At 36.1% G+C, this 45,123-nt stretch carries 45 protein-coding genes and 9 tRNA genes (1 of these 54 running past the window's edge); 7 read left to right on the top strand and 47 right to left on the bottom strand.

What is annotated here, in order from left to right; translation table 11 throughout:
- Positions 1–17: 17 nt before the first annotated feature.
- The 10 genes from MKX37_RS01450 to MKX37_RS01405 all read right to left on the bottom strand — a co-directional run bounded on the left by MKX37_RS01450 (position 18) and on the right by MKX37_RS01405 (position 1,438).
- Positions 18–100: transfer RNA gene (locus tag MKX37_RS01450), tRNA-Leu, on the bottom strand.
- A 16-nt stretch (positions 101–116) separates the two neighbouring features.
- Positions 117–189 (bottom strand) — tRNA-Lys (locus MKX37_RS01445).
- Positions 190–194: 5 nt separating this feature from the next.
- A tRNA-Gln gene (locus MKX37_RS01440) sits at positions 195–269 on the bottom strand.
- 87 nt (positions 270–356) lie between these two features.
- Positions 357–432 (bottom strand) — tRNA-Asp (locus MKX37_RS01435).
- A gap of 3 nt (positions 433–435) precedes the next feature.
- Positions 436–512 (bottom strand) — tRNA-Met (locus MKX37_RS01430).
- Positions 513–536: 24 nt separating this feature from the next.
- Positions 537–612, bottom strand: a tRNA-Val gene (locus MKX37_RS01425).
- Positions 613–616: 4 nt separating this feature from the next.
- Positions 617–691: transfer RNA gene (locus MKX37_RS01420), tRNA-Glu, on the bottom strand.
- 8 nt (positions 692–699) lie between these two features.
- Positions 700–790, bottom strand: a tRNA-Ser gene (locus tag MKX37_RS01415).
- 3 nt (positions 791–793) lie between these two features.
- Positions 794–868, bottom strand: a tRNA-Asn gene (locus tag MKX37_RS01410).
- Between the two features lie 114 nt (positions 869–982).
- Positions 983–1,438, bottom strand: a complete 456-nt coding sequence (locus MKX37_RS01405) for a SprT family protein (protein ID WP_016095131.1) — start codon at positions 1,436–1,438, stop codon at positions 983–985.
- A gap of 210 nt (positions 1,439–1,648) precedes the next feature.
- On the opposite strand from MKX37_RS01405, the gene cmpA reads away from it, so the two are divergent.
- Positions 1,649–1,765 (top strand): cortex morphogenetic protein CmpA, encoded by a 117-nt coding sequence (gene cmpA / locus MKX37_RS01400; protein ID WP_001143642.1) that lies wholly within the window; start codon positions 1,649–1,651, stop codon positions 1,763–1,765.
- Positions 1,766–1,822: 57 nt separating this feature from the next.
- Here the strand turns inward: cmpA and MKX37_RS01395 are convergent, their stop codons facing one another.
- The 6 genes from MKX37_RS01395 to acpS all read right to left on the bottom strand — a co-directional run bounded on the left by MKX37_RS01395 (position 1,823) and on the right by acpS (position 7,767).
- Positions 1,823–3,991, bottom strand: coding sequence for a Tex family protein (locus MKX37_RS01395; RefSeq protein ID WP_078203966.1), 2,169 nt, complete (start codon positions 3,989–3,991; stop codon positions 1,823–1,825).
- A 68-nt stretch (positions 3,992–4,059) separates the two neighbouring features.
- The gene (ndoA, locus tag MKX37_RS01390) at positions 4,060–4,410 is read right to left on the bottom strand and encodes a type II toxin-antitoxin system endoribonuclease NdoA (protein WP_000635965.1); all 351 of its coding nucleotides are present in this window, start codon (positions 4,408–4,410) and stop codon (positions 4,060–4,062) included.
- 4 nt (positions 4,411–4,414) lie between these two features.
- Positions 4,415–4,702 (bottom strand): antitoxin EndoAI, encoded by a 288-nt coding sequence (locus tag MKX37_RS01385; RefSeq protein ID WP_000004570.1) that lies wholly within the window; start codon positions 4,700–4,702, stop codon positions 4,415–4,417.
- A gap of 311 nt (positions 4,703–5,013) precedes the next feature.
- Positions 5,014–6,183: an alanine racemase gene (gene alr, locus MKX37_RS01380; RefSeq protein ID WP_002124821.1), complete on the bottom strand. Its 1,170-nt coding sequence runs from the start codon at positions 6,181–6,183 to the stop codon at positions 5,014–5,016.
- 117 nt (positions 6,184–6,300) lie between these two features.
- On the bottom strand, positions 6,301–7,251 hold the full coding sequence (locus MKX37_RS01375; protein ID WP_002124820.1) for a LolA family protein: 951 nt from the start codon (positions 7,249–7,251) through the stop codon (positions 6,301–6,303).
- 156 nt (positions 7,252–7,407) lie between these two features.
- Positions 7,408–7,767 (bottom strand): holo-ACP synthase, encoded by a 360-nt coding sequence (acpS, locus tag MKX37_RS01370; protein ID WP_002009969.1) that lies wholly within the window; start codon positions 7,765–7,767, stop codon positions 7,408–7,410.
- Between the two features lie 92 nt (positions 7,768–7,859).
- On the opposite strand from acpS, the gene MKX37_RS01365 reads away from it, so the two are divergent.
- The gene (locus tag MKX37_RS01365; RefSeq protein WP_002124818.1) at positions 7,860–8,432 is read left to right on the top strand and encodes a rhomboid family intramembrane serine protease; all 573 of its coding nucleotides are present in this window, start codon (positions 7,860–7,862) and stop codon (positions 8,430–8,432) included.
- Here MKX37_RS01365 and uvsE read toward each other — a convergent pair.
- From uvsE to MKX37_RS01295, 14 genes are all read right to left on the bottom strand, one after another.
- The gene (gene uvsE / locus MKX37_RS01360; RefSeq protein WP_002009966.1) at positions 8,425–9,387 is read right to left on the bottom strand and encodes a UV DNA damage repair endonuclease UvsE; all 963 of its coding nucleotides are present in this window, start codon (positions 9,385–9,387) and stop codon (positions 8,425–8,427) included. The genes MKX37_RS01365 and uvsE overlap by 8 nt on opposite strands.
- A 92-nt stretch (positions 9,388–9,479) precedes the next feature.
- The gene (locus tag MKX37_RS01355) at positions 9,480–11,096 is read right to left on the bottom strand and encodes a DEAD/DEAH box helicase (RefSeq protein ID WP_002063522.1); all 1,617 of its coding nucleotides are present in this window, start codon (positions 11,094–11,096) and stop codon (positions 9,480–9,482) included.
- Positions 11,097–11,402: 306 nt separating this feature from the next.
- Positions 11,403–12,779 (bottom strand): UDP-N-acetylmuramoyl-tripeptide--D-alanyl-D-alanine ligase, encoded by a 1,377-nt coding sequence (gene murF, locus MKX37_RS01350; protein WP_002124813.1) that lies wholly within the window; start codon positions 12,777–12,779, stop codon positions 11,403–11,405.
- Positions 12,780–12,839: 60 nt separating this feature from the next.
- The gene (locus tag MKX37_RS01345) at positions 12,840–13,928 is read right to left on the bottom strand and encodes a D-alanine--D-alanine ligase (protein WP_016126473.1); all 1,089 of its coding nucleotides are present in this window, start codon (positions 13,926–13,928) and stop codon (positions 12,840–12,842) included.
- Positions 13,929–14,228: 300 nt separating this feature from the next.
- Entirely contained in the window at positions 14,229–15,503 is a 1,275-nt protein-coding gene (locus tag MKX37_RS01340; protein ID WP_002124811.1) for an MDR family MFS transporter, read from the bottom strand.
- A 107-nt stretch (positions 15,504–15,610) separates the two neighbouring features.
- Complete coding sequence (locus MKX37_RS01335; protein WP_002124809.1) at positions 15,611–17,026, bottom strand: amino acid permease; 1,416 nt, start codon at positions 17,024–17,026, stop codon at positions 15,611–15,613.
- Between the two features lie 257 nt (positions 17,027–17,283).
- Positions 17,284–18,456 carry a homogentisate 1,2-dioxygenase gene (locus MKX37_RS01330; RefSeq protein WP_002169298.1) on the bottom strand — a complete coding sequence of 391 codons (1,173 nt, stop codon included), beginning with the start codon at positions 18,454–18,456 and terminating at the stop codon, positions 17,284–17,286.
- Complete coding sequence (locus tag MKX37_RS01325) at positions 18,422–19,378, bottom strand: fumarylacetoacetate hydrolase family protein (protein WP_002124804.1); 957 nt, start codon at positions 19,376–19,378, stop codon at positions 18,422–18,424. Before MKX37_RS01325 ends, MKX37_RS01330 begins: the two co-directional genes overlap by 35 nt.
- 66 nt (positions 19,379–19,444) lie before the next feature.
- Positions 19,445–20,563, bottom strand: coding sequence for a 4-hydroxyphenylpyruvate dioxygenase (gene hppD, locus MKX37_RS01320; RefSeq protein WP_002124802.1), 1,119 nt, complete (start codon positions 20,561–20,563; stop codon positions 19,445–19,447).
- Positions 20,564–20,873: 310 nt separating this feature from the next.
- Positions 20,874–20,984 carry a DUF3948 family protein gene (locus MKX37_RS01315; RefSeq protein ID WP_001083697.1) on the bottom strand — a complete coding sequence of 37 codons (111 nt, stop codon included), beginning with the start codon at positions 20,982–20,984 and terminating at the stop codon, positions 20,874–20,876.
- A gap of 42 nt (positions 20,985–21,026) precedes the next feature.
- Positions 21,027–21,143: a DUF3948 family protein gene (locus tag MKX37_RS01310; protein WP_002029425.1), complete on the bottom strand. Its 117-nt coding sequence runs from the start codon at positions 21,141–21,143 to the stop codon at positions 21,027–21,029.
- Positions 21,144–21,178: 35 nt separating this feature from the next.
- The gene (locus MKX37_RS01305) at positions 21,179–21,295 is read right to left on the bottom strand and encodes a DUF3948 family protein (protein ID WP_000654250.1); all 117 of its coding nucleotides are present in this window, start codon (positions 21,293–21,295) and stop codon (positions 21,179–21,181) included.
- 35 nt (positions 21,296–21,330) lie between these two features.
- Positions 21,331–21,441: a DUF3948 family protein gene (locus MKX37_RS01300; protein WP_002169299.1), complete on the bottom strand. Its 111-nt coding sequence runs from the start codon at positions 21,439–21,441 to the stop codon at positions 21,331–21,333.
- Positions 21,442–21,484: 43 nt separating this feature from the next.
- The gene (locus tag MKX37_RS01295) at positions 21,485–21,604 is read right to left on the bottom strand and encodes a DUF3948 family protein (protein WP_002009865.1); all 120 of its coding nucleotides are present in this window, start codon (positions 21,602–21,604) and stop codon (positions 21,485–21,487) included.
- Positions 21,605–22,068: 464 nt separating this feature from the next.
- Here MKX37_RS01295 and MKX37_RS01290 point away from each other — a divergent pair, with 464 nt between their 5' ends.
- Positions 22,069–22,941 carry a Cof-type HAD-IIB family hydrolase gene (locus MKX37_RS01290; protein WP_002187510.1) on the top strand — a complete coding sequence of 291 codons (873 nt, stop codon included), beginning with the start codon at positions 22,069–22,071 and terminating at the stop codon, positions 22,939–22,941.
- A gap of 121 nt (positions 22,942–23,062) precedes the next feature.
- On the opposite strand, the gene MKX37_RS01285 is transcribed toward MKX37_RS01290, so the two are convergent.
- The 6 genes from MKX37_RS01285 to MKX37_RS01260 form a co-directional block, all read right to left on the bottom strand.
- Positions 23,063–24,028 carry an ABC transporter ATP-binding protein gene (locus MKX37_RS01285; RefSeq protein WP_078422265.1) on the bottom strand — a complete coding sequence of 322 codons (966 nt, stop codon included), beginning with the start codon at positions 24,026–24,028 and terminating at the stop codon, positions 23,063–23,065.
- Positions 24,025–25,005, bottom strand: a complete 981-nt coding sequence (locus MKX37_RS01280; RefSeq protein ID WP_002091396.1) for an ABC transporter ATP-binding protein — start codon at positions 25,003–25,005, stop codon at positions 24,025–24,027. The genes MKX37_RS01285 and MKX37_RS01280 overlap by 4 nt, the downstream gene beginning before the upstream one ends.
- A 10-nt stretch (positions 25,006–25,015) precedes the next feature.
- A complete protein-coding gene (gene opp4C, locus MKX37_RS01275) occupies positions 25,016–25,939 on the bottom strand; it encodes an oligopeptide ABC transporter permease (protein ID WP_016121366.1) in 924 nt (307 codons plus the stop codon).
- A 13-nt stretch (positions 25,940–25,952) separates the two neighbouring features.
- The gene (locus tag MKX37_RS01270) at positions 25,953–26,909 is read right to left on the bottom strand and encodes an ABC transporter permease (RefSeq protein ID WP_002091399.1); all 957 of its coding nucleotides are present in this window, start codon (positions 26,907–26,909) and stop codon (positions 25,953–25,955) included.
- Between the two features lie 103 nt (positions 26,910–27,012).
- Positions 27,013–28,740, bottom strand: coding sequence for an ABC transporter substrate-binding protein (locus MKX37_RS01265; RefSeq protein WP_002169302.1), 1,728 nt, complete (start codon positions 28,738–28,740; stop codon positions 27,013–27,015).
- A 243-nt stretch (positions 28,741–28,983) separates the two neighbouring features.
- Positions 28,984–30,687 carry an ABC transporter substrate-binding protein gene (locus tag MKX37_RS01260; RefSeq protein ID WP_002124791.1) on the bottom strand — a complete coding sequence of 568 codons (1,704 nt, stop codon included), beginning with the start codon at positions 30,685–30,687 and terminating at the stop codon, positions 28,984–28,986.
- Positions 30,688–30,920: 233 nt separating this feature from the next.
- Between MKX37_RS01260 and MKX37_RS01255 the strand changes: the two genes are divergently transcribed.
- The gene (locus MKX37_RS01255) at positions 30,921–31,118 is read left to right on the top strand and encodes a hypothetical protein (RefSeq protein ID WP_002115459.1); all 198 of its coding nucleotides are present in this window, start codon (positions 30,921–30,923) and stop codon (positions 31,116–31,118) included.
- 15 nt (positions 31,119–31,133) lie between these two features.
- Here MKX37_RS01255 and MKX37_RS01250 read toward each other — a convergent pair whose 3' ends face one another.
- The 7 genes from MKX37_RS01250 to MKX37_RS01220 all read right to left on the bottom strand — a co-directional run bounded on the left by MKX37_RS01250 (position 31,134) and on the right by MKX37_RS01220 (position 38,719).
- Positions 31,134–32,279 carry an ABC transporter permease gene (locus MKX37_RS01250; protein ID WP_002169304.1) on the bottom strand — a complete coding sequence of 382 codons (1,146 nt, stop codon included), beginning with the start codon at positions 32,277–32,279 and terminating at the stop codon, positions 31,134–31,136.
- An 11-nt stretch (positions 32,280–32,290) separates the two neighbouring features.
- Positions 32,291–33,487: an ABC transporter permease gene (locus tag MKX37_RS01245; RefSeq protein ID WP_078422264.1), complete on the bottom strand. Its 1,197-nt coding sequence runs from the start codon at positions 33,485–33,487 to the stop codon at positions 32,291–32,293.
- A 15-nt stretch (positions 33,488–33,502) separates the two neighbouring features.
- Positions 33,503–34,435 (bottom strand): ABC transporter ATP-binding protein, encoded by a 933-nt coding sequence (locus tag MKX37_RS01240; RefSeq protein WP_000960163.1) that lies wholly within the window; start codon positions 34,433–34,435, stop codon positions 33,503–33,505.
- Positions 34,436–34,573: 138 nt separating this feature from the next.
- A complete protein-coding gene (locus MKX37_RS01235; RefSeq protein WP_033730961.1) occupies positions 34,574–35,230 on the bottom strand; it encodes a response regulator in 657 nt (218 codons plus the stop codon).
- Positions 35,227–36,420 (bottom strand): sensor histidine kinase, encoded by a 1,194-nt coding sequence (locus MKX37_RS01230; RefSeq protein WP_000902013.1) that lies wholly within the window; start codon positions 36,418–36,420, stop codon positions 35,227–35,229. Before MKX37_RS01230 ends, MKX37_RS01235 begins: the two co-directional genes overlap by 4 nt.
- A gap of 153 nt (positions 36,421–36,573) precedes the next feature.
- Positions 36,574–38,460, bottom strand: coding sequence for a ribosomal protection-like ABC-F family protein (gene abc-f, locus MKX37_RS01225; RefSeq protein WP_002124786.1), 1,887 nt, complete (start codon positions 38,458–38,460; stop codon positions 36,574–36,576).
- Positions 38,461–38,584: 124 nt separating this feature from the next.
- The gene (locus MKX37_RS01220) at positions 38,585–38,719 is read right to left on the bottom strand and encodes an RAxF-45 family protein (RefSeq protein ID WP_303047613.1); all 135 of its coding nucleotides are present in this window, start codon (positions 38,717–38,719) and stop codon (positions 38,585–38,587) included.
- A 420-nt stretch (positions 38,720–39,139) separates the two neighbouring features.
- On the opposite strand from MKX37_RS01220, the gene MKX37_RS01215 reads away from it, so the two are divergent.
- Together MKX37_RS01215 and MKX37_RS01210 are read left to right on the top strand one after the other, a co-directional pair.
- Positions 39,140–39,268, top strand: a complete 129-nt coding sequence (locus MKX37_RS01215) for a hypothetical protein (RefSeq protein ID WP_002029408.1) — start codon at positions 39,140–39,142, stop codon at positions 39,266–39,268.
- Positions 39,269–39,401: 133 nt separating this feature from the next.
- Positions 39,402–40,196 carry a DUF4931 domain-containing protein gene (locus MKX37_RS01210; RefSeq protein ID WP_002187517.1) on the top strand — a complete coding sequence of 265 codons (795 nt, stop codon included), beginning with the start codon at positions 39,402–39,404 and terminating at the stop codon, positions 40,194–40,196.
- Between the two features lie 11 nt (positions 40,197–40,207).
- Here the strand turns inward: MKX37_RS01210 and MKX37_RS01205 are convergent, their stop codons facing one another.
- Positions 40,208–40,741 carry a transglycosylase SLT domain-containing protein gene (locus tag MKX37_RS01205; protein ID WP_000713256.1) on the bottom strand — a complete coding sequence of 178 codons (534 nt, stop codon included), beginning with the start codon at positions 40,739–40,741 and terminating at the stop codon, positions 40,208–40,210.
- 248 nt (positions 40,742–40,989) lie between these two features.
- On the opposite strand from MKX37_RS01205, the gene MKX37_RS01200 reads away from it, so the two are divergent.
- Positions 40,990–42,639, top strand: a complete 1,650-nt coding sequence (locus tag MKX37_RS01200) for a DUF2334 domain-containing protein (RefSeq protein ID WP_063226040.1) — start codon at positions 40,990–40,992, stop codon at positions 42,637–42,639.
- Between the two features lie 33 nt (positions 42,640–42,672).
- On the opposite strand, the gene MKX37_RS01195 is transcribed toward MKX37_RS01200, so the two are convergent.
- From MKX37_RS01195 to MKX37_RS01185, 3 genes are all read right to left on the bottom strand, one after another.
- Positions 42,673–43,443, bottom strand: coding sequence for a TatD family hydrolase (locus MKX37_RS01195; RefSeq protein ID WP_002009903.1), 771 nt, complete (start codon positions 43,441–43,443; stop codon positions 42,673–42,675).
- A 747-nt stretch (positions 43,444–44,190) separates the two neighbouring features.
- The gene (locus MKX37_RS01190; RefSeq protein WP_002009906.1) at positions 44,191–44,547 is read right to left on the bottom strand and encodes a YxeA family protein; all 357 of its coding nucleotides are present in this window, start codon (positions 44,545–44,547) and stop codon (positions 44,191–44,193) included.
- 261 nt (positions 44,548–44,808) lie between these two features.
- Positions 44,809–45,123, bottom strand: the 3' portion of a protein-coding gene (locus MKX37_RS01185; RefSeq protein ID WP_002009911.1) for a YitT family protein. The gene runs 522 nt beyond the window's last position; 315 of the gene's 837 nt are visible here — the last part of the coding sequence; the start codon falls outside the window, past its right edge; its stop codon occupies positions 44,809–44,811.

Below are 45,123 nucleotides of genomic sequence, written 5' to 3'. Positions count from 1 at the left end.
TTTAAAAGATTTTTTGATGCGGCCGAGAGGACTTGAACCTCCACGGGGTTTCCCCCACTAGGCCCTCAACCTAGCGCGTCTGCCGTTCCGCCACGACCGCGCGGAAAAAACAAAAGTGAGCCATGAAGGATTCGAACCTTCGACCCTCTGATTAAAAGTCAGATGCTCTACCAACTGAGCTAATGGCTCGTAAATGGCTGGGCTAGCTGGATTCGAACCAGCGCATGACGGAGTCAAAGTCCGTTGCCTTACCGCTTGGCTATAGCCCATCGAAATAGTTATCTTCTTTTCAAAGACAAATGTTATTTTACCATAATGTCCAATAAAAAACAACTGCTATATAGCAGAAGTTAAAATGGCGGTCCCGACCGGGGTCGAACCGGCGATCTCCTGCGTGACAGGCAGGCATGTTAACCACTACACCACGGGACCATTTGGTTGCGGGGACAGGATTTGAACCTGCGACCTTCGGGTTATGAGCCCGACGAGCTACCGTACTGCTCCACCCCGCGATAATATTATTTATATAATTTATATGGTGGAGGATGACGGGATCGAACCGCCGACCCCCTGCTTGTAAGGCAGGTGCTCTCCCAGCTGAGCTAATCCTCCGAAGTGGTGACCCGTACGGGATTCGAACCCGTGTTACCGCCGTGAAAGGGCGGTGTCTTAACCACTTGACCAACGGGCCAATATGTATGGCAGAGAAGAAGGGATTCGAACCCTCGCACCGCGTTAGCGATCTACTCCCTTAGCAGGGGAGCCCCTTGAGCCACTTGGGTACTTCTCTGTATGGCTCCGCAGGTAGGACTCGAACCTACGACCGATCGGTTAACAGCCGATAGCTCTACCACTGAGCTACTGCGGAATAATGAAGACAATTTGTATCTTATAAAAATTCTCATCGTAAGTCAAGAAGTTTTTTCACAACATCTTGCGCAAACGTGACATGTTTATAATATACTGGATTGCGTTTTCACTGTCAAGATGTTTTCACTACCAGTTTTAGTTGTCCTTTACACTTTCCACATACATATCTTTGTGTATTTATTTGACGTCTTCTTACATATTGAAAAGAACACCCCATACATTCATACATAGAAACTCTCGTTTCCTCCTCACTAATCATTCGTTTACAAAAACGTGGTGCACCTACTTTCTTTAATAACTCCCGAAAATCTCTATCTCGATGCTTATACCCTTTTCCTGTGATATGTAAGTGATAATGACAAAGTTCATGTTTAACAATCCCGACTAACTCTTCTTTTCCATATACTTCGTAATATCGATAATTCAATTCTATATTATGATTCTTCAATAGATAGCGCCCACCAGTTGTACGTAACCTACTATTAAACATCGCTTTATGTAAAAACGGCATTCCAAAGCATTGTAACGATACCTCTTCCACTAACCGCTGAATTTCTTGCTCATCCATTCTCATTCCTCCTAAACTAAAAAATATTTCCACACTTTTCTCCCTTCTTATACATATAGTAAATAGTACATATACCCATCCTCATTCAAGAAGCGTGATTTCTAAAAATGCAGCATTGCTAGAAATCCACTCACCAACCTCTCATCAAAGTTACTTTAACTAAAAGGAGCTACTTTTTTTGAGAGCAGGATTAAACAAGGAGGGATTCCTATGCCCACGTGGCTAAAGAAACAAATGCAACGTGCATATTTCGAGAAAAACCGGTATCAAATCAAGTTACTAAATGAATGCTGGTTTTATTATAGTAAAATACATCAAAGCTCATAATCAATTAAACTTTCCAGTTCATAAAAAGAGAGCAGTTTCATCTGCTCTCTTTTCTTACTATTCAATCGGTAACATTGATAATGCAACACGACCTTTTTTCGTATCAATATCATCTACCCATACCTTTACAATTTGTCCCACGGATACAATATCTAATGGATGCTTTACAAATTGTTTGCTTAGTTTAGAAATATGTACTAAACCATCTTGCTTCACACCAATATCAACAAAGGCACCGAAATCAACAACATTGCGGATCGTTCCCTCTAATTCCATACCACGCTTTAAATCTTCTAATTTTAAAATCCCCTTTTTCAAAAGTGGCTTTGGCAACTCATCCCTCATATCTCGCTCCGGGCTAATTAAAGCATCCATAATATCAACTAATGTCGGCTCACCAATCTCCGTCTCTTGAGATAATTTAGAAATATCTACTCCTTCGAAACTCTTTTGCAAGTTTGGTTTCCCCACATCATTCTTTGATAACCCTAAGCTCTTCAATAGCAATTCAACATTTTTATATTGTTCTGGATGAATCCCTGTGCGATCTAACGGATTCGCTCCTTCTAATATACGTAAAAACCCGATACATTGTTCATATGTTTTTGCACCTAAACGTGGAATTTTCTTTAATTCAGTACGCTTCGTGAATTTCCCATCTTCCTCACGCTTAGCTACAATGTTTTTCGCAACTGTTTTTGATAATCCCGAAACATATTGCAACAATGCAACTGAAGCTGTATTTACATTAACACCAACTCGGTTAACTGCTGTCTCTACTACAAATGTTAATGATTCATTTAATCTCTTTTGAGATACATCATGTTGATATTGTCCCACCCCAACAGATTTAGGGTCAATTTTCACAAGTTCTGCAAGTGGATCTTGTAGACGTCTCCCAATTGAAACAGCACTTCTTTCTTCAACCTGTAAATTTGGAAACTCCTCGCGAGCTACATCAGATGCTGAGTACACACTAGCACCCGCTTCATTTACAATAATGTAAAATACATCTCGCTCTACATTTTGTAATACATCTACTATAAATTCTTCCGTTTCCCTCGAAGCTGTACCATTTCCAATCGCTATCATTTCAACTTCATATTTATCTATAATTGAAATGATTTTCGTTTTTGCATCCTCATATTTACGAGCAGGCGGATGCGGATAAATAACATCTATGTGAAGAACTTTTCCTGTATCATCTACTACAGCTAATTTACAACCGGTTCTATATGCTGGATCTACCGCTAACACAACTTTCCCTTTCATCGGAGGTTGTAATAATAAATTACGTAAATTCTCAGAGAAAATATGAATCGCTTGTTCTTCGGCCGTTTCCATTAATTCTTTACGAATTTCTCTTTCTATTGAAGGTTGAATTAATCGCTTATATCCATCTTCCATCGCTAATTGTACATAATGCGCACTTTTAGAAGCTTCATCAAGAATCATTTTTTTATGTAAAAACTGAAGAATTTCTTCAATTGGCGTGATAACAGCAACTCTTAATACGTCTTCCTTTTCACCACGATTCATAGCTAGTACACGATGCGGCACTACTTTTTGCAACGGTTCTTCATAGCCATAATACATTTCATATATATTCTTTTCATCTTTTTCTTTATCTTTTACAGATGAAGACATAATCCCTTTTCGGAAAGTAGTATTGCGAATCCAACTACGATATGCCGCATTATCCGAAACAAGTTCCGCAATAATATCTTGCGCACCTTGCAACGCATCTTCTGCAGACGCCACTTCCTTTTCTGCATTAACAAATTCCATAGCCTTCTCTGCTGGATTTTCTTTTTTATATAATAATAGCCACTCAGCTAACGGTTCTAATCCCTTTTCTTTAGCAATTGTAGCTTTCGTTCTTCTTTTTTCTTTATATGGACGATATAAGTCTTCTACTTCTTGAAGTTTTGTTGCAGCAACAATATGACGACGCAACTCTTCGGTTAGTTTACCCTTTTCACCAATAAGACGAAGAACCTCTTCTTTCCTATCTTCTAGTTGCATCATATATTGCCATCTTTCTAAGATTGCACGAATTTGCACCTCATCAAGAGACCCTGTCCATTCTTTTCGGTAACGAGCGATAAATGGAACTGTGTTACCTTCTTCTGTTAATTGAATAACATGACGAACTTGCTTTTCTGTAAAGCCTAATTCTTTCACTAACATTTTCATTAACCCTTGTCGATTATCTACCATTTCCATATCCAACCGTAACCTCCTCTATAATAAAAAAAAGTTGCCCTGTAAAGAGAGCAACTTAAACTGCCGATTTAAAAATCTATTAGTCCTAAACTAATTTGTAACGCTTCATCTACACGACTCATCATCACTTCATCCAAATGAGTGATTTTGTCCGTTAAGCGTTGCTTATCGATTGTTCGAATCTGCTCAAGTAAAATAACAGAATCCCTCTCAAAACCGTACTTTTTCGCATCAATTTCCACATGAGTGGGTAATTTCGCTTTTTGAATCTGTGCAGTAATAGCCGCTACAATCACAGTCGGACTAAAACGATTTCCGATGTCATTTTGAATGACAAGAACCGGACGAACGCCTCCTTGCTCAGAACCAACAACTGGGGAAAGGTCTGCAAAATACACGTCGCCGCGTTTTACAATCAAAATATTACCCCCCGCTAACTAAGCGTTCTACTGTATGAGCTGCTTCATACTCTGCTAAGAAAGCTTCAGATGCAATACCAAGATTAATTTTTCCCATTTCAATGTACCCACGTCGCATTGATTCATGTTGGTAGCGTTTCTTCGTCTTATGTTGACGCAATAACAGTTGTGTTGCCTGGCAAATTAGTTCATGGCGATTCTTATTCTCTTGTTTTCCAATTCCGTCCAATTCCGTTACCATTTGCTTTGGCAACCGAACCACGATTTCAGTAGTTACACTTGATTCGGACACAAAAATACACCTCCACCGTCAACTACACACCCAAATATATATATGACACCTATTGTAATAATACCATTGTATGGAGCCTGTTGCAAAGACTTCCTTATTCCTTGCTTATGTTTTCCAATTCATAAATAAAACATTCATCTTCTTTTACTTTTTATCTCTTTCAAACAAGAAATAAAGCAATCCTTCAGTAATATTTCATTGCAACTTATATTAATAACAAGTATAAAAAGAAGCTCCCCAGCGAAAAAGAGCCTATTCTTTATTAGTGAAACTCCTCCAAATGACGAGGTGCTGAGTAATAATACCTTCTTCTATATATCGTTCAAATAATTGATTACTTCTACAACTTTACCGTGTCGTATAAATATTCTCGGTACACGGAAGCTTATCGTTGCAATAATTTCATAATTAATAGTCCCGGAATATTCAGCAACCTCGGTAGCACTAATATACTCATCACCTTGTCTCCCAATGAGTGTAACTTTCGTACCAAGTGGCACTTCACAAGGAAGATGTATCATGAATTGATCCATTGTCACTCGCCCTACAATCGGTACTCTTTCACCGTTTACAAGTACCTTAAACCCTTGCAATCTTCTAAGCCAGCCATCTCCATATCCAATTGCAACTGTCGCAATCCATTCTTCGGTTCTCGTTCGGTATGTGACATTATAACTAATCCCATCTCCTTTAATCACTTGCTTAATATGAGCAACTTTCGTGTGAAGTGACAACGCCGGTTCCAATTTAAATGGTAAAAAAGGACGTATTTCTACAGATGGGGATAATCCATACATCGCAATACCAATTCGCACCGCATTAAATGTAATCCCTTGAAACCTTAACGTTGCGGCACTATTGGCTGTATGGACAAATTTAGGATTCACTCCAAATTCTTTCAACCAACGTAACTGCTGCAAAAATGTATTATATTGCTTATCAAAGTAAGAAGTCTCAACCTCATCCGCTGTTGCAAAATGCGTATATACTCCTTCTAACTCTAAAAATGGCGCACCTTCTAAACTCTTTAAGAACCCTTTTAATTCTTTTCGTTCACGTATTCCGATTCTCCCCATACCACTATCAAAATTAATATGGAATTTCATTATTGATGAACCATCCCAGAGCTTTATCGCTTCTTCCACCCATTCTTTTTGAAAAACAGTTAATGCTACATCATTTTCAGCAGCTACATTTACATCACGGGGCGGGGAAGGACCTAATACTAAAATCGGTGCAGTAATACCAGCCCTCCGAAGCACTAAAGCTTCATCTAAAAAAGCAACTGCTAATCTTGTTGCTCCTGCTTCTAATGCAGTTTTAGCCACCGGTACATAATCGTGCCCATATGCATTCGCTTTAACTACAGCAAAAATCTCTACATCACTTGGAATGTACTCTTTAATATGTGTAACATTGTTATAGATCGCATCTAAATCCACTTCCACCCACGTGTCACGGTAAAACGGTGCTTCTTCCATAAATACACTTCCTTATACACGATATGCGAAGCTTATTCTTTTATATGCTTCTTTTATGAAATCCACCTTCAAACTAAGAAAAGACGTGGTGCACATATATCACCACGTCTAAGAAGTTTACTTCACCTGCTTCGCTGTAACCGAACGAGCAACCATCAACAACTCATTCGTCTCTAAACCTTTAGACACGAGCATATATTCTACTCCGTTATGTGACCACGTTACAGAGTCTTTCGTCAATGCACCAATCGTGAAACCAAGATCAACCGGCTCTCCACTTACACTTACCGCCGATGAGGCCTCTGCAACTTTTGACTTTTCTTGTATTAAAGTAAAGGATTTCTTGCTTCCAGTGTATGTGAGTATTGCACGCTTGCCACTGTCTGTCTTCAACTCTTCTTCCTCTTTCAAAGTCATACCTTGCGGTGTATCACGTGGATACAAAATAGCAAACGGTTTGTCTTCTTTCGCTGCCGTCTGAACATCTACTTGTGCTCTAGACATATTTTGTTTCGTATCAAATGCACCTTTATCAAACTTTGCATCAAACTTTACTTTAGTGAAATCTACTTTTACAAGGACATTTTGATCATTATCCATCAGTTTCACAGAAACTGGTGTTAAATCACTTTTATTCAGCTTAATTTCTTGTTTCGGCAACATATTTTGATGTTGATAATTTGTTTTTGTTTTAAACACATAATACTTATCTGTTTTCTCGAAAGAGAGATTTTTCTTATCTTGCAAAATATCTCTTACAAGTGATTCATATAAATAAGCCTGGCTACTATTTTGCGGCCAATCACTTTGAAAACGGAAACTCTTATTAAGTGCCGGTGTTAATACAAATACACCTTCATCATTCCTTAAAATAATTTGACTCTGATCCTTTTTCGCATTCTGCAAATTCACACGATAATACGAAGGTTCTTTATGCCAAATTTCTACATTGTACTCTTGAGGTTCATTTCCTGTTTTAATAGATAATTTCGCTTCAGCTTGATAACTCTTCATACTTTTAACTTTCGTTTCTAAATCTCTCACAACATCTTCCTGTTTCTTTTCCATACAACCCGCCAACACAAAAACGGTCAATAAACCGACAAGAACTAAAAACAGACGCCTTTTCATCACTTCAGCCCCTTTGCCCCTATAAATGAATGGAAGATATGCCTTCCTTATCGCTACCTCAAATATATGAGACAAAGATATAAAATATGCAGACTAGCGTGACGAGCTTTCCAAAACAACTTGAGCAACGGCAAATTCTTTACTATGACTAATTGATAAATGAACAATATGCTCTGTATTTGTAATGATAATCGGCTTACCTCTATCATCATTCCTTACTTCAATATCTAAAAAACTCACTTCTTTCCCGATACCGGTCCCTACCGCTTTAGAATACGCCTCTTTTGCTGCAAATCTTCCAGCTACAAATTCTGTAAGACGACTTCCTTTCAGCCCCTCGGCAACACCACGTTCTCTTTCAGTTAAAATACGTTCCATAAATTTAAGCTTTCCATCTAGCATTTTTTCAATTCGATTTAACTCAATAATATCGATTCCAATCCCTACAATCATTTCAAAATCCCCTTCTTCTATTTAGCTTTCTTCATTCATATTGTAAGAATAACAGAGAATCTTTCTGATGCAAAAGGAGTGATACTAAAAACATGCTAATACCATCCACTCGCATTTCCTTACAACCGATTATCATTTCTTTACTTCTTATACAATTAGTCATGATTATATTGAGCGACTTTTCCCTCTTTCACCTGGCAGCCCACAATGAATATATCGCTAAAGGAGAATGGTGGCGTGTCATAACTTCCTTACTTGTACACGTAGACTTACAACATTTCCTTTCTAATAGTATTTGTTTATTCGTATTTGGTTCTTCCATCGAAAAACAACTAGGACACTTTTCTTTCATCATTATTTTTTTCCTTTCTGGCATTCTCGGGAATATTTCTTCTTATATTATTATGCCTCTTGAATATATTCACGCCGGAGCATCTGGTGGTATTTTCGGATTACTAGGCGCCCAATTATTTTTATTGTATAGTCGATATTGTTCTTCAAAACCAAGAGACATCGCTATTTTTTCAATAATGATACTTATATTACTACTATTTACTTTCTTTAATCCCTCTGCCAATCCTATAAGCCATTTAACAGGACTGATCATCGGCGGCATGTGCACCCCTTTTTTAACAAAAAAAAACGATGGCGCAGAGCTTATTTAATATAGAAGCTCGCACCATCGATAATTTCCACATCTGTTTGTTTACTTAACTCTCTCATTAGTTGAAATAAAGACTCGTCCTTTTTCTTCGCCTCAATCATACAATCAATTCGCGGAACACTCCCCTTTATCTTTTTCAAAAAAGATAAGAAAGTATCTACATCAATAAAATCTGCATGTGCTCTCGGGTTTTTTCCATCTCTAGGACTGGAGATGTGCATTTTAACCGGTAACAAAGACGATTCCCACGTATGTACAACACGCGCCCAATCTTCATGCCAATCTTCCTGGTCATTATTCATCATATGATGGTGCAAATCAAACACGACTGGAATGTCTAATTTCTCACCTAAATACAATGTTTCTTCTAAAGAAAAGGTCGTGTCATCATTTTCTAATATAATCATCTCTTGAATACCTCTTGGAACAGTTGACCAATTTTCTATAAAGCGTTCTAATGCAAGCTCCTTATCTTTATAACCTCCTCCCACATGTAATACACATCGTTGCTTATGTTCAATTCCCATACCCTTTAACAATTTTTTGTGCATCTGCAATGTCTTTACAGATTGTTTGAGAATACTCTCCTCAGGTGAATTTAGTACAACAAAGTGATCTGGATGGAAGTCAATTCGCATATTCATACGAATTGCATATTCACCTAATTCTTTCAGATTTTCTTTTAACGGACGAATATAGTTCCAATCTAACAACTCCTCATGATTCGCTAAAGGAATAAGCTTGGAACTAAGTCGAAAGAAAGATATATCATGCCCTTTATTATGTTTTAATAACCGTAAGCAATTTTCCAAATTCGAATTAGCGATTCTTTCAAGTTTACGAATCGCAGCCTCTCGATCATCAATCCGCTGAAACTGTGCATATGTCATCGTTTGAGATGGAGAAGCATTCTTCAAATGTACACTCATCGCAACATACCCAAGTCTTACAAGCATATAGCACCTCATTTCTATACGAGTTACTATGTAGTATGCACAATTACAGAAATAAAAAAAGAGAATGCCAGCAAAGGGCATTCTCTTTTTTATTAAGCTTGTGGACGGCTATGATGTTTTCTTTCGCCGCGTCCATTTGAAGATCCAGGGCGACCTTCACCTTTACGACCACGGTTGCCATCACGGCTACCAGCATCACGGCTACCGCCATCACGATTACGATCACGGTTACGACCATCGCCACTTCCGCTTCCACGTCCATCACGATTGCGATCACGGTTACGACCATCGCCACCGCCGCGTCCATCACGACTACGATTACGGTTACCATCACGGTATCCACTTCCGTTACCACCGCGTTTTTTAGAACCGCCACCGCCACCTCTTGAAACAACTGGTGGTTCTGATGTTAAAGCGATCGGAGTTGTATCCGGCTCTTTTGTCATCATTTTTAAAGCAGCAGCTACTACTGTTACAGAATCATTCTCTTCTAACATTTCTTCTGCAATACGCTTGTAGTATGATAAGTTATCATTTTCAATTGTGCTTTGAAGTTTTTCAGCGATTAAACGTTGTTGACCTTCTAACGCCTCGTCAAGTGTCGGTGCGTCCATACGATCAACTTTACGTTTTGTTGTACGCTCGATATTTTTTAATTGTCCTGATTCACGTGGTGTTACAAATAACATTGCAATACCTTTTTTACCGGCACGGCCAGTACGACCGATACGGTGAACGTATGATTCTGGATCTTGTGGGATATCGAAGTTGTATACGTGTGTTACGCCTGAAATATCAAGACCACGTGCAGCAACGTCTGTTGCAACAAGAACTTCAATAGTACCTTCTTTAAATTTACGTAATACAGACATACGCTTCGCTTGTGTTAAGTCACCGTGAATACCTTCTGCTGCATAACCACGTAAGTTTAATGCTTCTGATAATTCATCAACACGACGCTTTGTACGACCGAATATGATTGCAAGCTCTGGAGATTGAATATCTAGTAAGCGTGTTAACACGTCAAACTTTTTCTTTTCTTGCACTTCTAAATAGAACTGCTGAATGTTTGGCATTGTTACTTCTTTTGCTTTTACTTTAATGTGTTGAGGCTCAGTCATGAAACGCTCAGCAATACGACGGATTGGATCTGGCATTGTCGCTGAGAATAATAATGTTTGATGTGTTTCTGGCACATCTGTTAAAATCGCTTCAATATCTTCAATGAAGCCCATGTTTAACATTTCATCCGCTTCGTCAAGAACAACAGTCTCTACGTTTTGTAAGCGAAGTGTTTTACGGTTGATATGATCTAAAATACGACCCGGCGTACCTACAATAATGTGTGGGTGTTTTTTTAGAGCACGAATTTGGCGGTTAATATCTTGACCACCATAAATTGGTAGAATACGAACACGTTTATGTTTACCAATTTTGTATAGCTCTTCTCCAACTTGAATTGCTAATTCACGCGTTGGCGCGATAACAATACCTTGAACTGCTTCTTTATTTGTATCCACTTTATCTAATAGTGGTAATCCGAATGCTGCTGTTTTCCCTGTACCTGTTTGCGCTTGCCCAATAATATCCTTACCTTGCAATGCATGTGGAATTGTTTCAGCTTGAATCGGCGTAGCCTCTTCAAAGCCCATACTTTCAACAGATTGTAGTAAAGACTCACTTAATCCTAGTTCTCGAAATGTTGTCAATGTTACTTCTCCTTTTCTATCCTATACTTATCATTTAAAAAAAGGCGTTTTCCGAACTTGCGGAAAAGCCATTTTCCTGAATACTTACGTATATAACCGGGCGTATATTCTTCACGAAAATACTTCTAAACGTTATTACACTTTATCAATTATAAGTTTTGTAGGTGTAAAAAGCAAACCCCAACTGTTACCTTATTTCATATTCAGAGCTTTTTTCTTTACTTTTATTTTTTTATCGTTTACTGTAAGCGCTTATTATAAGTTTCCACTATTTTCGTGGCTATCATCCCTATTTATATACACCAATTATTTCAACATCGTAATTACTTCTTCTAATTTCATGCCGCGAGATGCTTTTACTAATACAACATCTTTCGTACCGACTACTGCTTGCAACTCTTTTATTAACTCTTCTTTACTATCATACGCTTTTACACGGTCTTTAGGGAAATTAATTTTTGCACCTTCAGCAATTTGAGCCCCTAATTTACCATATGTGAATACATATGAAATTTTTGCTGGATCAATTAATTTACCTACTTCATAATGAAATTGCACTTCTTGATTTCCAAGTTCTAACATATCACCAAGCACAACAATTTTTTTAGCAAATCCATCTAAACCATTCATTAGGTGGAACGCAGCTTCCATAGCTGTTGGACTAGCATTATAAGCATCATTGATAATTGTTAAACCACTATCTGTTTTTACAATTTCCATACGCATACCTGTCATTTGAAGTGTTACTAAACCTTGTTTCATTTCTTCCCACGTTACACCAAAATGTTTTGCAATTGCCATTGAAGCAAGCGTATTATATACATTATGCTTTCCTAGTACTGGCAAATAGAATGACGAAGTTTCATCCCTGTTCATCTTAAAGTGTGTCCCAGTAGCCTGCAATGTTACAGTAGTTGGATAGTAATCATTTGCTCTCGCATCACCAAATGTAACTGTTTCAGCTGCTAAATTCATTTCTGGAACACGATTCGTTAATAGCGGCTCATCTCCATTATATACGAACACGCCACCCTTTTGTAAACCTGTAACAATTTCTAACTTCGCTTCAGCAATCGCCTCACGAGAGCCTAAATCCATTAAGTGCGCCTCACCAATGTTCGTGATAATAGCTGCATTAGGGCGAGCTAACTTAGATAGAAATTCAATTTCTCCTCGGCTTGACATGCCCATTTCTAATACAGCTACTTCTGTATTTTCCTCTAAATTTAAAATAGTAAGAGGTAAACCGATGTGGTTGTTGAAATTACCTTCTGTTTTTTGAACTTTAAATTTAGTCGCAAGAATACTTGTTACAATATCTTTCGTAGATGTTTTACCATTACTACCCGTTACACCAATAACTTTTACATCCAATTGATCACGATAGTTTTTCGCTAACATTTGCAATGCTGCTAGTGTATCTTCTACAAAAATAACCGGAAGATTTTCAGGTGGGTTTTCTACATCTTTCATCCATAATGTAGCAATCGCCCCATTTTCAACAGCTTTGTCTACAAAAGCATGTCCATCGAAACGTTCACCTTGAATTGGAACATATAAATTTCCATTTTCAATTTTCCTCGTATCAATAGACACTCCTTGTATAGTAATTCCCTCATACCGCTCTGCTAATCCAGTACCATTTATCATCTGCTCTACTTGTTTTAACGTTCGATTTATCATGAAAACACTCCTTACATAGAGGAAGCACTATTCCTTCGAATAGTGCTTCCTCCTTTTTTGTTAGATTGTATATTTAATTTTTTGTTTTTCTTCGTGACGCTCAATCGCTAAGCGAATTAGCTCTTCAATTAATTCCGGATACGGTAACCCTGTATGTTGCCATAATAGAGGGAACATACTAAACGGCGTGAATCCTGGCATTGTGTTTACTTCGTTAATATATACTTCTCCATCTTTCGTTAAGAAGAAATCAGCTCGTGTTAAGCCCGAACCATCTAATGATTGGAATGCGATAATTGCATCTCGCTTAATTATATTAGACTCTTCCTCTGTCATTTCAGCTGGAATAATTAACGCTGTATCACCATCGATGTATTTCGATTTGTAATCATAAAAATCTTTTTTCGGTACAATTTCACCTACAACTGAACATTTCGGCTCATCATTACCTAATACACCAACTTCTACTTCACGACCTACAATATTTTCTTCTACAATAATTTTACGGTCAAATTGGAATGCCTCTTCGAATGCATTCTCAAGCTCTTCACGATCATTACACTTATTAATACCAACACTTGAACCAAGATTTGCTGGTTTTACGAAGCAAGGATATCCTAATACTTCTTCTACTTTTTCATACGCTGTTTCACGATCTTTTTCCCATGCGCTACGAATGAAAGATGCATATTTCGCTTGTTTCAATCCAGCTTCTGCAAAGATATTTTTCATAACAACTTTATCCATACCAGCAGATGATGCTAATACACCGTTACCTACATATGGAATGTTTAGTAATTCTAATAACCCTTGTACTGTTCCATCTTCACCATTCGGTCCATGTAATAATGGGAAAATAACATCAATTGCATCTTCTTGTTTAGAAGTTGCAGTTGGGATAATTTCTGTACTTAATGATACAGGAGAGATTGTATTCTCTTCCCCACTCATTTGTAATGCCTCAACATTTTTTACTTCGCCTTCAATACGCTCTCCACGCATCCATTGGCCTTGTTCTGTAATATAAATTGGATGAATCTCGAATTTATCTTGATTTAATGCTTTAATAGCAGCAAGAGCCGTTTGTAACGAAACTTGATGCTCAGCTGATTTTCCACCGTATAATAAACCTAATTTAATTTTTGTCACTGAAATCACCCTAACCAATTGTTTTCATTTTTCTATTTTAGCACTTTTTATAAAAATAGGTAGTTCCTATTTGAAATAAAATGTAACTTCCACAAATAATTAAAAGACACCACTTATTGGTTTTCTACACTTTTTCTCTTTAATTTCTACACACCTAAACAAAATTAAACTTTAAAGCAAAATTGCTATCTAATCTAGTTATGTACCTAAAATATGTAGAAATCCACTTTGTGTGTATGTCATCTATATTACCCTACCATTTGTGGAGGGTGAAAAAACATTGATTAAAGTTTCATTTTATTAAGAAGACTGTTTTGTAGGCGTATCTTTTTGCCTCTGCTCAACAAGACGATCTAAAGAAACATATACAAAGCCTGCAACTACACACCCTACACTTAAAATTGTAAATAAGTAGTGACCAAGCAAACGATCCAATAGAAAACCACCAAGAAGTGGACCGAATGCACTTCCTGTAATCCACTGCAAACTCGCCGCCCCCATATAGGTTCCTCTCAAATGCTCAGGGGCCAAATTCGCTACAAACGTCATCTGTACAGGCGACATAATCATCTCGCCTAACGTATATATGGCATAAACAAACATTAACGTCATTAAAATAATTGTAGCATTTGTATCATATTCTCCAAACCACTTCGGTAACCATCCTATAAAAAACAAACCAATTCCGAACAAACACGCACCGTATAGCATCGTCTTTCCAACAGGTTTATCTGTCGCCCATTTTGAAATTTGAAATTGAAATAAAACAACTAATAGACCATTTAATGCCATTAAATATGGGTATGGATTGTTGACTCCAAAAATATCCTTCATTTCGTTATCAAAGTGAAGCGGTAACATGCCTTCTGTTTGAGAAAACCCCATAGAAATAATAATCCCCGCTAACAAATAAATCATTAACGCCTTATCTCTCATTAAAATTTTCCAAACTGCTCCGGATTCCTTCTCTTTATTTTTTTCCGTCATATCCGTAATTTTTGGCATTGTTTCTTTAATAAGTACTAACACTAGTAGCGCATAAAACAACATAGCGGATGAAGCAATAATAAACACGAGGTTCTTTGATAAAACAACTACTGATGCTCCCATTATCGGTCCAATTGCAGCACCAATATTGTGTCCCATTCGCAATAAACCATATGCTTCTGTTCTTTTTTCTGGCGCCGTCACATCTGCAACCATCGCTGATGCTGCTGGATGAAATAAAGAATTACTTAACCCTAAAAAAATAGATAAAATAGCGTATGGAATAAATCCTTCGATAAATAAAAAACCGAGCATTAATAACGCATTACTCGCCATTGAAAATATCATAATTGGCTTTCTTCCATATATATCAGCTATTCTTCCGCCTATAAGCGAGCCAAAGCTTGCAGCAATTGGAGAAAGCGCCATAATAATCCCAACTTGTAATAAAGAATCTACCTTATCTTTTAAATATAGTGCAAAAAAAGGCATTAACATCATCATCGCAATTCCGTTCAAAGTCTCACCGATAAATCGAATCCATACGTTACGATCCATCTCTCTTAGCTCACGCCATGTATTTTTCACATTTTCACCCCTTTAGTTCGCCAACAATTATCTTATAATACATTCAGAAAAATGTAAATTTTCAAAATAAAAATCCATCCTAACAGAATTAGAATGGATTTTTCCATTTATAAATTTGCTACATCTTCTTCTTTTTTACTATTATTTAAAACACTACGCTTTCTACTATAGGCGAAATAAACTACTATACCGATAACCATCCAAACACCAAAACTAATCCAAGCTGTCGCTGATAATTGAAGCATCAAATATAAGCAAAAGATAACTGTTAATGCTGGTAAAAATGGTACGAGCGGCGCCTTAAACGCCCTTGGTAAATCAGGATGAGTTCGTCTCATCACAATGACAGCAACAGCTACAAGTGCAAATGCTGACAAAGTTCCCATATTTACAAGATGTGCTAAAACATTTAAATCTATTAATCCTGAAATAAGTGCTGCAATAATACCTGTTGTCCATGTATTTAAAAATGGTGTTTTAAATTTCGGATGAACTTTAGCAAGACGCTTCGGTAACAATCCATCTCTGCTCATTGCATATGAAACACGAACTTGCCCATACATCATAACTAGCATTACAGTTGTAATTCCTGTAATTGCTCCTACTGATATCACTCCCGCCAAACTATCTTGTCCAATAAATTGAAGTGCGAAAGCAACTGGATCTGATATATTCAACTGACCGTATGGAACAATCCCTGTCAAAATAAGTGAAACAACAATGTAAAGAACCGTACAAACTAGTAACGATGCAATAATTCCAATCGGCAAATCGCGTTGTGGGCGCTTCACTTCTTCTGCGGCTGTTGATACAGCATCAAATCCAATGAATGCGAAGAAAACTGTAGCTGCTCCAGCCATTACACCATCTAACCCAAATGGCATAAAAGGTGTCCAATTTTCAGGTTTTACATAATTAAATCCGGCGAAGATAAAAATGAGAACAACTGCTAGTTTAATAAATACCATTATATTATTTACACGTGCACTTTCACGAACACCTCTAGATAAAAGAACCGTCATAACTAGAATAATTAGAACTGCAGGTAAATCAATTATTCCACCCTTTCCAGTACCAGGGGCCGAGGAGAGAATGGTCGGAATATGAATCCCAAATCCCTTTAATAACGATTGAAAATACGCTGACCATCCATTAGCTACAGCAGATGTGGCTAATAAATACTCGAGCATTAAATCCCATCCAATTAAGAATGCAAATACTTCTCCCATCGTCGCATACGTGTACGTGTAAACACTCCCTGAGACAGGAACTGAAGAAGCAAATTCAGCGTAACAAAATGCAGCAAAGGCACAAGCTAATGCAGCTATAGCAAATGATAATATAATAGCTGGTCCAGAATGTTTCGCTGCTACAACGCCAGTAAGAACAAAAATACCAGTTCCAACAATTGCTCCGATTCCAAGCATTGTTAAATCAAGTGCCCCTAACGTTCTCGATAATGTCTTTTGTTTACTTTCTTGCAGTAACGTTGAAATTGGCTTCTTTTGAAAAATTTGCTTCATGCTGTGCTCCTCCACGATTTTAGTTTTCTGAAAATTTAATTTACTTTTTCATTTTACCCACGGCATGTTTTTTAGTCAATACTTTTGTCGAAATAAACAGAAAACTATCGAGATACATACTATACTCTTATCATCCTTTCGATAAAAAGATTCAGACAATCATATCTATATATATTTTCATAACTTTTTTTGGTATTATTATACATGTCGATTCCATAAAAGAGGCATGCTCCCGTAGTGAGCATGCCTCTTTTTACTTATTTCACAGTATATGAACCCTCTTCAATCCAGCTATACATATATTTTTCATCTTCCGTCTCATGTGCTTGTTTTACAATACGAAGCGGACGGAATGTATCTATCATAACGGCCAGTTCAAGTGTCTCTTTCTTCCCTATACTCGCTTCTGTTTTCCCTGGATGTGGCCCATGCGGGATCCCGCTTGGATGAAGCGTAATAGAACCTTCTTCTACACCTTTTCGGCTCATAAAGTTACCTTCTACATAGTACAGTACTTCATCACTATTCACATTACTATGATAATATGGTGCCGGAATAGATTCTGGATGATAATCGTATAAACGCGGTACGAAAGAGCAAATGACGAAATTATGCCCTTCGAATGTTTGATGTACTGGTGGTGGCTGATGAATACGACCTGTAATTGGCTCAAAATCCTCCACATTAAAGACCCACGGATATAAATAACCATCCCACCCAACAACATCTAACGGATGGTGCCCTAACACATGCTTGTGCATATAACCTCTCGACTTTGTCATTACGACAAACTCACCTTTGTCATCATATGTCTCCAATTTTTCCGGGCCACGAATATCCCTTTCACAAAACGGACTATGTTCTAACAATTGCCCATATTCATTGCGATAGCGACTTGGTGTTGTAATTTGGCTATTTGCCTCTACAACAAGAAACTTAGTCTCTCCCTCATCTGGAATAACACGATAAATCGTTCCAATTGGAATTGTTACATAATCACCTTTTCTATAGTGAATCGTTCCAAACATCGTTTCAATTTTTCCTGTTCCATAATGAACAAATAACATTTCATCGCCATCACCATTACGGTAAAAATAATCCATTTTTTCTGTTGGACTCACTACTCCAATTAATAAATCCTCATTCCCAAGCATAAAGTTTCTTCCGCTTACTGCATCACCAGTTTTTTTATTTTCTTTCGTACGGAAGTGGCGATGAGCAAGAAGGGCATCCTCTTCATACTGTAACTGACAAGAATGCGATAATGCCGCGTGCCCTACTTCTGTTGGCATATAATGATGATACAAAATAGACTGGGTACCAGAGAAACCTTTTGTCCCCATTACCTGCTCACGATAAAGCGATCCATCTTTTTTACGAAATTGTACATGTCGTTTATGAGGTAGCTCCCCCATGTGACGATAAAACATGCCCATCACCTGCTTTCATGTCTTTTTTGACCGTATTACGTAACGTACCTAAACCAGTAATCGACAGCTCTACAACATCTCCATCTTGTAGCCACTCTTCTGTACCAAGTTCTAAAATACATCCTGTTCCTACTGTCCCGGAACCAATCACATCTCCTGGATATAACGTAACGTCTTCCGAAGCACGTTCAATCATTTCAGCAAATGTATAGTAAATATCTTGGAAGTTTCCCTTTGATAATATCTTTCCATTTACATGAGCAGTCATCTCTAAATCATAACGATCACCATTACGATAAACGTCTAATTCCTCTTTCGTAACGAGATACGCTCCTAATGAAGTTGCAAAATCTTTTCCTTTCGCTGGACCGAGTCCCACTTTCATTTCTGTTGCTTGTAAGTCCCTTGCACTCCAGTCGTTCATAATGCAGTAACCAAAAATATATTCCTCTGCTTGTTCACGAGAAATGTTTCGTCCTTCTTTCCCAATTACGCAAGCAATCTCTAACTCATAATCAAGCTTTTTAGACTTCTTCGGACCAATAACAAAATCATCTGGTCCAATAACAGCACGGTGGTTCGTAAAATAAAAAACCGGGATATCATACCATTCAGGTACAACATCTAGCCCTCTTCGTCCGCGAGCTGTTTTTACATGCTGCTCAAATGCATAAAAATCTCGAATGCTACTCGGATTAGGAATTGCCGCTGCAAATTGAACTTCCTCTAAGGAATATATACCCTTTGCAGGATTCTTAATATTACGCAATACTTCTACATACTCATCTGCTTTCTCTAAAAAGGCGAACATAGAAGAAGGTAATTGTCCATCACTCGCAAGATTCATATCGATTACTTTGTCACCTTCAAGCCATCCAGCTCGCATTTCTTTCGATGGGAGACGAAATGTAACAAATTTCATCGTGATTCCTCCCTATGAAAATGAAATTTCCACCAACAAAGGAACTCTTGCTGGTGGATACAAATTTTATAAATTTCCGCGACGCTCTTGTTCTCTTTCAATTGATTCGAATAACGCTTTAAAGTTCCCTTCGCCAAATCCACGAGAACCTTTACGTTGGATGATTTCAATAAATAGAGTTGGACGATCTACAATTGGTTTCGTAAAGATTTGTAATAAATAACCTTCTTCGTCACGGTCTACTAGAATCTTCAATTCTTTTAATCTATCAATTTCTTCATCAATTTTTCCAACACGTGCAGTTAACTCATCGTAATACGTATCTGGCGTATCTAAAAACTCCACGCCATTCGCACGAAGCACTTCAATTGTTTTTACAATGTCACTTGTTAATAAAGCAAGATGCTGTACACCCGCTCCGTTATAGAACTCTAGATATTCTTGAATTTGTGACTTTCTTTTTCCGTCTGCTGGTTCATTAATTGGAAACTTAATACGGCTTCCATTCGTCATAACTTTTGACATTAATGCCGAATACTCTGTGCTAATATCGTCATCATCAAAGTGAATCATTTGTTTAAATCCCATGACGTTCTCATAATAACTAACCCATTCTTCCATTTTCTCAACGTTACCAACGACATGGTCTACAGCAATTAAACCGGATTCTTCAAATGGAATATTGAACTCTACCTTTTGAAATCCTGGCATGAATGTTCCTTTATAATTTTTACGCTCTACAAGCGTATGAATTGTATCACCATACGTACCAATAACCGCTTTCTTCAAGGTACCTTCCTCATCTGTTAACTCTTCAGGAGGAGCAATCGCAACAGCGCCACGTTTTACAGCTTCAGAGTATGCTTTATCAACATCATCAACAAGTAAAGCCACATCCTTCACTCCATCACCATGAGTCTTTACAAAATCTGCAATACGACTATCACTACTTAAAGCTCCAGACACAACAAAACGCATATTTTTTTGCACAAGAACATAAGATACCTTTTCACGGTTTCCTGTTTCTAATCCAGAATAAGCTACAATTTTGAATCCAAACGCTCTCGCAAGATAATAACTTGATTGCTTTGCATTCCCTACGTAAAATTCCAAATGATCTACATCACGTACCGGAAAAAAGTCCTCCATTTGTGCAGCTAGCGTATCCATAGATTTTTGTTTCATAATATCTTCATCCCCCTGTAAATAGATTAAATGGTCCATACTTAAAACCAACCGAAAACGCTTCCAACATCAATTAATAGAAATTAGTTAGCAAGCTAACAATTTCCGACCTTTAAAATTTTCTATCTTTTCTGTCAAATTCCTCTTTTTTTCTTACATATAAAATTCGACTTTTTTCTCTTTAAAGTAAGGGGAAAATATTAATACTTGAAGGTATATATGAGAGGAAAACAAAAAAGACTCCAACATATTAACTACTTACTAATACGTTAGAGTCTTTATTTTTTTTGAATGATTGTATTTATATTTTTCATACTAATATATTTGCAAGGAATAGAATAAATGATGTTAATATTACCGCTCCGCCTAATGATCCTAATAAATCTGTTTTTGTTACTTGTAACACTTGTTCACTGTTCATATTCCTCATTCTCCTTTCATTTTGTACAATTTAAAACTTTTATTATACTAATACGCTTGATAGAAATACGATTAATGCTGTTAATACTACTGCTCCGCTTGCTGATCCTAAGAAATCACCTTTTGTTACTTGTAATACTTGCTCTTTCATATCTTTCATTCTCCCTTCATTTATCTTTTGTTACAAAACTTCTATTATACTAATACGCTTGATAGAAATACGATTAATGCTGTTAATACTACCGCTCCACTTGCTGATCCTACGAAGTCACCTTTTGTTACTTGTAATACTTGCTCTTTCATATCTTTCATTCTCCCTTCATTTATCTTTTGTTACAAAACTTCTATTATACTAATACGCTTGATAGAAATACGATTAATGCTGTTAATACTACCGCTCCACTTGCTGATCCTACGAAGTCACCTTTTGTCACTTTTAATACTTGCTCGTTGTTCATAATTTTCATTCTCCCTTCTCTTATTTTTGTTACAAAACTTCTATTATACTAATACGCTTGATAGAAATACGATTAATGCTGTTAATACTACTGCTCCGCTTGCTGATCCTAAGAAGTCACCTTTTGTTACGTTTAATACTTGCTCGTTGTTCATATCATTCATTCTCCTTTTTTATAAGTTATCTATATGTAATTACTAAGAAATGATTAGTTCATAGTTTTCATGTTAACGTTACATTGAAATTAATTACGTAACGTTTGTAACATTAATGTAACATAACTATTATTACGTTGCAATATAATTACGTAAATTTTATTACACTTTTTTTACGTTTTTTTAAATAAACACTCAAAAACCTTGTTTTAATGCGTTTTCTACTACAATCACATTTGTAACACTAGTGTAACATTAAGGTCATAAAGCGAAATATAATATTATTCATCTCTATTTTGTTAAAAACCAAAGTGAAACTTTAATCAACGAGAGTTCCATTCCCTACTAATTATTCCCCTCACCAATCGCACTTTTACTAGAAATTACTGCGGGATAAAATACTATCTTTCCAAGATAAGTTTATATGTTTCCTCTATATAACTATGTATAATGGAAACAAAGAGGTGGTCATTTTGAAATTAATCGCACTAGATATGGATGGTACACTACTATCATCTAATCTTGAAATCTCCAAAGAGAACTTACAAGCTATCCAAACCGCAAAAGAGGCTGGTCATATTGTAATGATTTGTTCTGGCCGCGCGAAAGAGGATGCTTTGAAATTATTGGAAGAATATAAACTATCTCTTCCAGTTGGAGCAAGCAATGGGGCAATTGTTTATGTGGACGGAAAAGTAATTAACTCGCGTTGTTTACAAAATGATAAAGTATACAAGCTTGCAAAATTACTAGAATCTGAAGGTTTTCCATATAAGTTGTACACAAATAAAGGGGTTTATTCTCCTTATACATGGCAAGGTCAAGTTATGCAGGCATTCGAAGAAAATAAACATACACTAGATGTTACACTTGAGGAACTTGAAAGAATTACAGAAAAACAAAAGAAATCTAACTTAATTACTGATTTCCAAAAAATAGAAGATGTCGTAAATAATCCAGAATTAGAAATATCTAAATTCTTCATTTTAACATTTAATGCTGCTCATCGTTCACAGCTATTACAAACTTTACAAGAAGATACGGACATTTCAGTTACGGCATCAGCTCCTACTAATGTAGAAATTATGGATAAGCATGGTCATAAGGGCAATGGTTTGCAAGAAATGGCAGCTTATTTCAATATACCAATTGAAGATACTGTTGCAATCGGTGACAACTTTAATGATGTGCCAATGCTACAAGTAGCCGGCTTATCAGTTGCAATGGGAAATGCTGAAGAAGACGTAAAAAAATTATGTGACGTTGTTACATTAACAAATAATGAAAACGGTGTTGCTCATGCAATTGAGCAATTTGTATTAAAACAAACTTCATCTAGTAAATAAAGTGAAACTTTAATCAGAGGTGGGGTTCCTCTGATTATTAGTTGAACCAATCGGGCTTTTACGGGCAGTTAATGCGGGGTAAAAAAAGGACTCTTTCACATTTTGAAAGAGTCCTTTTCTTTTACACATGATGACAAGCAACAAAATGATCTTCACCCACATTACGGAATTCTGGTACATTCGTTTTACAAATATCTGTAGCAACGGGGCAACGTGTATGAAAACGGCAACCTGATGGTGGATTTGCAGGACTTGGAATATCCCCTTCTAGAATAATCCGTTCTCGCTTAACCGTTGGATCCGGTATTGGCACTGCTGATAACAATGCTTTTGTATATGGATGAAGCGGATTCGCAAATAACTCATCACGTGGTGCTGTTTCCACAATAGTTCCTAAATACATAATTCCAATTTTCGTACATAAGTGCTCCACAACACTTAAATCATGTGAAATGAATAAATAGGATAATCCCTTTTTCTCCTGTAATTCACTAAACAAATTAATGATTTGCGCTTGAATAGATACATCTAATGCCGCAACAGGCTCATCAGCTACAATAAATTCTGGATCTAATACCATCGCCCTTGCAATAACGATACGTTGACGTTGCCCACCGGAAAACTCATGAGGGTACCGGTCAATATGATACGGCGCTAAACCACATAACTCCAATACTTCTATCACCTTTTCACGGACATTTTCTTTCGTCGCTAGTCCGTGAGCCAACATTGGCTCACCAAGCGCTTCTCCAATTCTCATTCTAGGATTTAATGAGCTAAATGGATCTTGGAACACGAGCTGCATATTAGGACGGTGCTTTCTCAATTCCTCCTTGGATAAGGAATGAACATCGTGCCCTTTAAACTTTACTTCCCCCTCCGTTTTTTGGACGAGACGTAAAATTGTTTTTCCTATAGTTGTTTTTCCACTTCCTGATTCTCCAACGAGGCCGAACACTTCACCTTTATTAATAGTAAAACTTACTCCATCAACTGCCTTTACATGTCCAATTGTTCTACTAAATATGCCGCCTTTAATTGGAAAATACGTCTTTAAGTTTTTCACTTCTAATAATGGTTCACTCATTGCCCAGCACGCTCCTCATATAACCAACAAGCTACTTTATGATCCTCGTCATGCACATTAAGATTTGGCGCTTCATTTTTGCATATTTCCATGCAATGTTCACAGCGGCCACTAAAGTAGCAAAACTCATCTAAGCCAACTAAATTTGGAACTTGCCCTGGAATAGAATAAAGTTTATCTGTTCGTTTCCCCATTACTGGTTTTGATTTTAGCAGCCCTTGCGTATATGGATGTTTCGGATTTTGAAATATCTCTAGTACCGGTGCCTCTTCAATAACTTTTCCACCATACATAACGACAACATAATCGGCCATTTCTGCTACAACACCTAGATCATGTGTAATTAATAAAATGGACGTTTTAAATTCCTCTTTTACTTGTCTTAGTAAGTCTAATATTTGCGCTTGAATCGTAACGTCTAGAGCTGTTGTCGGTTCATCTGCAATTAATAACTTTGGATTACAACTAAGTGCAATAGCAATCATAATACGTTGTAACATACCACCGCTTAATTCGTGCGGATAAGAATGGACAATTTCATCAGCACGAGCAATACCAACTTTACGAATTAATTCAATTGCTTTTTTGTATGCTTCGTTTTTGCTAAGTAGTTCATGCTCTCTTAACGTCTCAACAATTTGCTCTCCAACAGTAAAGACCGGATTAAGTGATGTCATCGGTTCCTGGAAAATCATCGCGATATCATTTCCTCTTAAACTACGAAGTTCTTTCTCTTTCATTCCTAAAAGACTTTTTCCTTCATAAAGAATATCACCACCAACGATGCCGCCAGATTCAGCAATAAGTCCCATAATAGATAAAGCCGTTACACTTTTCCCGCAACCTGATTCGCCTACTACACAAACTGTTTCACCTTCTCGAACTGAAAAGCTAACATGATTGACAGCCTTTACTGTACCTTCTTCCGTCTGAAAGTGTGTTTGTAAATCCTTTAGCTCTACTACTGCTCTACTCATGCTTTCTCACCTACCGCTTCATCTTTGGATCTAATGCATCACGAAGTGCATCGCCAAGTATATTAATTGATACAACTGTTATAAAGATTGCAAAACCAGGCGGGATCCATAACCACGGACGCTTTTGGAAATCGATTAATGAGTTTGCTGCACTAATCATATTTCCCCACGATGGTGTAGGCGGGACAACGCCAAGTCCTAGGTAACTTAGTGCAGACTCTCCTAAAATAGAACCTGCAACACCTAATGTGGATACAACAATTAATATCGGCAGAACATTTGGGATTAAATGATATACAATTTTCCGGTAATCGTTTATCCCGAGTACATCAGCAGCTTGCATAAACGATTGTTCTCGCAGCGATAAAATTTGACCTCGTACGAGGCGTGCAAGTCCTGGCCAACCTACTAAACTTAAAATGATCATAATGACATAAAGACGATAATCAGATGGTACTTTCCATTCTGATAAAATAGCTCCCATTATAATAAGTAACGGTAATCCTGGCATCGACATTAAAATATCCGCGAGACGCATTATAATATTATCGACGATACCACGGTAGAAACCTGCAATCGCTCCTAATAAAGCACCTAGTATAACGGATAACACCATTGAGGCTAAGCCAATTGTTAATGAAATCCGTCCTGCTTGCATAAGCCTCGTTAAAATGTCTCTTCCTAATTGATCTGTGCCAAGCCAATGAGAAAAACTAGGTGGTTTGTTAATTAACGTAACTTGTATTTTTCCTGATGCATACGGTGAAAAGAATGGACCAATAAAACAAAATAAAAACATAAAAACTAATGCGTAAAATCCTATAAGTGCCATTTTATTTTTCTTTATCCTTTTAAAAGCTTGCCTCCACGGCGACGATCCATTCCTTCTTTTCTTTTTTTCTTTTTTTTCCGTAGTTGCTGTAACAGTTTCCATCTCTTCCCCCCCCTTACTTCAACCGAATACGTGGATCAACAACTGCATATACAATATCCGCTAAAAAGTTTGAAACAATTGTCAAACACGAAAGAAACATCGTAAATGCCATTAATACCGTATAATCACGAAAATTAAGTGCTTCTAATTGAATATTACCGATACCTGGCCAGTTGAAAATTTGTTCTATAATAATTGCCCCTGAAAACAACCCTGGTAATTCAAATGCAAGCAATGTAATAGCCGGCAAAATTGCATTTTTTAATGCATGTTTATAAATAACGGTCTTCTCCTTTAAACCTTTTGCTCGAGCCGTTCGAATGTAATCTTGCCGTACAACCTCTAACATACTCGTTCTAAAATAACGAGTTAATGAGCCAACTCCAAGAAGAGTTAAAATAAATACGGGTAAAACCATATGCTTTGCAACTTCTATTCCGTAAGCAAGCCCAGTTGAATTACTCCCAACATCAATCATCCCGCCTATCGGTAACAGCTTAAAGTCAACCGCAAACACTTTAATTAAAAACAAACCGATAAAGAATGAAGGAAATGACATCGCTGCAAATACACCAATTGTTACAAGCTTATCGAATAAAGAATGTTGCTTTGTCGCTGAAAATACACCGATAATAAGTGCAATTAGCCAAATAAAGAACAATGCAATAATCGCAACAATAAACGAATTCCATATAAATTTATTTAATAATGACGTTACAGATTCTTGATATTGAAGAGAAAAACCAAAGTCCCCCTGCAATGCATTACCTAGCCAGTGAAAATATCGCTCAACAATTGGTTTATTCAATCCATACAATTCCCTAAGTTCAGCTGCTCTTTCCGGTGTAATCTTCGGGTTTGAATCAATATAATCTCCTGGAAGAAGTGCGAACAGGAAGAAGATAATAATCGATGTCCCCAACAGTGTAGGAATCATTTGTAACAGCCTACGAATGATATATGTTTTCACCCTTTTTCTCTCCAATCTTATGCTTAAAATAGAAGAACATTTTTTCAAAGCGGCACACTACTTGCCGAATGAAAAAATGTCTTCTACTTATACATTCTTCTCGTTATTTTTCGATAGATAGAGCTGGTAAGTTTGCACTAATACTATTGTATTTTTCAGGGTCAATTCCTTTTATATTCCCGTTATAACCAGTAATTGTTCTACGATAGTTTAATAGAATTACTGGTGGATCATCACTTAATTCTTTATACAGTTCTTTATAGATTGGTTTACGTTTTTCAATATCTACCGTTTCAATACCCTTTTGAATTAACTCATCTACTTTTGTATTTTTATAACCAAGACTCTTCTCATTGACACCCGACAAATATTCACCAGCTGTTTCACTCGGATCACTTGTAATTGGTGTCGAAACAGAAGCTAAATCATAATCACCTTTGTTTACCTTCGAAAGCATAGTATTAAAGTCCATAAATTCAGGGTTAAATTCTACACCTATTTCTTTATAATTCTCTTTTGCAATCGGAATTAATAAATCGCTATCTTTAGCCGAACTTGGGCCGAAATAAGAAAGCTTTAATTTTTGACCATCTTTTTCACGAATTCCATCCGAACCAACTTTCCATCCTGCTTCATCTAATAATTTTTTCGCTTTTTCTTTGTCGTATTCATATTTATTAACTCCTTCTTCCGTATAAGCCCAAGAAGTTGGATGAATTGGTACATTAGCTACCGTACCGTATCCTTTCAATGCTGTATCAACATATTTTTTACGATCTAATCCGTAAATAAGTGCTTGACGAACCTTTTTATCCTTTAAGTACGGCTTATTATTATTCATATAAATATAGCTAAATGACGCTGCTGTTTCGATTTGGATATTTGCAAATTCTAAAGCCTTAGCCTGTTCAAGAACTTCGTCACCAGTACCTAGGCCAGTGTAGTCAACCTCACCTGTTTGGAATAATTGAAGCTTCGTATCACCAGAAGTAATTTTATAAATGAAGTTTGGAATTTTTGGTTTACCCGCATAATAATTTTCATTTGCTACAAATCGCACTTCTTGCCCTGGGATATACTTTTCAAATTTATATGGACCCGCAGCTATCGGTTTTTCATATAACGCTTTTAAGTAATCTAAGCTTGTATTTTGTTTGTAATCTTTTCCATAATAAGCTTTTGATAATACCTCTCCACCTAAGGCTGTTAGTGCCTGTGAATTAACTTTTTTAGTTGTAATTTTAATTGTCTGTGGATCAACAACTTGAATTCCTTCAATAGAAGTTGCTTTTCCTTCTTTATATTCTTTACCACCTTTAACAGCATATTGAGAAATGTCTTTGTCACCCTCATATGCCTTATCATGTAAAAGCGTCAATGTGAACGCTACATCATCTGCTGTTAATGGTGAACCATCGCTAAATTTCAAATCTTTACGTAAATGGAATGTATATGTTAACTGATCAGAGGAAATATCCCACTTCTCAGCTAATTCTGGAGTTGGTTTTCCTTGTTTATCTGTAGATACAAGGGATGCAAAAATAACTGAAGTGACGTTTCCATCCCAACCATTTTGTTGGAAATATGGTAAAAATACGCCGCCTGGTTTACTAATGCCAACTACTAACGTATCTTTTCTATTCTTCGCTTTATCTGGTACTTTCGTCTTATCTGTCGCAGCAATATTTTCAACTTTTATATTTTTTAAATCTTGCTGTTTTACTGGTTCTGTAGAAGCCGTATCCTCCTGTCCCCCACAAGCAGATAACACAAGCGAACTACTCAGTAATACCGAAAATACACCAGCCCATTTTTTTGTCTTTTTCTTCATTGTCCCCACCCTAACTTTTTTTTAATAATTACACCTTATGAACTGCTTGCCTAATGTATGCCTCCCACAGCAACATTTTATAGCCAATCGGAAAAGTCGGTTTTGGTTATAAAAAAATAGTTGTTTTTGAGGGGTAACAATCTTATTCCGACCTTTCCGGTAGACTTTATGGTTATTAGCTTATATCTTTCAGTATATTTTGTCAATTATTTCTATATAAATATTTCGATAATTCTTTCGAAATTATTGAGCAATATTCAATTTAGGTAAACTTAACAAAATACCATTATAATTATCTTCTTGTAATCCTTGAATTCGTGCATTATGTGCAGACACGACTTTACTATTGTTTAAGAAAATAACAGGTGGATCTTCACTTAACTCTTGATATAGTTTTTTATAGATTTCTTTTCGTTTTTCAATATCCAATGTTTCTAATGCCTGCTTAGCTAATTCATCTACTTTCGGATTATGATATCCATCATAATTACGCTTACTTGTCGAAACAAACTCCTCAATTGTTCCGCTCGGATCATCAATCATCGGTGTGGAGACCATCGCTAAATCATAATCTCCTTTAATTACCTTGGAAATCATCGTATTAAAGTCCATGTATTCAGGATTGAAATCTACCCCAATCTTTTTATAATCCTCCTTCATAACGGGGATCATCACATCATTGATTTTACTTGCAGAAGAAGCAAAATAACTTACCTTCAATTTTTGGCCATCTTTTTCACGAATACCATCTGATCCAGCTTTCCACCCAGCTTCATCGAGCAATTTCTTCGCCTTTTCTAAATTATATTCGTATTTATTGATTCCTTCTTCTGTATACGCCCACGAAACTGGTGTAATTGGTACATTAACGAGTGAAGCGTATCCTTGGAAATATGTATCAATGACCTTTTGACGCTCTAATCCATAAATAAACGCTTGGCGTACACGTTTATCTTTAAAGTATGACTTCTTATAATTCATTTTAATGTAACCGTATGAACTTCCCGTATACACATTAACATTAGCAAAGCCTAACTCTTTTAATTGTTCAATCGTCTCCGCATTTGTCGTGAAGCCATCATAATCTACTTCGCCCGCTTGAAATTGTTGCAGCTTCGTATCACCTTTTGTAATTTTATAAATAAAGTGCTCAATCTTCGGTTTACCTTCAAAATAATTTTCATTTGCTACAAAACGAACCTCTTGACCTGGAATATATTTATCTAGTTTATAAGCTCCTGCTCCCATCGGTTTTCCATATAACTCTTTTAAATACTCTAAATTCCCTTGCTTATATTCTTTACCGTAATAAGCTTTTGATATAACTTCTCCACCAATTAACGATAATGTTTGGGCATTTACCTTTTCAGTTGTAATCGTAATTGTTTTCGGATCGATGACTTGAATCCCCTCAATAGATGTAGCCTTTCCTTCTTTATATGCTTGCCCACCCTTTATTGCTGTTTGGCTTATGTCCGTTGCACCACTATAAGTTGGATCATGTAGTAAAGTTAATGTAAATGCTACGTCATCCGCTGTTAACGGTGAACTATCACTAAACTTTAAATCATCTTTCAAATGAAACGTATATGTAAGCTGATCCTCCGAAATATCCCATTTCTTCGCTAGAATTGGAATTGGTTTCCCCTCCTTATCCAATCCAACGAGAGGAGCAAAGATAGCTTGTGTTATATTACCATCCCACCCATTTTCCATAAAATGCGGAAGGAATATCCCGCCAGGGCTCGGCATTCCCACTACAAAGGTATCCTTTCTTTCTTTTGCCTTTGCTGGACTTTTTGCTTTGTCACTCGCTTTAATAAACTCATCTTTTACTTTCGGCATCTTTGTTGCTTCATTTGTACTTGTCTCTTCTTGAGCACATCCTGCTAATAAAACCGATGTACTAAGAAACGTAAAAAGTAACCCTTTAAAAACCTTTCGCATAATTCTCACCCTTACTTTCCTGTTTTTTTATTAAGTGGTAACATAACGCCAATTCTGTAATTATCTTTACTTTACCTATAAAAATAGTATGAATTAATTTCAAGATTATTCCTTTTCACTAGTTATGTCAATCCTTGCTAATTGATGTCTTTCAAAAAATAAAAAACACCTTCTATTACCTAATAGTCCCGCATAGAATAATAACAATTAACTACCAAGAAGGGGGCGAAAATATGGACAACCTATTCCAATATGTCCTGCACTATGTATTATTAACAATCATAATAGTCGGGGCGTTATTACTATTCCCTTTCTTCCCAAAGTTCGTCCTCTTTTTAGCTTTTTTTATTATGCTCGGGATCGCTATTATAATTTCAACAAGGGAAGATACCACACAAAAAGAAAGCAGAGTTCAGCGCGTAAAGCTGTAACTCTGCTTTCTTTTTTCAGTCATAACGTATTCTTGTTAAACCAATTACGAAAAATACTCCTGCAAATAAAATGAGTATACCAATATATCCTCCTATATCAGCTAATGTACCTCCCCTTACAATTAACTCAGTAAAGCCACGCATCGCCCACGTTTGCGGAACAAAATTTGCCGCCGCTTGCATCCATGAAGGCTCAATTTCAATTGGCCAATAAAGACCACCAATCATACACGTTGAAATTACAACGATATTCCCTAGTGCGGACTGCTGTTCTGTTGTTTTCACGATACTTGCCAATAATAAAGCTAGACCAATAACCGCTAATAGCAATACTGAAACGAGTGTAATAACCCCTAATAAATTTCCCCACTGCACATCAAATAATGAATGCGTTAATATCATTAAAACACCAAATTGAATCCACCCTATTAAAAAGAAGGAAAGGATATATCCTGCTAGTATTTGAACTTTTGAAACTGGTGCCCCTAATAAACGAGACCAAACACCAAGTTGTCTAGTTTTCAAAATAGTTCCCGTCGCACTTAACATGACAATCATGACGAATAGAATTGAAAAACCTGCCGCTCGCCCTGTAACGTTATTTAACTTTTGATCATCGTGTAAAATCAATTCTTTTTGAATCGAAACAGGATCTATTTTTGTATAAATTGTTTCATACATCGTTTCCCACGAAGTGTTACTTTTCTTCTCAAAATCTCTTGCTGCACTAACTTCTATCTCCATCTTTTTTAATGCACTTGCTAATACTTGCTCTACAGAAGTTCCACCCGTAAAATCAGCACTGGCTTGAAATTGGATATTTTCTACTTTTCCATCTAGCATACTCTTTTGAAAATCTTTCGGAATGATGATTATACCAGATGCTTTCTTATCTTCGATCCTCTGTGTCCCTTCCCTATACGTTACCTTTTCTATAGAAATTAAATCACTTTTCTTTATTTCCTCATAATACTTGCCAGATAATACAGAACCATCTTTATCTACTAAACTAATATTTACTTTCTCATTCCCACTTCCGCCTAAAAGTCCACCGAATATGAGTGTAAAAATAATAGGCATTCCAAACATGAGTATATAACTTTGTGGCTTAATTAAAATTTGTTTTAATTCTAGCCAACAAAGCGCCCAAACTTTCTTCATCATTTCCCCTCCTATCTCGTACTTAAACGTAACGTTCCAATCATAACGGAGATAATTCCTGCACTACATAAACTTAAAATGACAGGGAATAGCACATCCCAAGATGTTCCCGACATAATATTTAAAAAGCTCGTAAGTGCCCATTTATTCGGAGCAATATTTGCAACTGTTTGAAGTGTATCGGGAAATACGTAAATCGGTAACATTGATCCTCCTAATATAGCTAGTATTTGAATACCGATTCCCCCCATTAAGTCTGCCGTTTTTTCCTCACGAATAAAAGCGGCGATTAACATAGATAAACCAGAAACACAAATTGCATAAGAAATTCCCAACACTACTATTTGAGACACATCTGCGCCCCATTCCACATGAAACATAAAGTGTGTAGCAACTATAAATATTCCAAATTGTATACAGGCAAATAGTAATGTACCTAAAAACTTCCCGAATAAAATTGAAAATGAGCTCGTCGGTGTACTGAACAAACGCGCCAACGTTTCAGTTCGTTGCTCTGTTACAACTGACTTTGCACCTACTGTTATGTTATATAGTAAAAACATGACTAACATTGCTGCTGCATAATATTGCATCGCTGCAACTGTTTTTTTTCCTACCGTTCCTTTTTGGATGTTACCCACACTTGCAGTTGCTATCGTCTGTAGACTTCCACTTACCTCTTTTGCAACTTGTGCTACATCACTCTGCTGAGATTTTGCTAATTCTGTTACAACACTTTTAGTAGATACTGCGACTGTTTGAACACGTTCTGAAAAAGAGCGGATCATTGACTCAGCAATTTTTGCTTGTATATCTTTTGATGGGTCTATAAGCACCTTTGGTTCTTTTAATTTTCCATCTTGTACTTGTTCGCTCCATTTATTTGGGATGGCAATTCCTACATCTATTTTCTTTTCCTTTAACATATCTTCAAGCTCTTCCCGAGAGTTAACTACCTTTACTTTCACATCATCTTTTATTTCTTTAGATTGCAATACATCTTTTTGAAAGACATCTGCAAACTCATCCGTTCCCTCTTGATAATAGCCAATTACTGTTTTCGGTAGTCCACCACTCTCAAATACATTACTTAATGCTGAACCTAAAATGGCCGTTAATACAAGTGGCATAATTAACATCATCATAAATCCGCGCCGATCAATTAAACGGATTTTTAAATCTTTCCATGCAATAATGAAACTTCTCATCTCGTACTAACCCCCTTAATCACGAAGTGAACGTCCTGTTAATTGTAAAAAAAGTGCCTCTAAATTCGGTTCTTTTACTTCCAGTTTTAAAATTTGAGCTTTGTTTTCAACAACTTCTGAAACAACTATGCCAATTGCCTCGCCACCATTTAGTCCAATATCAATCGTGCTACTATCTTCGTCAAAAATAATCCGCTCAACAACAGGTAGTGCCTTCAACTTTTGTAGCAGTTCCGTACTGTAGCGATTTAATTGCAATTTCACCATAAACCCATCTGTTAGACGATTACATAGCTCTCTTTTCGTTCCTAGTGCAATTACCTTTCCATGATCAACGATGGCAATTCGCTCACATAAATACTCAACTTCTTCCATGTAATGACTCGTATAAATGACCGTCATACCTTTTTCATTTAACTTTTTAACAGTCTCTAAAATATGATTTCTCGACTGCGGATCAATCCCGACTGTCGGTTCATCCATAATTAATAACTCTGGTTCGTGCATAAGTGCTGCACCAATATTAATACGCCTTTTCATTCCACCTGAAAATGTTTCAATTTTATCTTTTCCCCGATCCTGTAAACCGACGTAAGCTAACACTTCCTCTGCCCGCTCTTTTGCAACTTTTCCATTTAAACCGTACATCTTTCCCCAGAAGATTAAATTTTCCTTTGCTGAAAGTGTCGGATACAGCGCAATGTCTTGCGGGACAATACCGATTTTCTTTTTCGCTTCTAATGGATACTCTTTTACAGATTTCCCACCAACTTTTATATCACCACTATCGTATGGAATTAACCCGCAAATCATTGATATCGTCGTTGATTTCCCCGCTCCGTTTGGTCCAAGCAATCCAAATGTTTCACCTTTTTTCACTTCAAAAGAAACATTCTTTACGATTTCCTTCTTGCCAAATGATTTCGTAATATGATCTATGACTAACATATTGATTCAGCCCCTTTGTATTCATCTACACTTTCATTGTAGAAAAATTTCTTCTTCTCTCCATCACCCTTAAGATAGAAATACAAAATAAAAAAGCAGCAAATTCTGCTGCTTTTTCACACTTATATATGCCAAAAGTCATGTGTACATCGTGACGCCATACCTTACTGCGTATATTGCTGCTTGTGTTCGATCTCTCAGTTCTAGCTTACTAATCAAATTAGAAACATGATTCTTAACAGTTCCCTCTGTAATAAATAGCTTTTCGGCAATCTCTTTATTATTTAACCCCAGTCCAATTGCTCTTAAAACATCTACTTCTCGCTCAGTTAATTGTTTTAGTTGTTCTGGTGGGTTACACTCTACTGCCACTTTCGTCTTTTTTAATTCCTCTATAATTTGCGCTGTTATATCCTGAGGAAGCACAACCCCGCCACTATACACCGTTAAAATTGCTTGCGCGATTGCATCTGTCTCCATATCCTTCAATAAATAACCACTCGCTCCTTGCTCTAATGCCTCAAAAATAAGCTCACTATCACTAAAAGTTGTTAACATAAGAACCTTTATATAAGGAAACTTTTCTCTAACTAAACGAGTTCCTTCAACACCATTCATACGAGGCATCCGAATATCCATCAAAATAATTTCAGGCTGTAATTGTTTCACCTTTTGTACGACTTCATCCCCATCACTAGCCGTCCCTACCACTTCCAGTTCCGGACGTAAATTTAATATCATTGCCAATCCATCACGAATCAGTGATTGATCATCAACAATCATAATTCGAATCATAACGCTCCCCCTATTACCCATGTTTTTTCTCGGAGTGGAAATTCGATTTTTAGGCGAAAACCTTTTTCTATTTCACTCTCAAATTGAATGATTCCACCATGCTCCTCTACACGTTCTTTCATATTAAGTAAGCCAAATCCAGGGCTTACTTCATTGACTCCCATACCATTATCCAAAATACATAACTTAACTTGTTCCACTGAACAAACTAAACTCACTTCACATAAACTAGCTTTTCCGTGACGTTTTGCATTCGTTAAAGACTCTTGCATAATACGAAGCAACGTAGGCTGTAGTGACAACGGAATCAAAACCGGATCTCCTTGTAATTGAAAAGATACTTGTACTTTCGTCACTTTAGAATATCCATGTAACATTTCACGCATATTCTCTATTATGTTCCCTAGTTTACTTTCCTCTTTTAAGGCATGCACAGAAGCTCTCACTTCTTGAAGTGATTTTCTAGCTAACCCATGGCATGTATGTAAAACCTCTTCTGTAGCGTCCGATTTTTGTTTCCATAAAACCTCCGCCAGTTGTAACTGAACAAGTAATGCCGTCATATTATGACCAACAGTATCATGAATTTCTCGGGCAATATCATTTCGCTCCCGAACAGCTGTCAATTCTTCTACCTCTTTTGCATATAGACGTAATTGCTCATGTGCTTCTTTTAAAGCTGTATGAGATAATGCTAATTCCCCATATTGCTCATCTACCATTTGCCGAGCAGCTGTAAGTTTTTTTATTAAGTTTCCAGCTAAAGCACTGAAAATGATAAACATAAAGTTAATTGCATTACTCTCCAATTCCAGACTCTCTGTATGTTGATACGTATGTAGTATATTTATAAACCAACAAAGAAAGAAAAAAGCGATAAAAAAATAAGTCATCCTTTTACGCCAATCATGAATAAATAATCCTACCGCATCAATTCCAAATATAATTAAATACAAACATGTCTCGGGAAATAAAAACCCTAATAACGCTGTGACAATACCGTTTGTGAGCAAGGTATAAAAAACAAGTTTCCTACTCCCTTTTGCTTTTACAAGCAAAATATGATTCACAATATAAATAAAAAGTGCAATACCGACAAAAATTTGTAAATTTTCTGTTTCACGTGAAACATGATTTGCGTAAACTAAGCAAATCATGACGATTGTAGCAATCCGCGCATATCCTAACATAAAATTCTCCCCACGTTTTAGTGACCTAAAGTTCATTCTATTATCACAGCAGCAAGAAAATTATACCAATTTTTCTGCTTTCATTATACTAAAAAGAGCAAGCCCTCCCCCAAAATATGAGGAAACAACTTGCTCTTTTTCATTCTATTTTCTTTACTCCACAATATTCTCTAACTCATTATATAACTCCGCTCGTAAAAACTCTTTTTTCGTTTTTTCTTCATATAATTGTTCAAGCATTTCAACATCAACTACATTTTCCATTTTACATTCGAGTGCATATATATCTTCTTCTATATGCATTAACTCATTTTCAACTGCCTCTAAATCCCTAGACTTCTTCTTTTTTATAGGCATTACTTCTAACGCTTTATTCCCTTGCTGTTGCTGCTTCTGTTTTACTACCTGTTTCTCAATTCTTTCTTCCCACTTTTGACGAGCCCATGCATAGTTCCCTGCAAACTCAAATAATTTGTGCTCATCAATCCAATATGTCTTTTCAAACAATTTATTTAAGAAATAACGATCATGTGAAACAGCTAAAATCGTCCCATTATATTGTTCAAGGGCCTCCTCTAAAACCTCCCTTGATTCAATATCAAGATGATTCGTCGGTTCATCTAAAATAAGAAAGTTAACATCTTGATACATAAGTTGCGCGAGCCTTAACCTCATTTTTTCTCCACCGCTAAGTTGCGTTACTTTCTTAAAAACAGCTGGACCATAAAATAAGAAACGAGCTAATATATGTCTTGCTTCTCCCTCTGTTACAGCCACGCAATCTCTGAAAGCTTCCAATACATTGTTCTTCATATTCCCGTACGCATGTTGCGATAAATAACCAATTTTCACACTACTACCAATCCGAATTTCTCCAGCATCTTGCTGCATTTCTTTTAGTAATAGTTTTAATAACGTAGTCTTTCCTGTACCATTACGTCCAACGATAGCTGCGCGCTCCTGAAAACGAATATGCAAATTTACTTTCTCGAATAAAGACCGTTCATCAAATCCTTTACTCACTTCTTTCATTACAACAACATCTTTCCCGCTTCTCTCTTGCCCTTCAAACTGAAGTCCCATCTGTTTTCTATCCAAAATGGGTCTCTTTAGTTTCTCTATGCGCTCTAATGCACGTTCCATATTTCTGGCTCTCTTATGCAATCCTTCATTCGGCGGATTCGCTTGATTTGCCCATTCACGTAGACGCTTAATTGCTTCTTTCATTTTCTTTATTTTCTTTTGCTGTTCTTGATACGCTTGAAATTCTTGAAGCAGCCTTTCTTCCTTTTCCTCAACAAACTGTGAATAGTTCGTATGATATACGTGAATTTCTCCATCTTCTAAATCAAAAATTTTCGTTACAACTTCATCAAGGAAATAGCGATCATGCGAAATGACCATAACTGTTCCTGTATATTCTTTTAGAAATTGCTCTAACCACTCGACTGCAAATAAGTCCAAATGATTTGTTGGTTCATCTAACAAAAGTAGATCTGGTTTCTGCAATAGCATATACGCAAGGCTTACTTTTGTTTGTTCTCCACCACTTAACTCCATAAATGATCTTGGAAATAGTTCCGTCACCTGTAGACCATTTGCTACCTTCATAATATTCGCTTCTATTTCATAACCACCGAGAAACGCGTACCTTTCTTGAATTACTCCGTATCTCTCCATCAATTTTTGTAAAGCAGATGATTCCTGTTCTTCCGCCATATTTTTTTCTAAAGCATGCATTTCTATCTCCAACTCTTTTTCCTTTTTAAAAGCGGAGCTTAATACATCATATACATTCATTTCATTATTAAATTTTGGAATTTGTGCTACATGACCGATGCATGTACCTTTCTTCATATGAATGGCTCCTGCATCCAAACTCTCCATTCCTGTTAGAAGCTGAAAGATAGTTGTCTTCCCACTACCGTTACGACCAACTAATCCAATACGTTCTCCATTCTTTATTTCAAGCGATATATTTTCAAATATGATGTTTCCACCAAAAGATTTCTTTACATTATTTACACTACAAATTGTCATTTTCCGTACTCCTTTCAATATAAAAAACCATGGGAAAGAAACATTCCCCATGGTTTTTGTCATAGAAAAAGGAAGCCAAATAGCTCCCTTTTCACACGTTTATCAAAAATGGGTGAAGAGACTTCTATCGTTCAATAGCTACTATGCAATTGTTAAAAAAGGGCATACGTATCCCGTTAACAACTGCATCATGAAAAATCGCACGACAAATATAGATATAAGCTAAAAATTTTGCGCGCGTAGCTAAAGAACATTTCATCTCATTCACTCCTTTCGTACGGAATTTAATACTTACTTCTTTATTATACTTCCCCGATTTATGTTTGAATAGTCATTTTTCTGAAAATAATGAAGATAGACTAAACATTTCAATAAGTGACATCAAATCTTACAAAACTGTTATGTTCACGTAATGGAAAGCGATAGTACGAAAAGATGCCTCCCTATACAATAAAGATATAAACAAGAGAGACAAAAACAAGGAGGAAACAATCATGATGAAAGAAATCGTAAAAGCAATCTTTGAGGTATTAGTGAACGGACAAGCAGTTGTAAAAGAACTAAACGAACTATAAAAGGGAGGAAAGAACTATGATGAACATGCTAAAAATGATCTTACATGCTTTAGTTGATGCGAAAGCAGTTAGCCAAGAATTAAACCAACAATAAAAAGGGGTATATGAATATGAAGAAAGCCATTATTGTAATCGCAAGTACAGCAATTGCCTTATACACAATAAAAAATAGAAAAAAGAAACAAAATGAAAATGCTCTATATTATCCATACACACTATTAAAGAAAAAATAAAAGACAAGGTACCCTATTGCAATGAGGATATCTTGTCTTTTATTTTTCTCTATTCCCTTTAAAGGATTTCCTTCTCCTTTTCCCGAATGTATTAAGCGGGATTTTTACATATATTTTAAAGGGGCATATACAAATGGATACACAACAACTATATTTTTTAAACGATATCGGTAAACAAAAACCAGAAAGCATTCGGAACAGAAGCGCTGCATGTCCTTTTTGTGACAGAGAAAATTTAACGGATATTTTAGCAACTGAGGGCTCTATTATTTGGTTAAAAAATAAATTTCCTACATTAAAGGATACCTTTCAAACCGTGCTAATCGAAACAGATAATTGCGAAGACCATATCGCAACATATACAGAAGAACATATGAGAAAACTAATTCGCTTCTCTATTCTCCATTGGTTAAACTTACAGGAAAATGAAGAATTCACTTCTGTGATTTTATACAAAAATCATGGTCCATTTTCAGGCGGAAGTTTGCATCATGCACATATGCAAATTATCGGAATGAAACATGTAGACTATCTTGAAAATATTGAGGAAGCAAATTTCCAAGGGGTAATTGTTCAAAAAAATGAACGCATTGAACTCAATATTTCAGAGCGTCCTATTATCGGCTTTACTGAATTTAATATCATCATTGAAGATATTGCATTTATAGATGAAATGGCCAATTATATTCAGCAAACTGTACGTTACATACTGACAGATTTCCATAAAGGATGTAGTAGTTATAACTTATTCTTCTATTACTTAAACAGGAAAATCATTTGTAAAGTTGTTCCTAGGTTTGTCGTTTCACCGTTGTATGTAGGATATAAAATACCGCAAGTTTCTACAAAACTAGAAGATGTGAAAATACAACTAGCGCAGTATTTCACGAAAGAAAAGGATGAAATTGTTCATAAAAAAACAGAGTAGGTATAGAAAACCTACTCTTTGATTACACCTTTATTTCGATAGTATACATCCTCTAATCCGATGTTATACTTCATATTGTTATCCGTCCACTCTGGTCCTAAATTCCCTGGCCATCCAGATGTATTCGCTATATATTTCAGTAATGCAAAATCAGTCAAACCTTTTTGCACCCCGCGCTTATAACCTTTCATTAAATGCGGCATTGCAATTTGCGCATTTGTACGTGGATCTTTCAGCTCTTCATCAGTTAAATGATCTGGCGCAAGCCCACCACCGCGGTGTAATTGAAACAATCCGAATGAAGTTCCGTTATCTCCAACACTTCTTGGATTTAACCTACTTTCATGTTCGGCAATTGTAAGAGGTATCCATTCCGGAAGGTTTACTTTCTTTGCTTCCTCTATAATGATTTGTTTCATCTGTTTTGCTTCTTCTGAATCAACATAGCTTGTTTCATTCATTAGCTTACCCATTCCTTCAGACTTTCCTTGGAAATATAAATACACTCCAAGAACAACTAAAAATCCTACAAAGAATTTCTTCACTACCTCTACCTCTTTCTCCGCTGAAATTTGTCCCCTTTCAGCCTTCCTTTTACAATTACCAACACTCTATCATTCTCTTACCTTTCAATCATAGCAAATTACTATACATATTATCATCATGCTTTAGACCGATTTTGCGAAAAAACATATGGTAAATACGTGCAAAAATGTAACTTACATGGACTATAACTTATTTCTTGTATATAATTGTAAATTGAATTCTATATATAGAATAGGAGCATAAATAAATGAAAAGAACTCTACTAATCTTTTTCAGCATTTTACTACTCATTCCTATACATACCTCTGCACAAACATCATCAAAATCAAAAGTACTCGTTTTGTATAGTACAGAAGACAACAAAATTACAAACAATGTACAAATCCTTAATACTCAGTTAGGGCACTTTACAAAAGATATAACAGTAAAAAGCTTAAAGGAAGTAAAGGAAAGTACTGAATCATCTTCTTATACACATATTGTTTATATTGGAGAGAAAAAAGAAGATTTTTCTATTGCAGCAAAACAATTTCTAGAAAACTTCTCAGGTCCCATATTAGTTTTAGGACAAAATGTTGAACAATTATCTAATCGTTTTTCTTTCATTACCCCGAAAGAAACCGATATACGAATTCACACTATAGAATATCCGACTAACCAGTTAAAAAATGAATTACATGAAGAACGCTTAATGAAGAAAATTGAAACAAAAGGAACAACTCTTGCTTACGCCTTGAGTGCTGATGGAACTCATCCGTTAATCATTCAGCAAGGAACATCCTATTATGTTGCAACTCCAAACCTTTTCGATTGGATGTCTCATTACGTCGGTGAAATGTTATTTTCTTATTTCGGACAAAAACCTGAAACAAATAAAACTTCAGCTTATTTACGTCTTGAAGACGTTCATCCAGCTGTAGATGTAAAGCAATTAAAAGAAATCGCTGAATTACTAAAAGAGAAAAAGCTCCCTTATATGATTACCGTTATCCCTGTTTACAAAGATCCAGACACAGGAAAAACAGTACATTTAAAGGATAACTCTGAATTAATCGATGTTTTACACTTTATGCAAGATAATGGTGGCTCTATCGTTATGCATGGTTACACACATCAGTTTTATGATAGTGAAACTGGCGAAGGTTTTGAATTTTGGGATGTAAAAACAGATCAACCAATTCGCCAACCAAACCATGAAAAATCAAAAACAAAAAAAGATTTTCAGTCTCCAGAAGACTATAATAAATACGTAAAAAACGGGAAAGCCTTCGAAGAAAAATATATTAAAGATCATATTGAAAAAGGGATTACAGAGCTTGTAGAAGCTAAATTATATCCAGTTGCCTTTGAAGCTCCGCACTATACAATGTCTCAAAAAGGATATGAAATACTATCACAATATTTTTCAACTTATGTAGGACAAATACAACTAAACGATACAACTTGGAAATCAATGCACTCACCAGCTTATATAAGTACACCGTCATTTTTGCATGGGATGAAATTAATTCCTGAAACTGTTGGCTTTATTGAAGAAGGGAAGCCACAAGCTATAGCAAAAATGAAAGAACGTGCTTTATCTATCACTAAACTATCTGATGGAATTATCGGTGCATTTTATCATCCTTACTTGGGCGTTGAACCATTAAAAGAAGTATTAAAAGAACTAGAAAGTATTCCAAACATAGAGTGGATTGATTTACAAAAAGACATGAATGAAGTAAAAATGAAAGATATTCATATTACTACTAATAAAGAAGGCATTCACGTTGAAAAACCAACAAGTGCGAATGACATAATTGATTATATAAAACAATATGGGTTCTTCCTTATAATTGGGTTCATTATAATTGTCTTTCTTTTATTATTAAGACGTGCGAAAAAATTAGAGTCATAAAAAAAACACCAAGCGAGATGCTTGGTGTTTTTTTTATGACTCACTAACTTTATAAAATCGCACCGTATTCGCATATATTTGCTCAGTAACTTTCTCTACTGATATTTTTTTTATTATACTAATTTCTTGTAATACATCTTTTATCATATAAGGATGTGTCATCGTATCCTTCTGAAATTCCCACGGCCCATCTGTTTCTACCATCATATATTCAAGCGGATAATACGAAACTATTTTTCTAATTTTCTCCTTATGTAAAACATCCGGTGTGATAGAAATATAATAACCGTTCCTCATCATCCGTTTCATTGTCTCTTCACTTCCTTTAAACCAATGAAAGTGTGCACGCGAAACTTTATATTCTTCAAGTAAACCACATACAGTGTCAGTATCTTCATAAACCGCATGCAATATAATTGGTAAATCGTATTTACTAGCTAGTTCCACAAACTTTTTTAACACCGCTATGTATGGATCAATAGCAATATTTTCATCTTCTTTCCTTAAATAATATGGGAGTCCCACTTCACCAATCGCAACAATTTCATCTACATGATCTTCAATTAATTTATAAATTTTCTCACATTCCTCTTTATGAATCGGCTGCTCCGGATGAAAACCTATTGCTGGATGTACAAAAGGATATCGCTTTGCTAAAGATAAAGTTTCTAGACATGATTGATAATTCATAGATACTGCAATAAGCCCTTGTATCTCTTTACTGTTTTCCACATCTATAAATAATCTACTTTTCTCTTCATTCTCATATTGATCAACATGTATATGGCTATCAATCAATTTCATCTTTATGCCCCCATAAAAAAAACAAGAAAGGGTCTTCCTTCTTGTTTTATCATCTATATTAGTTAACAATTAAATTTGTTATTATATCAAATAATCCAATACATACTACGGCAACAGTAAAGTAGCTACAGAAATCTTTAATTGGAAACTTCACTACTTCTTCTTTACGCATCCCAGTTTTCTCCCTTCTTAATATATCCCTAATTATTTTTTATCTATTTGTATCTATTATGCAAAAAATATGACAAATTTACTATCGAATTAACTTACGTAAACCTTACAATGTTGTAAGGTTTGAAAAAAGGCCTCATCTTAAGCTAAGATGAGGCCTATTCAAAGTTAGTTGGTTTTTCGTTCTTCATTAACATTGCGAATCAGAAAGTAATAAAATGAGACTTTCTAGTTACACTATATTAAATTTACTATCTTTTAACTATCGAATTGCATTACAGGAGTCTTACATATTTGTAAGCTATGTGTAATGTAATTCGATAGTTCCCCTTACCTATACTTTGTACAATAAGGTTAGAAAGTAAGCCAAATAAGAAGAATACTCACATAACCAAATTACATTGCTAGTAGCCGACTCTTCTTATACCTTTCACTCATGCTACTACAATGTACCCCCTTCCCCCTTATATAATAAGAAAAGCCTTAGTCCATATGGACTAAGGCTTTTTCACGGATCTAAAATACCCCTACCTAGTATTTTTATTTTCGACAAAAAATAGGCGGGGGTATAATTCGCTATCTCATCGTTAAAAGTTTACTCTTCGCATTAATAGGAATATTTCCAGCTTCAATTTCTTCAATTGCCTCGCCGTAGCGTCCTTTTGCGTACACCTTTAATGCTTCATCTCTCTTTAACATATGCTTAACAGTCTTCTTTATTTTTTGTTCTCTTCCACGTTCATCAAATGCAATAAATTCATATTCATACCATTCATCACCGACATGCTGACCAATCGCATCCACAATTGTATAGTATTCTTTCGTCGTATAAAGCGGATTATATTTATCAATAACCGGTCCAAGTTTCGTAGGTAGTAATACTACTACTATCACTACCATGGCTATTACAGTAGTAATTATTTTTTTCTTCATAATACTGATCTTCCTCCTCTGCAGGATACTTATACATCCATTCTAAAGAGCAGGAATTTAATCTACCATTCAATCCCATTACATTACCCTTACATTTTTGTAAGAATAAAGTGAAACTTTAATCAGCCCTCACCAATCGGGCGTTTACGGGCAGTTGATCTCCCACCTAACTTCTTTGCTCCAGCTGAATTTTGAGGTGGGAGTTCTACTGCCCGTTAATGCGGGATAAAAAAAAGATGAACGAATTTTCTCGTTCACCTTTTAGCTTGCTTTAAAGCCACCGCCAAGTACATCACGCACATCGTGAATGACAACGAAGGCATCTTCATCAACTCTACTAATAACTTGCTTTAACTTAACAAGCTCTTGTTTATTAATAACGATATATAAAACTTCTTTATTTTTACCAGTATATCCGCCGCGTCCCTCTAATACAGTGACACCGCGTGTCATGTTTTTTGTAATAGTTTCACGTATTAAATCCGGTTGATTTGAAATGATTGTAACAGCTGTTTTTGTATCCATACCTTCCACGATGAAATCAATTACTTTCGCTCCGACAAATACAGCTACAAG

The organism is Bacillus sp. FSL R5-0709 (assembly GCF_038004785.1).
Taxonomy (GTDB): Bacteria; Bacillota; Bacilli; order Bacillales; family Bacillaceae_G; genus Bacillus_A; species Bacillus_A mycoides.
Note: the sequence above shows the minus strand (reverse complement) of the source record. Positions and strands in the feature narration are given on the sequence as shown.

Bases quoted from the DNA above. Each gene is read 5' to 3' on its own strand.
- MKX37_RS01405 (WP_016095131.1), bottom strand. From the start codon at position 1,438: ATGGATGAGCAAGAAATTCAGCGGTTAGTGGAAGAGGTATCGTTACAA.
- cmpA (WP_001143642.1), top strand. From the start codon at position 1,649: ATGCCCACGTGGCTAAAGAAACAAATGCAACGTGCATATTTCGAGAAA.
- MKX37_RS01395 (WP_078203966.1), bottom strand. From the start codon at position 3,991: ATGGAAATGGTAGATAATCGACAAGGGTTAATGAAAATGTTAGTGAAA.
- alr (WP_002124821.1), bottom strand. From the start codon at position 6,183: ATGGAAGAAGCACCGTTTTACCGTGACACGTGGGTGGAAGTGGATTTA.
- MKX37_RS01375 (WP_002124820.1), bottom strand. From the start codon at position 7,251: ATGGAAAAGAAACAGGAAGATGTTGTGAGAGATTTAGAAACGAAAGTT.
- acpS (WP_002009969.1), bottom strand. From the start codon at position 7,767: ATGATTGTAGGGATTGGAATCGATATTATTGAGTTAAATCGAATTGAA.
- MKX37_RS01365 (WP_002124818.1), top strand. From the start codon at position 7,860: ATGCTAATACCATCCACTCGCATTTCCTTACAACCGATTATCATTTCT.
- uvsE (WP_002009966.1), bottom strand. From the start codon at position 9,387: ATGCTTGTAAGACTTGGGTATGTTGCGATGAGTGTACATTTGAAGAAT.
- murF (WP_002124813.1), bottom strand. From the start codon at position 12,779: ATGATAAATCGAACGTTAAAACAAGTAGAGCAGATGATAAATGGTACT.
- MKX37_RS01335 (WP_002124809.1), bottom strand. From the start codon at position 17,026: ATGAAGCAAATTTTTCAAAAGAAGCCAATTTCAACGTTACTGCAAGAA.
- MKX37_RS01330 (WP_002169298.1), bottom strand. From the start codon at position 18,456: ATGTTTTATCGTCACATGGGGGAGCTACCTCATAAACGACATGTACAA.
- MKX37_RS01325 (WP_002124804.1), bottom strand. From the start codon at position 19,378: ATGAAATTTGTTACATTTCGTCTCCCATCGAAAGAAATGCGAGCTGGA.
- hppD (WP_002124802.1), bottom strand. From the start codon at position 20,563: ATGAAACAAAAATCTATGGATACGCTAGCTGCACAAATGGAGGACTTT.
- MKX37_RS01315 (WP_001083697.1), bottom strand. From the start codon at position 20,984: ATGAACAGTGAACAAGTGTTACAAGTAACAAAAACAGATTTATTAGGA.
- MKX37_RS01310 (WP_002029425.1), bottom strand. From the start codon at position 21,143: ATGAAAGATATGAAAGAGCAAGTATTACAAGTAACAAAAGGTGATTTC.
- MKX37_RS01305 (WP_000654250.1), bottom strand. From the start codon at position 21,295: ATGAAAGATATGAAAGAGCAAGTATTACAAGTAACAAAAGGTGACTTC.
- MKX37_RS01300 (WP_002169299.1), bottom strand. From the start codon at position 21,441: ATGAACAACGAGCAAGTATTAAAAGTGACAAAAGGTGACTTCGTAGGA.
- MKX37_RS01295 (WP_002009865.1), bottom strand. From the start codon at position 21,604: ATGAATGATATGAACAACGAGCAAGTATTAAACGTAACAAAAGGTGAC.
- MKX37_RS01285 (WP_078422265.1), bottom strand. From the start codon at position 24,028: ATGAGTGAACCATTATTAGAAGTGAAAAACTTAAAGACGTATTTTCCA.
- MKX37_RS01280 (WP_002091396.1), bottom strand. From the start codon at position 25,005: ATGAGTAGAGCAGTAGTAGAGCTAAAGGATTTACAAACACACTTTCAG.
- opp4C (WP_016121366.1), bottom strand. From the start codon at position 25,939: ATGGAAACTGTTACAGCAACTACGGAAAAAAAAGAAAAAAAGAAAAGA.
- MKX37_RS01265 (WP_002169302.1), bottom strand. From the start codon at position 28,740: ATGAAGAAAAAGACAAAAAAATGGGCTGGTGTATTTTCGGTATTACTG.
- MKX37_RS01260 (WP_002124791.1), bottom strand. From the start codon at position 30,687: ATGCGAAAGGTTTTTAAAGGGTTACTTTTTACGTTTCTTAGTACATCG.
- MKX37_RS01255 (WP_002115459.1), top strand. From the start codon at position 30,921: ATGGACAACCTATTCCAATATGTCCTGCACTATGTATTATTAACAATC.
- MKX37_RS01250 (WP_002169304.1), bottom strand. From the start codon at position 32,279: ATGAAGAAAGTTTGGGCGCTTTGTTGGCTAGAATTAAAACAAATTTTA.
- MKX37_RS01245 (WP_078422264.1), bottom strand. From the start codon at position 33,487: ATGAGAAGTTTCATTATTGCATGGAAAGATTTAAAAATCCGTTTAATT.
- MKX37_RS01240 (WP_000960163.1), bottom strand. From the start codon at position 34,435: ATGTTAGTCATAGATCATATTACGAAATCATTTGGCAAGAAGGAAATC.
- MKX37_RS01235 (WP_033730961.1), bottom strand. From the start codon at position 35,230: ATGATTCGAATTATGATTGTTGATGATCAATCACTGATTCGTGATGGA.
- MKX37_RS01230 (WP_000902013.1), bottom strand. From the start codon at position 36,420: ATGTTAGGATATGCGCGGATTGCTACAATCGTCATGATTTGCTTAGTT.
- abc-f (WP_002124786.1), bottom strand. From the start codon at position 38,460: ATGACAATTTGTAGTGTAAATAATGTAAAGAAATCTTTTGGTGGAAAC.
- MKX37_RS01220 (WP_303047613.1), bottom strand. From the start codon at position 38,719: ATGAAATGTTCTTTAGCTACGCGCGCAAAATTTTTAGCTTATATCTAT.
- MKX37_RS01215 (WP_002029408.1), top strand. From the start codon at position 39,140: ATGAATATGAAGAAAGCCATTATTGTAATCGCAAGTACAGCAATTGCC.
- MKX37_RS01210 (WP_002187517.1), top strand. From the start codon at position 39,402: ATGGATACACAACAACTATATTTTTTAAACGATATCGGTAAACAAAAA.
- MKX37_RS01200 (WP_063226040.1), top strand. From the start codon at position 40,990: ATGAAAAGAACTCTACTAATCTTTTTCAGCATTTTACTACTCATTCCT.
- MKX37_RS01195 (WP_002009903.1), bottom strand. From the start codon at position 43,443: ATGAAATTGATTGATAGCCATATACATGTTGATCAATATGAGAATGAA.
- MKX37_RS01190 (WP_002009906.1), bottom strand. From the start codon at position 44,547: ATGAAGAAAAAAATAATTACTACTGTAATAGCCATGGTAGTGATAGTA.